The sequence below is a fragment of the Curtobacterium sp. RIT-PI-V genome (assembly GCF_025642935.1).
In the GTDB taxonomy this organism is placed as follows: Bacteria; Actinomycetota; Actinomycetes; order Actinomycetales; family Microbacteriaceae; genus Curtobacterium.
In genome coordinates this window covers 1-41,967 of sequence record NZ_JANZKM010000028.1, presented here as the reverse complement: position 1 = coordinate 41,967, position 41,967 = coordinate 1, and the positions used below count along the sequence as shown (strand labels likewise).

Annotated in this window: 36 protein-coding genes; 21 read left to right on the top strand and 15 right to left on the bottom strand. The window is 71.6% G+C overall.

The window, feature by feature from the left end; translation table 11 throughout:
* The first annotated feature begins 194 nt into the window (after window positions 1-194).
* A complete protein-coding gene (locus OGL88_RS15075) occupies window positions 195-893 on the top strand; it encodes a FadR/GntR family transcriptional regulator (RefSeq protein WP_205462559.1) in 699 nt (232 codons plus the stop codon).
* 358 nt (window positions 894-1,251) lie between these two features.
* Here the strand turns inward: OGL88_RS15075 and OGL88_RS15070 are convergent, their stop codons facing one another.
* The 5 genes from OGL88_RS15070 to OGL88_RS15050 all read right to left on the bottom strand — a co-directional run bounded on the left by OGL88_RS15070 (window position 1,252) and on the right by OGL88_RS15050 (window position 4,643).
* The gene (locus OGL88_RS15070; RefSeq protein ID WP_111086403.1) at window positions 1,252-1,854 is read right to left on the bottom strand and encodes a GNAT family N-acetyltransferase; all 603 of its coding nucleotides are present in this window, start codon (window positions 1,852-1,854) and stop codon (window positions 1,252-1,254) included.
* A gap of 9 nt (window positions 1,855-1,863) precedes the next feature.
* A complete protein-coding gene (locus tag OGL88_RS15065; protein WP_263091955.1) occupies window positions 1,864-2,547 on the bottom strand; it encodes a uracil-DNA glycosylase in 684 nt (227 codons plus the stop codon).
* A 5-nt stretch (window positions 2,548-2,552) separates the two neighbouring features.
* Entirely contained in the window at window positions 2,553-3,272 is a 720-nt protein-coding gene (locus OGL88_RS15060; protein WP_205462560.1) for a Type 1 glutamine amidotransferase-like domain-containing protein, read from the bottom strand.
* Complete coding sequence (locus OGL88_RS15055; RefSeq protein WP_173168683.1) at window positions 3,269-3,802, bottom strand: phosphoribosyltransferase; 534 nt, start codon at window positions 3,800-3,802, stop codon at window positions 3,269-3,271. Before OGL88_RS15055 ends, OGL88_RS15060 begins: the two co-directional genes overlap by 4 nt.
* Before the next feature lie 67 nt (window positions 3,803-3,869).
* Window positions 3,870-4,643, bottom strand: a complete 774-nt coding sequence (locus OGL88_RS15050) for an SDR family oxidoreductase (protein ID WP_263091954.1) — start codon at window positions 4,641-4,643, stop codon at window positions 3,870-3,872.
* A 123-nt stretch (window positions 4,644-4,766) separates the two neighbouring features.
* Between OGL88_RS15050 and OGL88_RS15045 the strand changes: the two genes are divergently transcribed.
* The 6 genes from OGL88_RS15045 (at window position 4,767) to OGL88_RS15020 (ending at window position 12,517) form a co-directional block, all read left to right on the top strand.
* The gene (locus OGL88_RS15045; RefSeq protein ID WP_263091953.1) at window positions 4,767-5,858 is read left to right on the top strand and encodes an acyltransferase family protein; all 1,092 of its coding nucleotides are present in this window, start codon (window positions 4,767-4,769) and stop codon (window positions 5,856-5,858) included.
* A gap of 348 nt (window positions 5,859-6,206) precedes the next feature.
* A complete protein-coding gene (locus tag OGL88_RS15040; RefSeq protein WP_123312349.1) occupies window positions 6,207-7,538 on the top strand; it encodes a bifunctional o-acetylhomoserine/o-acetylserine sulfhydrylase in 1,332 nt (443 codons plus the stop codon).
* A 266-nt stretch (window positions 7,539-7,804) separates the two neighbouring features.
* Complete coding sequence (gene metX, locus OGL88_RS15035; protein WP_263091952.1) at window positions 7,805-9,007, top strand: homoserine O-acetyltransferase MetX; 1,203 nt, start codon at window positions 7,805-7,807, stop codon at window positions 9,005-9,007.
* Window positions 9,008-9,278: 271 nt separating this feature from the next.
* A complete protein-coding gene (locus tag OGL88_RS15030) occupies window positions 9,279-10,436 on the top strand; it encodes a sensor histidine kinase (protein WP_263091951.1) in 1,158 nt (385 codons plus the stop codon).
* The gene (locus OGL88_RS15025; RefSeq protein WP_263091950.1) at window positions 10,433-11,758 is read left to right on the top strand and encodes a hypothetical protein; all 1,326 of its coding nucleotides are present in this window, start codon (window positions 10,433-10,435) and stop codon (window positions 11,756-11,758) included. Before OGL88_RS15030 ends, OGL88_RS15025 begins: the two co-directional genes overlap by 4 nt.
* Before the next feature lie 87 nt (window positions 11,759-11,845).
* Complete coding sequence (locus tag OGL88_RS15020) at window positions 11,846-12,517, top strand: response regulator transcription factor (RefSeq protein ID WP_111086410.1); 672 nt, start codon at window positions 11,846-11,848, stop codon at window positions 12,515-12,517.
* A 333-nt stretch (window positions 12,518-12,850) separates the two neighbouring features.
* Here OGL88_RS15020 and OGL88_RS15015 read toward each other — a convergent pair whose 3' ends face one another.
* Together OGL88_RS15015 and OGL88_RS15010 are read right to left on the bottom strand one after the other, a co-directional pair.
* Complete coding sequence (locus OGL88_RS15015; protein ID WP_263091949.1) at window positions 12,851-14,104, bottom strand: MFS transporter; 1,254 nt, start codon at window positions 14,102-14,104, stop codon at window positions 12,851-12,853.
* Between the two features lie 306 nt (window positions 14,105-14,410).
* A complete protein-coding gene (locus tag OGL88_RS15010) occupies window positions 14,411-14,596 on the bottom strand; it encodes a hypothetical protein (RefSeq protein WP_205462566.1) in 186 nt (61 codons plus the stop codon).
* Window positions 14,597-14,687: 91 nt separating this feature from the next.
* Between OGL88_RS15010 and OGL88_RS15005 the strand changes: the two genes are divergently transcribed.
* Window positions 14,688-14,915, top strand: coding sequence for a hypothetical protein (locus OGL88_RS15005; protein ID WP_263091948.1), 228 nt, complete (start codon window positions 14,688-14,690; stop codon window positions 14,913-14,915).
* Between the two features lie 42 nt (window positions 14,916-14,957).
* On the opposite strand, the gene OGL88_RS15000 is transcribed toward OGL88_RS15005, so the two are convergent.
* A complete protein-coding gene (locus OGL88_RS15000; RefSeq protein WP_263091947.1) occupies window positions 14,958-15,266 on the bottom strand; it encodes a thiamine-binding protein in 309 nt (102 codons plus the stop codon).
* Window positions 15,263-16,528: a hypothetical protein gene (locus OGL88_RS14995; protein ID WP_263091946.1), complete on the bottom strand. Its 1,266-nt coding sequence runs from the start codon at window positions 16,526-16,528 to the stop codon at window positions 15,263-15,265. Before OGL88_RS14995 ends, OGL88_RS15000 begins: the two co-directional genes overlap by 4 nt.
* A 105-nt stretch (window positions 16,529-16,633) precedes the next feature.
* Here OGL88_RS14995 and OGL88_RS14990 point away from each other — a divergent pair, with 105 nt between their 5' ends.
* Window positions 16,634-17,344: a YceI family protein gene (locus OGL88_RS14990; RefSeq protein WP_263091945.1), complete on the top strand. Its 711-nt coding sequence runs from the start codon at window positions 16,634-16,636 to the stop codon at window positions 17,342-17,344.
* 264 nt (window positions 17,345-17,608) lie between these two features.
* Here OGL88_RS14990 and OGL88_RS14985 read toward each other — a convergent pair whose 3' ends face one another.
* A complete protein-coding gene (locus tag OGL88_RS14985) occupies window positions 17,609-18,469 on the bottom strand; it encodes an ADP-dependent NAD(P)H-hydrate dehydratase (protein ID WP_263091944.1) in 861 nt (286 codons plus the stop codon).
* A gap of 24 nt (window positions 18,470-18,493) precedes the next feature.
* Between OGL88_RS14985 and OGL88_RS14980 the strand changes: the two genes are divergently transcribed.
* The 4 genes from OGL88_RS14980 to OGL88_RS14965 all read left to right on the top strand — a co-directional run bounded on the left by OGL88_RS14980 (window position 18,494) and on the right by OGL88_RS14965 (window position 22,769).
* Window positions 18,494-19,126, top strand: a complete 633-nt coding sequence (locus tag OGL88_RS14980) for an HAD family hydrolase (RefSeq protein ID WP_263091943.1) — start codon at window positions 18,494-18,496, stop codon at window positions 19,124-19,126.
* 10 nt (window positions 19,127-19,136) lie between these two features.
* Complete coding sequence (locus OGL88_RS14975) at window positions 19,137-20,219, top strand: NADH:flavin oxidoreductase/NADH oxidase (RefSeq protein WP_263091942.1); 1,083 nt, start codon at window positions 19,137-19,139, stop codon at window positions 20,217-20,219.
* Window positions 20,220-20,376: 157 nt separating this feature from the next.
* Window positions 20,377-21,735, top strand: coding sequence for a hemolysin family protein (locus OGL88_RS14970; protein WP_263091941.1), 1,359 nt, complete (start codon window positions 20,377-20,379; stop codon window positions 21,733-21,735).
* Window positions 21,732-22,769 carry a hemolysin family protein gene (locus tag OGL88_RS14965; RefSeq protein ID WP_111086420.1) on the top strand — a complete coding sequence of 346 codons (1,038 nt, stop codon included), beginning with the start codon at window positions 21,732-21,734 and terminating at the stop codon, window positions 22,767-22,769. The genes OGL88_RS14970 and OGL88_RS14965 overlap by 4 nt, the downstream gene beginning before the upstream one ends.
* 95 nt (window positions 22,770-22,864) lie before the next feature.
* On the opposite strand, the gene OGL88_RS14960 is transcribed toward OGL88_RS14965, so the two are convergent.
* Window positions 22,865-24,304 carry a GuaB1 family IMP dehydrogenase-related protein gene (locus tag OGL88_RS14960; protein WP_123312335.1) on the bottom strand — a complete coding sequence of 480 codons (1,440 nt, stop codon included), beginning with the start codon at window positions 24,302-24,304 and terminating at the stop codon, window positions 22,865-22,867.
* Window positions 24,305-24,470: 166 nt separating this feature from the next.
* Between OGL88_RS14960 and OGL88_RS14955 the strand changes: the two genes are divergently transcribed.
* Window positions 24,471-28,217, top strand: coding sequence for a multifunctional oxoglutarate decarboxylase/oxoglutarate dehydrogenase thiamine pyrophosphate-binding subunit/dihydrolipoyllysine-residue succinyltransferase subunit (locus OGL88_RS14955; RefSeq protein ID WP_263091940.1), 3,747 nt, complete (start codon window positions 24,471-24,473; stop codon window positions 28,215-28,217).
* Window positions 28,218-28,294: 77 nt separating this feature from the next.
* Here OGL88_RS14955 and OGL88_RS14950 read toward each other — a convergent pair whose 3' ends face one another.
* Complete coding sequence (locus OGL88_RS14950) at window positions 28,295-28,735, bottom strand: GNAT family N-acetyltransferase (protein WP_263091939.1); 441 nt, start codon at window positions 28,733-28,735, stop codon at window positions 28,295-28,297.
* Between the two features lie 115 nt (window positions 28,736-28,850).
* Between OGL88_RS14950 and OGL88_RS14945 the strand changes: the two genes are divergently transcribed.
* Both OGL88_RS14945 and OGL88_RS14940 read left to right on the top strand, forming a co-directional pair.
* Window positions 28,851-29,432 carry a hypothetical protein gene (locus OGL88_RS14945; protein WP_263091938.1) on the top strand — a complete coding sequence of 194 codons (582 nt, stop codon included), beginning with the start codon at window positions 28,851-28,853 and terminating at the stop codon, window positions 29,430-29,432.
* Window positions 29,433-29,497: 65 nt separating this feature from the next.
* Window positions 29,498-30,907, top strand: a complete 1,410-nt coding sequence (locus tag OGL88_RS14940; protein ID WP_263091937.1) for a LamG-like jellyroll fold domain-containing protein — start codon at window positions 29,498-29,500, stop codon at window positions 30,905-30,907.
* Window positions 30,908-30,947: 40 nt separating this feature from the next.
* Here the strand turns inward: OGL88_RS14940 and OGL88_RS14935 are convergent, their stop codons facing one another.
* Both OGL88_RS14935 and OGL88_RS14930 read right to left on the bottom strand, forming a co-directional pair.
* Window positions 30,948-31,190 (bottom strand): zf-HC2 domain-containing protein, encoded by a 243-nt coding sequence (locus OGL88_RS14935; protein WP_263091936.1) that lies wholly within the window; start codon window positions 31,188-31,190, stop codon window positions 30,948-30,950.
* The gene (locus OGL88_RS14930; protein ID WP_263091935.1) at window positions 31,187-31,954 is read right to left on the bottom strand and encodes a sigma-70 family RNA polymerase sigma factor; all 768 of its coding nucleotides are present in this window, start codon (window positions 31,952-31,954) and stop codon (window positions 31,187-31,189) included. The genes OGL88_RS14935 and OGL88_RS14930 overlap by 4 nt, the downstream gene beginning before the upstream one ends.
* Window positions 31,955-32,065: 111 nt before the next feature.
* Between OGL88_RS14930 and aroA the strand changes: the two genes are divergently transcribed.
* The 4 genes from aroA (at window position 32,066) to hisN (ending at window position 36,739) form a co-directional block, all read left to right on the top strand.
* Window positions 32,066-33,457: a 3-phosphoshikimate 1-carboxyvinyltransferase gene (aroA, locus tag OGL88_RS14925; protein WP_263091934.1), complete on the top strand. Its 1,392-nt coding sequence runs from the start codon at window positions 32,066-32,068 to the stop codon at window positions 33,455-33,457.
* Between the two features lie 4 nt (window positions 33,458-33,461).
* Window positions 33,462-34,535 carry a ribosome small subunit-dependent GTPase A gene (gene rsgA / locus OGL88_RS14920; RefSeq protein WP_263091933.1) on the top strand — a complete coding sequence of 358 codons (1,074 nt, stop codon included), beginning with the start codon at window positions 33,462-33,464 and terminating at the stop codon, window positions 34,533-34,535.
* Window positions 34,536-34,765: 230 nt separating this feature from the next.
* Window positions 34,766-35,938: a hypothetical protein gene (locus tag OGL88_RS14915; protein ID WP_263091932.1), complete on the top strand. Its 1,173-nt coding sequence runs from the start codon at window positions 34,766-34,768 to the stop codon at window positions 35,936-35,938.
* An 18-nt stretch (window positions 35,939-35,956) separates the two neighbouring features.
* A complete protein-coding gene (hisN, locus tag OGL88_RS14910) occupies window positions 35,957-36,739 on the top strand; it encodes a histidinol-phosphatase (RefSeq protein ID WP_111086431.1) in 783 nt (260 codons plus the stop codon).
* 59 nt (window positions 36,740-36,798) lie between these two features.
* Here hisN and OGL88_RS14905 read toward each other — a convergent pair whose 3' ends face one another.
* Window positions 36,799-38,316 carry an MFS transporter gene (locus tag OGL88_RS14905; RefSeq protein ID WP_263091931.1) on the bottom strand — a complete coding sequence of 506 codons (1,518 nt, stop codon included), beginning with the start codon at window positions 38,314-38,316 and terminating at the stop codon, window positions 36,799-36,801.
* Between the two features lie 463 nt (window positions 38,317-38,779).
* Between OGL88_RS14905 and OGL88_RS14900 the strand changes: the two genes are divergently transcribed.
* Window positions 38,780-41,476, top strand: coding sequence for a helix-turn-helix transcriptional regulator (locus tag OGL88_RS14900; protein WP_263091930.1), 2,697 nt, complete (start codon window positions 38,780-38,782; stop codon window positions 41,474-41,476).
* The last annotated feature ends 491 nt before the right edge of the window (window positions 41,477-41,967 follow it).

The following is a 41,967-nucleotide window of genomic DNA, read 5'->3' as shown; positions in this document are numbered from 1 at the left end:
CCTGGAGCCGCTGCCGCGCGGCTCCGTCGCCTTCGTGTCGAGAGTGGCTGGCGCTGCAGGTGCCGACCCTCAATAATCTGATTAATCAGACTATACGACGATCCGCCGCGCGCCATCCGCCCTCGGACGCAGTCTGCCGTTTCGATGGGACCGACGTCACGTCGACCGCGCCACCCGTACTGCATGGAGGAACGATGCCCCCGGCCCGAGGACTCCACGCCCACGTGCTCGACGCCCTCGGGCAGCGGATCGTCGACGGCGCGCTCGAGCCCGGCACGGTGGTCCGCCCCGAGCTCGTGGCGGACGAGTTCGGCGTGTCCCGGTCGGTCGTGCGCGAGGCGCTCCGCGTCCTGCAGTCGCTCGGGCTCGTCGAACCCCGACAGCGCGTCGGCACGCAGGTGCTCGGCATCGGGTCGTGGGAACTGCTCGCTCCGACGGTCATCCGGTGGCGGGGCGCCTCGCCCGCCTACTTCGTGCAGCAGCGGGAACTGCTCGAGCTGCGACTCGGCGTCGAACCCGTCGCGGCGTCGCTCACCGCCGGCGGCTCCGGGGCGGCCGCCGTCCTCGACGCCGCGCAGGACATGCTCGCCGCCTGCGCGCGCGAGGACAGCCGCGCGTACCTCGAGGCCGACGTCCGCTTCCACCGCGCCCTGCTCACCGGCTCCGGCAACGCCGTCTTCGCGCACTTCGCCGGCACCGTCGAGGCGCTGCTGCGCACCCGCACGTCGGAGTCGCGCGACACCATCACGCGCTGGACGCGCGAGGCAGCACTCCGCCACGAGGCCGTCGGGCGCGCGCTCGTCGCGGGCGACGGGGCCGCCGCGGCGGCCGCGACGACGGCGCTCGTCGGCGTCACGCGCGACGAGTTCATCGCCGAGGCCCCGCGCGGCTGACCGCGGCTGGGCCGCGGTGCGGGGCGAGTCGGGGTCCCGGTGCCGAAGGTCGCCGGGGTCCCGGTCCTGTCGATCGCCGGGGTTCCACGACATGCCGCGCGCTGATCGCCGCGGTTCCGCAGGACGCGCGATCGCGCGCTGAGATGTGCGGATTTCGGAACCTCGCGCGCCCGAGACGCGACCGAAGGGCGGACGGGAGGCCCGTGGCGACGCGACCACGGGCCTCCCGTCCGACGGCCGCCCGGGTTCCACGACATGCCGCGCGCTGATCGCCGAGGTTCCGCAGGACGCGCGATCGCGCGCCGAGATGCGCGGATTCCGGAACCTCGGCGCAGGCCGCCGGACGCGCCGCCCGGCGCTACCTGCGCGCGAAGAGGCGGGGACCGCGCAACCGCAGGCGCATCGTCACCGTGCCGAGCCACCGGTCGTACTTGTAGCCGACCTTGCCCATCCGGCCGACCTCCTCGAAGCCGAGCCGCTCGTGCAGGCGGATCGAGGCCTCGGCCTGCCGGTCGGCGATCACGGCGACGACCTCGCGGACCCCGGCGGACCGACATTCGTCGAGCAGGGCCTCCATGAGCGCACGGCCCAGCCCCTTGCCACCCGAGGCCGCTCCGAGGTAGATCGAGTCCTCGACCACCCGGTTCGACCGGTCGCGCGGGTTCCAGGCGTCCACGAGCGCGTAGCCGAGGATCTGTCCGGCGGGGTTCTCGGCCACCAGGAAGGGCAGCTTGCGCTTCCGGATGTCGTCGTAGCGCTGCTTCCACCGGGCGAAGGTGAACGCCGACGGGTCGAAGGTCACCGACGAGTTGCGGACGTAGTGCGTGTGGATCTCGCGCACGTCGGGCAGGTCGCTCGCCTCGGCAGCACGGATCCGGTACTCGAAGGCGGTCTCGCTCGCCGGCCGGGCACGCAGGTGCCGCGGCAGGACCCGCCGTCGCTGGTATTCCTCCTCGAGCACGTGCCGAGCCTACTGAGCGGGCAGCGACCAGTCGACCGGTGCCGCGCCCTGTTCCTGCAGCAGCTCGTTGACCTGCGAGAACGGCCGGCTGCCGAAGAAGCCCCGCGACGCGCTCAACGGGCTCGGGTGCGCCGACGCCACCACCGGGGTGTCGCCGAGCAGCGGCCGGACGGACGCGGCCTGTGCACCCCAGAGCACGGCGACGAGCGGGGTCCCCCGGGCGACGAGTGCGCGGACCGCCTGGTCGGTGACGGTCTCCCAGCCCTTGCCGCGGTGACTGCCGGCGTCGCCCGCGCGGACCGTGAGCACACGGTTGAGCAGCAGCACGCCCTGGTCCGACCACGCACGCAGGTCACCGTGCGCCGGCGGGGTCACGCCGACGTCGGCGCCGAGCTCCTTGTAGATGTTCGCCAGGCTGCGCGGCACCGGACGGACCGCTGGGTCGACGGCGAACGACAGCCCGATCGGGTGGCCCGGCGTCGGGTAGGGGTCCTGCCCCACCACGAGCACCTTCACGGCGTCGAAGGGCGTGGTGAAGGCCCGGAGCACGTCGGCGCCGGCCGGCAGGTAGGTGCGGCCGGCCGCTGTCTCGTCACGGAGCCAGGCACCCATGCGGTGCACATCGGCCTCGACCGGAGCGAGCGCCGACGCCCAGCCCGGGTCGACCAGGTCGGCGAGCGGTCGTGGTTCCACCACGGCTACGCGCCCATCGTGGCGACGGCCACCGACTCCTCGCCGGCCATGACCCGCCAGACGCTGCCGGTACCCCGGACCTCGAGCGCGCCCTCGCCGACGACGAGGGCGGTGTCCTCGTCGATCGCCAGGCCAGCGGTGACGAACTCGGCTTCGGCGCTCGCGATCAGGCGGGCGAGGGTGCCGGCCTGCACCGCGTGGACGTCGATGGTCAGGTCGACCAGGCCGAGGCCTTCGCGGAGTTCGACCTCGTCGAGGCCCTCGGAGGCCTCCTCGGGGCAGATCTCGACGCCGCCGATGCGCCAGCCGCCCACGAGCGCGCGGTCGGCGGCGATCATCGCGCCGGCCGAGTAGCCCAGGTAGGGCAAGCCGTCGGCGACGAGCAACCGGAGCTGGTCGACGAGCGGGGCGATCGCGCCCAGGTAGTCGGGGGTGACGCCGCCACCGACGACGAGCGCGTCGACGTCGCTCAGGACGGTCGTGTCGAACACCTGGCCGGCCGCGACCTCGGTGACGACGACCTCGGCCGCGCGGGCACCACCGAGCACCTCGGCGATGTCGGCGGTCGACGACGGACTGCCGCCGTCCGGACCGGCGACGGAGAGCAGGGCGATGCGCGGGACCGTCCGGCCGACGGCCGCCGAGCGTGCGGTGGCCTCGGCGAGGAAGGGCGCTGCGGCGTCCGAGGCGGCGAAGAGTCCGCCGCCGACGAGGTGGATGCTCACGACTCGGCCGTCACCGGTGCGAGGGCGCTCCACGGGAACGTGATCCAGCCGTCGACCCGGCGCCACACGTGGTCGGGCTCGAGGACGGTGCCGGGCTTCGAGTACAGGCAGGCGCTGCGGACGTCGGCCCCGGCGTTCCGGATGATGTCGACCACCAGGCGCAGGGTCCGGCCGGAGTCCGACACGTCGTCGACGACGAGCACGCGCTTGCCTGCCAGGCTCGGGGCGTCGAGCGCGGGTGCGAGCACGACGGGCTCGTCCAGGCGCTGCTCGACGTCGGTGTAGAACTCGACGTTGATCGAGCCGCACTCCTTGGTGCCGAGCGCGTAGGCCACGGCACCGGCGATGATCAGCCCGCCGCGGGCGACGGCGACGACGACCTCGGGCTCGAAGCCGGAGGACAGCACGTCCTTCGCGAGCAGGCGTGCGGCGTCACCGAACTCCAGCCATCCGAGCACCTCGGGCCCGCTCGTCACGGTCACGGTCGACTGAGCCGGGGCCGTGGGCTCGGGTTCGCTGCTGATCGGCATCCGACCACGGTACCGGCAGGGACCCCGCGGCCGCGACCCGTCGTCACCGCCCGGGCGCTGCGCGGGATCAGCGCGGCGTGAGCGTCCCGCGCGCGAGCTTGTGCTGCGCCGACTGCGCGACCGGCCGGATCGTGACCAGGTCGAGGTTCACGTGCGGCGGCAGTTCCACCGCGTGCACGATCGCCTCGGCGACGTCGTCGGCCACGAGCGGGTCCGGCACGTCGTCGTAGACCGCAGCGGCCTTCTGCTCGTCGCCGCGGAAGCGGGTGAGCGCGAACTCGTCGGTCTTCACCAGGCCGGGGGCGATCTCGACGACGCGGATCGGTTCGCCGTTCAGCTCGAGCCGGAGTGCGCCGACCAGGGCGTGCTCGGCGAACTTCGCGGCGTTGTAGCCACCGCCGTTCTCGTACGCCACGAAGCCGGCCGTGCTCGTCACCGTGACGATGTCCGCTCCCCCGGTGTCGCGCGCACGGTCCCGCAGGTGCGGCAGCAGCGCTGCGACGACGCGCTTCGTGCCGATCACGTTCACCTCGAACATGGCCCGCCAGTCGTCGACGTCGGACTCCTCGACGCTAGCCGAGCCGAACGCGCCGCCGGCGTTGTTCACGAGGACGTCGGCGCCGCCGAGCTCGGCGACGCGGGCGGTGAGCGCCTCGACGTCGGCAGCACTCGTGATGTCCGCCACCAGGACGTCGGCCCCGGTCTCCGCGGCGAGCGCCTCGAGCTTCGACTCCCGGCGTGCGACGGCGAGCACGTCCCAGCCCCGCGAGCGGAACAGCCGGACGGTGGCCGCCCCGATGCCCGAGCTCGCTCCGGTGACGACTGCGCGCCGTGCTGCCATGTGATCTGCCTCCTGCGTCGGTGACCAGGACGTGTGGTGGCCTGGTCCGACCACCGTACCGAGCGGGACCGTTCCCGCACCGCGCCGGGCCGTCCAGGTCACGATCCGGTAACGTGACCGACGATGACGACGGATGCCGCCCCTCCCGCACCCTCGGCCCCGGCGACGCAGCTCGAACCCGGCCGGGCGCCGCGCCGTATCCCGATGTGGGACACCGCGCGGTTCATCGCGGTGACCCTCGTGGTGATCGGCCACGCGATCCAGCGCCAGACGACTGCGAGCGACCACGCCCTGGCGCTCTACACGTTCATCTACGCGTTCCACATGCCCGCGTTCGGTGTGATCAGCGGCTACTTCTCGTCGGCCGACACCCCGACGGCGAAGCGCATGCGCCGGACGATCACCGACATCGTCGTGCCGTACATCATCATGCAGACGATATGGACGGTGGTGCAGGGCATCGTCGAGGGCGGCAAGGACTTCAACCCGACGCAGCCGACCTGGACCCTGTGGTTCCTGCTCGCCCTCGGCATCTTCAAGCTGATCCTGCCGTACCTGGCGCAGCTGCGGTGGCCGCTGTTCTGGGCCGTCGTGTTCAGCATCGGCGTCGGCTACTTCGACAACGTGGACTCGACGCTGTCCCTCTCGCGGGCGATCAGCCTGCTGCCGTTCTTCCTGCTCGGGTGGCAGGTCAAGCAGTGGGGGCTCTTCGACCGCTGGTACGAGGCCTCGCGTCGCACCGTCGTCCGGGTGCGCGTCGCCGCCGGAGCCGTGTTCGCGGCGTGGGCCGTGTCGTGCGCGGTGTGGATCCCGCAGTTCAAGGAGTTCGACCTGCACCACTGGTTCTTCTACGACGACTCGTACTCGGGTCTCGGCGAGGACGCCTGGTGGGCCGGTGCCGTGCGCTTCGGCCTGATGCTGCTCGCGACGCTGCTGACCGCGTCGTTCCTGGTGCTCATCCCCCGCCGGAACATCTGGCTCACGCAGTTCGGTGCGGCGACGATGTACGTGTACCTGCTGCACACGTTCGTGCTCTACCCGATCCGCGAGTCCGGCGTGCTCGCCGGTCCGCACTCCGCGTGGCCGTTCGTGCTCCTGATGGTCGCGATCGCCTGCGCGGTCAGCCTCTTCCTGGCGCAGCCCTTCGTGCGCCGCGGGATGCGCTGGCTGCTGGAACCGAACGTCCGCTGGCTGTTCCGCCGCGACGCGGCGTAGCGGTGCCACCTCGCACCGTGCGCGTTCCTCCGGCCGGTGCGAGCTTGCCCGTTCGGTGCGGCGCGGCAGCGCCGCACCGAACCACCGACCTCGCACCGTCCGACGGTGACAGCGCGGTGCGGACGGACGGAAGGGAGGCCCGTGGCGCGTCGGGCGTGCGCGTTACGTCCGAAGGCGGGTGCGGTGGTGCGGGCCCCGCCACCTGCGTACCGTGACACCCGACGCAACGCAGCATCCCCACCGGGCACGGCCGACCAGCCGCTGGCGCGTCTGCTCGGGACCGGCCGGCGTGGCCCCCTCGAGCTCACCCGAACCCATCACCCAGCCGCACCGGACAGGAGCACCAAGATGACCGAGCACGACGCCGCGCAGTGGCGGTTCGAGACCACGCAGGTCCACGCCGGGGCACAGCCGGACCCGACCACGGGTGCCCGCGCCACCCCGATCTACAAGACGACCTCGTACGTCTTCGCGAACTCGGACGAGGCCCGCGACCTGTTCGCCCTCGCCAAGCCGGGCAACATCTACTCGCGCATCATGAACCCGACGAACGACGTCGTGGAGCAGCGCATCGCGGCACTCGAGGGCGGCAGCGGCGCACTCCTCGTGGCGTCCGGTCAGGCGGCGGAGACCTACGCCGTGCTGAACATCGCCGGTGCGGGCGACCACATCGTGTCGTCGTCGTCGATCTACGGCGGCACGTACAACCTGTTCAAGTACACGCTGGCGAAGCTCGGCATCGAGACCACGTTCGTCGAGGACCAGGACGACCTCGAGGAGTGGCGCCGCGCCGTCCGCCCGAACACGAAGCTCTTCTTCGCCGAGACCATCGGCAACCCGAAGATCAACGTCCTCGACATCACCGGCGTCAGCGACGTCGCACACGAGTCCGGCGTCCCGCTGATCGTCGACAACACGATCGCGACGCCCTACCTCATCCGTCCGTTCGAGCACGGGGCCGACATCGTCGTGCACTCGGCGACGAAGTTCCTCGGCGGCCACGGCACCGTCATCGGCGGCATCATCGTCGACGGCGGGAAGTTCGCCTGGTCGCAGCACCCGGACAAGTTCCCGGAGTTCAACACGCCCGACCCGTCGTACCACGGCGCGGTCTTCGCCGAGGCCGTCGGCAACGAGCTCGCCTACATCGTGAAGGCCCGCGTGCAGCTGCTCCGCGACCTCGGGGCGTCGAACTCGGCGGACACCGCGTTCGCGCTGCTGCAGGGCATCGAGACCCTGTCGCTCCGCATCGAGCGCCACGTGTCGAACGCCCAGGAGATCGCCGAGTGGCTCGACCGGCACCCGGACGTCGCGACCGTCGCCTACGCCGGACTGCCGACGTCGCCCTGGTACGCCGCGGCGAACCGGTACGCGCCGAAGGGCGTCGGCGCCGTGCTGTCGTTCGAGCTCAAGGGCGGCGTGCCCGCGGGAAAGGCGTTCGTCGACAACCTGCAGCTGTTCTCGCACCTGGCGAACATCGGTGACGTGCGCTCGCTCGTGATCCACCCGGCGTCGACCACGCACTCGCAGCTCACGCCCGAGCAGCAGCTCACCACCGGGGTCACGCCGGGCCTGGTGCGCCTGTCCGTCGGCATCGAGAACATCGAGGACCTGAAGGCCGACCTCGAGGCCGGGCTCGCCGCGGCCCGAGCGGTCTCGCAGGAGGGCCAGCGCGCGTAGCGTTCGCTCGAGCAGCGAGGCACGACGCGCTCGATGCCTGTGCATGTTGCGACGTCCCACGAGTCGATCGACTCGTGGGACGTCGCTCGTTGCGCACGCATCCGGTGCGTGCGCATGGTGCGACGATCCACGAGTCGAACAACGCGCACGATGTCGGAACATGCGCACGCACGCAAACGGCGAGCGCGGCCCGGGACCCGGCCACGGGGCGGACGTGACGTAACACGGCGGCGGTGACCCGCGCCTCCCGGCAGACTGGACGGACCATGGACTGGCAGACGACCCCCGAGGACTCCGTGCCGTCCACCCTGGTGCCCGGTGCCGAACTCGGCACCCTCGGCAAGCCGCCGGTCACCGGCGCCTGGCGCCCCGGCGACCACCCGGGTGCGCGCCACTTCGCATCGCTCGGCGAGCAGTGGGTGCGCGGCGGGCGACTGCCGGCCGTGCGCGTGGCGTACGAGTCGTGGGGCACGCTCAACGCGGCGCGCGACAACGCCGTCCTGCTGTTCCACGCACTGACCGGCGACTCGCACGTCGCCGGGGCACCCGGTCCGGGGCACCGCACCGCCGGCTGGTGGGGCGACGTCGTCGGCCCCGGCCTCGCGATCGACACCGACCACTGGTTCGTGATCGCGCCCAACATGCTCGGCGGCTGCCAGGGCACCACCGGGCCGTCGTCGGTGGCACCCACCGGGGTCGAGTGGGGCTCGCGCTTCCCGTTCGTCACCGTGCGCGACCAGGTCGAAGTGCAGCGCCAACTCGCCGACCGACTCGGCATCGACGTGTTCGCGGCCGTCGTCGGCGGATCGATGGGCGGGATGCACGCGCTCGAGTTCGCGGTGTCGCACCCCGCACGCGTCCAGCGGCTGGCGGTGCTGGCCTCGACGGCGCAGACGACGGCGGACCAGATCGCGGCGAACTCCCTGCAGCGCTCGGCGATCCAGATGGACCCGGCGTTCGCGGGCGGCGACTACTACGAGGCCGACGCCGGCGAGGGCCCGCACCGCGGGCTGGCGCTCGCGCGGCGGATGGCGTTGATGACCTACCGGGCGTCGGACGAGCTGAACGGCCGGTTCGCCCGGTCGTGGCAGAGCGACGTGTCCCCGCTCGGCGACGACGGGCGGTTCTCGGTCGAGAGCTACCTCGACTTCCACGGCAACAAGTTCACCCGGCGCTTCGACGCGTCGTCGTACATCACCCTCACGCACGCGATGGACTCCCACGACGTCGGGGCCGGTCGGGGCGGTGTCGGGGCTGCACTCGAACTCGTGACGGCCCGCACGCTCGTGGTGGGGATCTCGAGCGACCGACTGTTCCCGATCGAGGACCAGCACCGGATCGCCGCAGGGGTGCCGGACACGCTCGACGGCGACACGGCCGCGGTGATCGAGAGCGAGTTCGGGCACGACGGGTTCCTCATCGAGCACGAGCAGGTCGGCGCGCACCTGCGGCGGTTGCTCGACGACTGAGCGCGACACGGCGTGCACGGCGCGGCGCGCGCGGCACAGCGCGCGTGACACGGCGCGCACGGCACCCGCGGCGGGACGGCGGCGCGCGCGGCACCCGCGACACCCGCGGCAGGACGGCGGCACGCGCGGCGTGCACGGCACGGCGCGCCGAACACCCCCCAACGGGTGTCGCCCGTGGTTGGATGGCTGCGAGCCCGGACTGAACGAGGCTCGGTTTCCCCGCACGACCCGCACGACCCGTCACACCAGCTCGTCACCAACCAGGACATCGATGGAATTCATCGCACAGGAACGCGACCGCTTGCTGCGGGCGACGACCCGTGTCGTGGGCATCGTCTGCGCGCTCATCAGCGTCGTCGGCGTGGTCTCCGCCGCCGCCGTCCCTGCCCTGCCGCTCGTGGGCGCCCTGCTGTGCATCGCCGCGATGGTGGCGGCGTTCGTGTTCTTCGGCCGCAGCGGCACCGTGTGGTGGACCGCCGCCATCCTCGTCACGGGGCTCGCCTCGCTCGCGCTCCTGTTCTCCGGGGTGGACGAGTCGGTCCGCCCGCTCGTCGCCAGCGCCGTCATGACGCTCGCGGGCGGTTCCCTCTCCGCACCGTTGATGGCGCAGCGCGGGCACCCCGTTGGCCTCGGACTCACCATCGCCGCGGGTGGCGTCGTCGTGGTCGTGATGGTCTGGGCAACCGGCACGGTCCTGTCGACGCCCGTCAGCGGCGCCCTGCTCGGCTGGGTGCTCATCGCGGTCGTGGCCGTCTGGATCTCGCGCAGCATCCCCCGCGTCGCCCGACGGATCTACAGCATCGGCACCGCGCACCGCGCCGAACGCCAGGCCAGCGAGACCGAGGCACAGCGGCGGCAGGGTGCGCGGCTGCTGCACGACACGGTCCTCGCGACGCTCACGCTCCTCGCACACTCCGGTGTCGGGGTCTCCGAGCAGGCCATGCGCGAGCAGGCCGCCGAGGACGCCCGGCTCCTGCGCCACCTGCGACTCGGCGCGACCCCGCAGCCGTCGCAGTCGGGCGACTACTCACTCACCCGCGAAGAGGAGTCGCCGCTCGGCCAGACCCTCGAGTCGGTGAAGCAGCGCTTCGGGCGGATGGGCCTCGAGGTCAGCTGGCACGGCACCGGTCAGGTGCTGCTGCCGTCGCACGTGCTCGACGCGTTCCTGCTGGCGCTCGGCGAGTGCCTCGAGAACGTCCGCCGGCACGCCGGTGTCGGCGAGGCGCACGTCACGATCGTCCACGACAACGACATGGTGCGCGCCATGGTCACGGACTCCGGCGTCGGGTTCGACCTGACCACCGTCAGCGCCGAACGACTCGGCTTCAAGGAGAGCGTCGTGAGCCGCCTGCGCGAGGTCGGCGGCGACGCCAAGCTCTTCTCCGCGCCGGGTTCCGGCACCACCGTCGTCCTGGAGGCACCGCGATGACCCGGGTCCCCGAGGACACCATCAGCCGGGGCCTGCCGGGCGAGTCGACCGGCCAGCAACCGCCCCGCACCCGCCGCGAGGCGCGCGAGCGCTACCGCACCAGCGAGCGTCGGCAGGCCCGCGGGCTCCCCTCGACCTCGACCGGCGCACGGTCGCTCCGCCAGGCCGCCAAGCCCGGCGCCTCGCTCGGAGCCGGGTACCTCGGCCTCGGCGCCGCGGTGCTCACCGCGATCGAGGCCGTCTCCGGCATCGTGTACTTCCTGGTCCGCTGGTCCGACTTCTCCGACCCGTGGTTGCCCGCAGCCGCCTGGATGCTCTACATCGTCGCCGCGGTCGGTGTCGGCCTGAGCGTGCTGACCTACGGCGAGCGGCTGACCGGGCTGGCCTTCGTGCTGATCTGCGTGGTGCTCGCGTGTGTCGTGACCCTCGACTTCATCGGGATCTGGCCCGAGCACGACATCGCCCACACCGCGTCGGCGTCGATCGCCGCGGGCTTCGCACTGTTGCCGATCGCGACGCTCCGGCCGGCCCGCGAGGTCGCCGCCGCCATCGCGGTGCTCGGTCTGGCGTTCATCGGCATGAGCGTCGCCTCGACCCCGATCACCAACGACACGCTGCCGGGCATCGTGTCCCTGCTGGCCTTGGTCGTCGTGCCGCCGTCGATCGCCCTGTACGTCGTGCAGCGGTTCCGGCAGCTCGTGCAGCGGGAACTCGACCGGGTGCTCGTGCAGAGCAACGTGCAGGCGCCGCAGTTCGCCGTCGGCATGCTCGCCTCGGACGAGCTCGCCCGACTCGACCTGGCCGCCGAGAAGCTGCTCGACGCCGTCGCGAACGGCACCGATCCCCTGCCGCTGTCAGACGCCTCGAGTTCCGTCGCCGCCTCGCTCGCGACCGAGCTCCGCCTGCACCTCATCGAGGGCCGACGCGAGACCTGGCTGTACCACGCGATCACGGAGTCCGACCACCTCGGGCGTTCGGTGAGCGTCGCCGATCCGGGTGCCCTCGCCGGACACCTCACCCCCGCCCAGCGCGACGGACTGCTGCAGGCCCTGTGGCAGATGGTCGGCGACGGCCGCACCGCCACCCCCGGTCTGCCGGTCGTCTCGGTCACGCTCGGCCCGGTCGGGTCCGACGGCCACCCCGTCACCGACGAGCGGATGGACGTGCCGGTCGTGATCGAGTCCCGCGGCGTCCAGCGCCGACGCCTCGGCCCCACCGCCTGGAGTGCCCTGCAGCGCATCGGTCCGTACACCGAGACCGTCCGCGACGGCGCGCTCCACATCGTCGCCCACTGCGTCGTGGACCGACATCCGTCGATGTAGCTGCCGGACACCCGGACAGCCTGCCCGTGCCACGTGCCCCTCCCTCCTAGGATCGGGCACGAACTGCCCCCGAGAAAGGACGCCCGCATGGCGACTCCAGAGGAACCCATCCGACTCGCACTCGTCGACGACCACAGGATGCTCCTCGGTGCGCTCACGGAGTGGATCCGGAGCGCCGCCGACGACATCACGCTGGTGGCCGCCGTCACGACCTGGCCCGAGCTCCTGACGAGCCCGGCGTTCCCGGTGGACGTGGTGCTGCTCGACCTGGACCTCAAGGACTCCATCCCGGTGTCGCTGAAGATCTCGACGCTCAAGACCGCCGGCGTGAAGACCGTCGTGATGAGCACCTACTCGGAGCCGAACGTGGTGCGCGAGGCCCTGGCGGCCGGTGCCCTCGGCTACCTGGTGAAGAGCGAGGACGCGGACATGATCGTCGAGGCGATCCGTTCCGCCCAGCGCGGTGAGCAGTACGTCTCCGCCGAGCTCGACCTGGCCATCAACAGCGGCGACGTCGGCGGCGTCCCGAAGCTCAGCGCCCAGGAGCGTCGCGTCATGGCGCTCTACGGCGGTGGCGAGCCCGTGAAGAGCGTCGCCTACCAGCTCGGCATCTCCGAGGAGACCGCGAAGAGCTACCTCAAGCGCATCCGCGAGAAGTACCGCGTCGCGGGCTTCGACGTGGGCACGAAGGTGGCGCTCCGGAAGCGGGCGATCACCGACGGCATCATCGTGCAGGACGGCGGCCCACTGGGTCTGTAGCGCGCGGCGCACGCGCGGCCCATGCCCGCTTCGTGAGCAGCAATGGTCGGGTCCCATCACGGAACCCGACCATTGCTGCTCACCATGGGCGGTCTGCCGCACACCACATCGGACGGGAGGCCCGTGGCGGCGTCGCGACGGGCCTCCCGTCCGATGGGTGGGCACGCCCACCGCGCGGGGTCAGGCGATCGGGACCGGCCTGCGGTCCGTGCCGCTGCAGCGACACTCTGCCGCCGATGCCGGCGGTCCCTTCCGCCGAAGCGACAGTCTGCCGCGAACAGTTCGCGGCAGAGTGCCGCTTTCGCGAACCGCGCTGGCGGCGCCCGCGCGCGATCAGTGGATGGGGACGGGCGCGGTGATCGGGCCGGTGCTCGGCGACGGGGAGCGCAGGGTGGTGCGACGCTCGACCGAGTAGCTGACCATCGTGACGAGGACGCCGAGCAGCGCGAGGACGATGCCGAGCCAGCCCGGTGCGACGAACCCGAAGCCGGCCGCGATGACCGCACCACCGAGTGCCGCGCCGAGCGAGTTGCCGATGTTGAACGCCGAGTGGTTGAGCGCCGCGGCGATCGTCCGGGCGTCGCCGGCGACGTCCATCAGCCTCGACTGCACCGCCGGCGGGATCGCCGACGAGGTGGCCCCGAGCAGGAACGCGCCGAGGAGCATGCCCCAGAGCCACTGCGCGGTCAGCACCGTGATCAGGAGCGCACCGATGAGCGAGAACATGCCGAAGTAGATCGTGCGCTTCACACTGTGGTCGGCGAGGTGTCCGCCCAGGATGCCGCCGACGACCATGCCGATGCCCACGACCACCAGGACGATCGGCACGAACGACTCGGGCATGCCGGTGACGTGCTGCACGAGCGGCGAGATGTACGAGTAGACGGCGAAGAACCCACCGAACCCGACGGCGCCGAGGCCCATCACGATCCAGACCTGCGGCACACGGAAGGCGCGGAGCTCCCGGCCGATCGTCGCGTGCTCGTCACGGGCGCTCTTCGGCACGAAGGCCGCGACGGCGAGGAACGTGAGCGCGAACAGTGCGGCGACGACGCCGTAGGCGATCCGCCAGCCGGCGAGCTGCCCGACCCAGGTGATCGCGGGGACACCGACGACGTTCGCGACCGACAGGCCGAGCAGCACCATCGCGATGCCCTTGCCGCGCTTGCCCGGGCCCATCATGTCGCCGGCGACGATCGAGGCGATGCCGAAGTACGCGCCGTGCGGCAGGCCGGCGACGAAGCGGGCCACGAGCACCAGGCCGAACGACGGCAGCAGGGCGCTCGCGACCGTCGCGAGGACGAACCCGACGAGCAGCACGAGGATCAGGCCCTTGCGCGGGAACCTCGCCGACATCGCCGCGATGGTGGGGGCACCGACGACGACCCCGAGGGCGTAGGCACTGACGAGCCAGCCCGCGTGCGCGATACCGGCGTCCGGGTCGAGGCCGTACTGCTGCGGCAGCAGCGCCTGCGCGATGTTCGGCAGCAGGCCCATCGCGACGAACTCGGTCGACCCGATGGCGAAGCCGCCGAGGGCGAGCGAGATGAGCGCGGCGGTGCGACGCGCAGGCGTGAGCTGTGACATGGGGCCTGTTCTCGGACGACGTCCTGCACGGGCGGCGTCGGATCGGGGTGTCGGCTGGACGGTGTCGCCTGGGCGACGGTGGTGACGGAGGCGTCCCGCGGTCGTCGCAGCGCACGTGCCGATCGGCAGCGCGGCCACGCCCGATCGGGGTGCCGGTCCGGGTTCAGCAGCGAACGGGACGGTCCGGGTGGCGACGACCATCCGGTCCGAGCAGTGTAGACCGCTCCAAAGGCCGAACGGAAGCCCGGCGACCCGAGCCAGCTCGGTCCGCCGGGACGGACGCCGTCATGACCGAAGGGGACGGCCTCAGGCTGCCTGACGCTCCGTGTGGGCAGGACGCGTCGATGCGGGCGCGAGTTCGGGGAGCTCGTCACGGTGCGTCCAGCCGACGCCGCACTCGGCGCACGTGGCCCAGGCGTTCTCGCCCTGTTCGTCCGTGTCGATGACGACCGTTCGCAGGTCGCAGTCAGGGCACCAGCCGTCGTGGATCATCACGCGCTCCTCGTCGTCTCGGGGCCACCGGACGTGGCTCGATACGGGCCATGAGACACCCGACCACCGACATCCGCGGGAGGGCGTCGGCGTGTCGCGCCGGCCCTCGATGTTCAATGAGCACGCGACGCTCACCGCCACCGTGCTCGCTTCGTGCCGCGCCGGTGCGCCCGCGAACTGCGAGGACGCCACCGACCCGATGGGCATGGTCATCGTGCTCATCGCCGTACTCGCCGGCACCGCGCTGCTCACCGTGTTCGTGGTGCTCGGACCGGACCTCCGCCGTCGAACCCGGGCACGGCGGCGCGACAAGCGCTGAGCGCGGAGCGCGGAGCCGAGCGCGGCCGCCGAGCGCTGATCGCTACTCGCCGAGCGCCGCTTCGAGCCGCTCGAGCTTGCCGTCGATCTCGCCGGTGTGCCCTGGTCGGATGTCGGCCTTGAGCACGAGCGACACCCGCGTACCGTAGGCGCCCACGGCCTCGGTGGCGCGCTTGACGACGTCCATGACCTCGTCCCACTCCCCCTCGAGTTCGGTGAACATCGACGACGTCCGGTTCGGCAGGCCGCTCTCGCGGACCACCCGCACGGCCGCGGCGACGGCATCGTGCACGGAGCCGTCCGCCTGATCGGAGGGACCACCGGACGGAGCAACGGAGAAGGCGACGATCATGCGTCCATCCTGCCCGCGCCCCGGCCCATCCGCACGAGCTCGACCACCGTCCACGCAAGGACCGCCACCTCGAGCACGTTCCGCAGCGTCAGCACCACGAGCATCCACGGCTGCAGCGTGAGCACCTGGTCGTAGTACGCCGGGTAGATCAGTTGTGTCAGCACAGCGGTGGGCAGTGCGGCGATCGCGATCGGCACGAACCGGCGCACACTCGGCGTCCCGGCGGCGAGCCCCCACACGATCGGCACGGCGAGCCACCCGATGTACTGCGGGGACCCGACCTTGTTGGTGGCGATGAGCGCGGCGACGAACAGCAGCGCGAGCACGGGCGCGAGCTCGGCCCGACGGGCGCCGCGGCGGGCTGCCCACAGCGCGAGCACCATACCGGCGACGAACACGAGGGCCATCAGCGGCGTCGAGACCGCGGCAGCGGCGTGCGTGCCGGCACCGGAGACCTCGAACGTCAGGATCTGCTGGTTGTAGAACACGGCCGCGCCCGGCGCCCCGAACGCCGCCGCCCACATGAACGGCGTCGCGAGCGGCGACTCGATCTGCAACGCGCGCCCGGTCTGCTCCCCGATGAACGACAGCAGGTACGGTGCACCACCCCAGAGCACGTCGACGAGCACGATCAGCGCGCTGAGCACGAGCGCCCCCGACAGCACGCCGCGGCGGTGCCCCCTGCGCAGGAGCAGCAGCACGGCGACGAGCGCAGCCGGCCAGACCTTCGTCCAGGCGCCGGCCGTGAACAGCGCCGAGGCGACCGCCGGCCGCGAGGCGACGAAGGCCACGCCGACCAACGCGAACACCGTCGCCACCGTGTCGATGCGGCCGAGCGCGATCGGCCCGAGTGCGAGCAGGAAGGCGAGCCACCACCACACGACCCGCACGCCACGCGACGACGAGCCGTCCGCTCGCGAGCCGAACGCGCCACGCGCCCGGAACCGCCACAGGAATGCGCACGCCACGGCGTCGAGCAGCACCATCAACAGCAGCCACCCGGAGCCGATCGACGCGATCCCGCCGAGTGCTGCGGCGGCCATCGGCACGATCGCCAGGATCGGGTAGACCCACTCGCCGTCGATCCCGACCCAGAAGTCCGCGCTCCGCCCGGTCTCGATCCACCGGCTGTAGGTGATGGTGACGTCGCCGAGGGGGAGGTTCGCCGAGACCGCGGTCAGCCACCACAGCGCCGCGTGCACGGCGGCGAACGCCAGGACGAACCCGACGCGTTCGATCCACGGGTTCCCGGTCCTCAACACCGGACGAGCGTACCGGCAGGGAACGCACCCGAACCGGCAGCGAACGCACCCGGACCGGCTGAGAATCCCAGGCTCCCCCAACCATGACGTGTCACCGTCTTGCTCGTGACCACCGAAACCCCGCGCGGGCGCCGCAAGGCCGTCATCTGGATCTCCGTCATCGCCGCCGTCGTCGTGCTCGGCGTCATCGGGGCGATCGTCGCGACCAACGTCTACACGAGCAACGAGAACGCGAAGGCGTCGGCGGCACCGTCCGTGGCCGCCAGCCGCGAGGCCTCCACCCTCGACGACGCCGACCTGTCCGGCGAGTGGACGGTCGGCGGCGACTCCGAGGCCGGCTACCGCCTGCACGAGGTCCTCAACGGCTCCGACGTGACCGTCACGGGCCGCACCGACAGCGTCTCCGGCAGCGCGACCGTCGACGGCACGAGCATCACGAAGGCGACGATCACGGTGCAGGTCGCCGACATCGCCACCGACTCGGACCAGCGCGACTCGTACTTCCGCGACTCCGCGATGGACACCTCCGCTTTCCCCGAGGCCACGTTCGAACTCGCCGAGCCGATCACCGACGCGGTCCCGAGCGGCTCGGACACGACGACGGTCACCGCGACCGGCAAGCTCACGCTGCACGGGGTCACGAAGGACGTCACCGCCGACCTGCAGGTCGGCCTGAACGGCGACGGCGTCGACATCTCCGGCTCGATCCCGGTCACGTTCTCGGACTACGGCGTGCAGGCGCCGAGCCTCGGCTTCGTGAAGGTCGACGACTCCGGCACGGTCGAGTTCCTGGTGCACGCGACCCCCGCGAGCTGACGTCCGCGACGCGCGTCACGCCCGCGACGTGCGCGACAGGCGGACGGGAGGCCCGTGGCGGCCCCGCCACGGGCCTCCCGTCCGTCCCCGCTCGCGTTCCAGGCCGCGCCGCCTCGCGCATGCGTGCGCATGTTGCGACCTTCCACCCGTCGAACCGGTGGTGTCCCGTCGGAACATGCGCACGAACCCGTTGCGTGCGCATCTTCCGACAGAACACGCGTCGATCGCCTCGTGCATCGTCGGAAGATGCATGCGCACCGACCGCTACCCGCGCGCGTCGCCGTCCACGACCAGGTCCCGCACGACCCCGGGCAGCTCGGCGATGAGCCCCGTCATCGGGAACGGCCCGCCACCGGACGCCCGCCGCGCCGCGAGCCCGTGCACCACCGCGGCCGACGCGGCCAGGTGCGCGAGGTCCGACGGCGTCAGCGACGACCCCGCAGCCTCGACGGAACCCTGCCGCGACGCCACGAGCGCGCCGAGCACCCCGCCGAGCACGTCCCCGGCACCGGCCGCCGCGAGCCACGGCGTCGCCGACGACGCCACGAGCCGCACCGATCCGTCCGGCGTGACAACGTGCGTGCGCTCGCCCTTGAGCAGGACGACGCTGCCGGTCTGCTCGGCGGCACGGAGCGCCGCGGCGGCGGGATCCTGCTCGATCGACTCGCGGGCGACGCCGAGCAAGGACGCGAGCTCGCCCGCGTGCGGGGTCAGGACGGCGAGCGGCCCGAGGTCGACGAGCGGGATCGCGCCCGCGTCGACCACGACCGGGACGCCGTCGTCCGAAGCGTGCATGAAGGCCGAGGCGGTCGTGTCGTCCAGGTCGCCCAGCGACGACGCCGAGATGCCCGAGCCGACGAGCCAGGCCTGCACCCGACCGACGCCGGCGACGGACTCGGGGCGACGCGCCAGGACGTGGTCCGACGCCCGCGACGGCCCGACGTAGCGGACCATGCCGACACCGGTGTGGACCGCGGCGTCGACCCCGAGCACCGCGGCACCCGGGTACTGGTCGGAGCCGGTCGCGATGCCGAGAACTCCACGGCGGTACTTGGTGGACTCCCCTGTCGGCGCGGTCACCCACGCGGCGGCATCGGACGGCTGGACGGGCACGAAGTCGTTCACCGGCCCCACGTTACGGTGGAGCGCATGAGCCTGTTCCTGCCTGGTCGCGTGGTGGTCTTCGACTACGGCGAGGTGATCAGCCGGACGCCGCACGCGTCGCGCGATGCCCTCGTCGAGCTGACCGGGGTGCCCGCCGACGAACTGTTCCCCGTCTACCAGGAGCTCCGTCACGACCTCGACCGCGGCGACCTGTCCGTCGTGGCGTACTGGCGGGCCATCGGCGAGCGCGTCGGGCGCACCTGGAGCATCACGGACATCCACCGGCTCTGGGCCGTCGACTTCACGGGCTGGTTCGAGGTCGAGCCGGAGACCCTGGCGATCGTCGAGGAGCTGCACGACGCCGGCACCCGGGTGGCGCTGCTGTCGAACGCCGGCTTCGACTTCGGTGACCCGTACCGACGCTCCCCGATGGGCTCGCTGTTCGAGACGGTGGTGGTGAGCGCCGAGGAGCAGGTCCTGAAGCCCGACGCATCCATCTACCGCGACACGTGCGCGCGTCTGGGAATCGAGCCGCAGCAGATGGTGTTCGTGGACAACAGGGCCGAGAACGCCACCGGCGCGGAAGCGATCGGGGCGGTCGGCCACCACTACACGTCGTCGGCGTCACTGCGGTCGTTCCTGACGGAACTCGCGGTCGAGCCGGCGCCCGTCCCCTGAGGAGTCCCGCGTGACGCACGCCCTGTTCGAGCCGATCACCATCCGCGACCTGACGGTCCGCAACCGCATCTGGGTCTCCCCGATGTGCCAGTACTCGGCCGAGGAGCAGGACGGCGTGCCGACCGCGTGGCACCTCGTCCACCTGGGCGGCTTCGCCAAGGGCGGTGCCGGTCTGGTCGTCGTCGAGGCGACCGGCGTGGTGCCGGAGGGCCGGATCAGCCCGCAGGACCTCGGGCTCTGGAACGACCAGCAGCGCGACGCCTTCAAGCCGATCGTCGACTTCCTGCACGCGCAGGGCGCTGCCGCCGGTGTCCAGCTCGCCCACGCCGGCCGCAAGGCGTCGACGTTCCGACCGTGGGAGTCCACGCACGGTTCGGTCCCCGCCGACCAGGGCGGCTGGTCCACCGTCGCGCCGTCCGCCGTGGCCTTCGACGGCTACGCGGTCCCGCGCGAGCTGGAGACCGAGGACATCCGGGTCGTCGCACTGGCGTTCGCGCAGTCCGCTCGCCGCGCCGTCGAGGCCGGGTTCGACCTGGTCGAGATCCACGCCGCCCACGGGTACCTTCTGCACCAGTTCCTCTCGCCGCTGAGCAACCACCGCACCGACCAGTACGGCGGATCGCTCGAGCACCGTGCCCGGGCGCTGCTCGAGGTCGTCGACGCCGTCCGTGCCGAGGTCGGCGAGGGCTTCCCGATCGTCGTGCGGTTCTCGGCGACCGACTGGGTGGACGGCGGGCTCACGCTCGACGAGACCACGCAGGTCGCCCGGTGGGCTGCGGAGCACGGCGCGGACCTGGCCGACGTCTCGACCGGCGGCAACGTCGCGAGCGCGCCGATCCCGGTCGGCCCCGGCTACCAGGTGCCGCACGCCGCGGCGATCAAGCGCGACGCCGGCATCGGCACCATCGCGGTCGGCATGATCTCCGAGGGGTTCCAGGCCGAGCAGATCGTCGCGACCGGCCAGGCCGACGTGGTGATGGTGGGCCGCGAGTTCCTGCGCGACCCGGGGTTCCCGCTGCGCGTGGCCGTCGAGCTCGGCGTGACCGTCGACTACGAGCCGCAGCAGTACCACCGCGCGCGGGTCACGGCGTAGACGCGCGGCCTTCCTGAACGGATTCTCGGTCGGCCCCTCGGGCAGGCAGTACGATTGGCAGCACTGTGGACGATCCCCCGAATAGTTCTTCGCCTCACTCATCCGCCGCTCACTCGGTGAGCTGCACGTCATCCCCGTGCGCGGACGGGGGTGAATCATGAGTCCGATCGACATCGTCATGCTCGTCGGCGGCATCCTGCTGACACTCGGCACCGGCGTCTTCGTCGCGTCCGAGTTCGCGCTGGTCAACCTCGACCGCGCCGACGTCGAAGCGCGTCGCGACCGCGGTGAGCCGGGCCTGGCACCCGTCATCGGGGCGTTGAAGGTCACCTCGACGCACCTGTCGAGTGCGCAGCTCGGCATCACGCTGACCACGCTGCTCACCGGCTACCTGCTCGAGCCGTCCATCGCGAAGCTGCTCGAGGCGCCGTTCCTGGCGATGAACCTGCCCGAGGGCATCGTCGAGACCGTCGGATCGATCATCGCGCTCGTCATCGCGACCCTGCTGTCGATGATCCTCGGCGAGCTCGTGCCGAAGAACTTCGCGCTCGCGCTTCCACTGCAGACCGCGAAGCTCGTCGTGCCGTTGCAGATCGCCTTCACGACCGTGTTCAAGCCGGCGGTCGCAGTGCTCAACGGCACCGCGAACGCCGTGCTGCGGTCGATCGGCATCGAGCCGCAAGAGGAACTGTCCGGTGCTCGCAGCGCCGAGGAGCTCACCTCGCTGCTCCGCCGTTCGGCGTCCGAGGGGTCGCTCGAGCAGGACACCGCGACGCTCCTCCAGCGGACGATCTCGTTCTCGGAGCTCAGCGCCAGCGACGTCATGACGCCACGCCCGCGGCTCTCGACCATCCGGGTGTCCGAGTCCGCGCAGGACGTCATCGCCCTCGCCCGCAAGACCGGCTTCAGCCGCTTCCCCGTCATCGAGGAGGACGCGGACGACGTCGTCGGCATCGTGCACGTCAAGCAGGCCGTCGCCGTCCCCCGCGAGAAGCGCCCGGAGGTCCCCGTCGGTGCACTCATGACCGATGCCGAACGCGTGCCCGAGACGATGCCGGGCGACACCCTGCTCGCCGAGGTCCGCGGCCGCGGCTACCAGATGGTCATCGTGGTCGACGAGTACGGCGGCACCGCCGGGGTCGTCACGCTCGAGGACCTCATCGAGGAGATCGTCGGCGAGGTCTCCGACGAGCACGACCGCGCGCGCATCGACGTGGTCCGCTCCCGCGACTGGCTGACCTTTCCCGGTCTCCTGCGTCCCGACGAGCTCGAGGACCGCGCCGGCGTGAAGGTGCCGGAGGACGGCCCGTACGAGACCGTCGGCGGCTTCCTCATGTCCACGCTCGGCCGCCTGCCAGTCGTCGGTGACGAGGTCCCGCTCGACGGCGGCGTCTTCCGGGTCGAACGCCTGGACGGCCGCCGGATCGACCGCATCCGCTGGACCCCGACGCCCCCGCCGACGGACACCGCGGCGACCGCCATCATCATCCCCGCCACGAAGGGCAGTACCCGATGAGCTCCGACTGGTGGGGTATCTTCTGGCTCTTCGTGCTGCTGCTCGGCAACGCGTACTTCGTCGCCGCCGAGTTCGCCGTCATCTCCGCCCGCCGCTCCCAGATCGAACCGCGCGCAGAAGAAGGCTCGAAGGCCGCGCAGATGACCCTGTGGGCCATGGAGCACGCCACCCGCATGCTCGCGACCACGCAGCTCGGCATCACGGTCTGCTCGCTGCTCATCCTGAACGTCTCCGAGCCGGCGATCCACCACCTGCTCGAGGTCCCGCTGCACCTGACGGGCTGGAGCGTCGAGGTCATCGGCACCGTGGCGTTCGTGATCACGCTGCTGCTCGTCTCGTTCCTGCACGTGGTGTTCGGCGAGATGGTCCCGAAGAACATCTCGTTCTCGATGCCGGACCGGGCAGCACTGCTGCTCGTGCCGACGCTCTGGTACATCGGCCACGGCCTGCACTGGGTCATCGTCGGCCTGAACGAGGTCGCGAACGCCGTGCTGCGCCTGTTCCGCGTCGAACCCAAGGACGAAGCCGTCAGCGCCTTCACGGTGGAAGAGGTGCAGACCATCGTGGAGCAGTCCCGCCGCGAGGGCACCCTCACCGACGACGGCAAGCTCGCCCTGGCGTTCGAGTTCACCGAGAAGAAGGTCCGCGACGTCGCCGTGCCGATGGCCGAGCTCGTCACCCTGCCCGAGGACGCCACCCCGGCGGACGTCGAGCGTGCGGTGGCGCAGCGCGGGTTCTCGCGGTACGTGCTCGTCGGCGAGGACGGCTCCCCCACGGGCTACGTGCACGTGAAGGACGTCATCGACCTGCGGCCGGACGAGTTCGACGACCCGGTGCCGCCGAAGCGCATCCGCCAGCTCATCTCGCTCTACACGGAGATGGACCTGGAGGACGCCCTGGCCACCATGCGGGCCGCGGGCCGCCACGTCGCGCGGGCGTTCGACGCCGACGGCCGGACCCTCGGTGTGCTCTTCCTCGAGGACATCCTCGAGGAGCTCGTCGGCGAGGTCGAGGACGCGACCCGGCGCCGGTAGACGCGGGAACAGACGGACGGGAGGCACGGCGCCAGCTGGCACCGTGCCTCCCGTCCGTTCGTGGTCGCGACCAGGGCCGCGCCCGCCTGCGCGCGCTACCAGCTGACGGGGAGCGGCTTGCCCTCTTCGTAGCCGGCGGCGGACTGGATGCCGACCAGGGCACGCTCGGAGAACTCGGCGAGCGACGCGGCGCCCGCGTAGGTGGCGGAGCTCCGGACGCCCGTGGTGATCATGTCGAGCAGGTCCTCGACGCTCGGGCGCTCCGGGTCGAGGTAGATCGTCGACGACGAGATCCCCTCGGCGAAGAGCTCCTTGCGGGCCCGCTCGTACGGGTCGAGCCGCTCGAAGCGCTCGCGGACGGCCTTGGCGGACGCCATGCCCCAGCTCTCCTTGTAGGCCTTGCCGGCGGCGTCGCGACGGAGCACACCCGGCGCTTCGAGGGTGCCGGCGAACCACGAGCCGATCATCACGGCCGAGGCGCCGGCCGCCAGTGCCAGGGCGACGTCGCGCGGGTAGCGGACCCCGCCGTCGGCCCAGACGTGCGCGCCGAGCGACCGGGCGGCGGCTGCGGTCTCGAGCACGGCGGAGAACTGCGGCCGACCGACGGCGGTCATCATGCGCGTGGTGCACATGGCGCCGGGTCCGACACCGACCTTGATGATGTCCGCGCCCGCGTCGACGAGGTGGGCGACGGCGTCGGCGGTGACGACGTTGCCGGCGACGAGCGGGATGCCGAGCCGCAGTGCGGCGACGGTGCGGAGCGCGCGGAGCATGCCCTCTTGGTGTCCGTGCGCCGTGTCGAGCACGAGCACGTCGACCCCGGCGGCGGCGAGGGCCTGCGCCTTGGCAGCGACGTCGCCGTTGATGCCGATCGCGGCCGCGACGCGCAGACGACCCGACGCGTCGACGGCCGGCGTGTAGATGTCGGAGCGGATGGCACTGGTCCGGCTCGTGGTGCCGACGACCTTGCCGTGCCGCACGACGGGCGCGAAGTCGACCTCGGCGCCGCTCAGCACGTCGTAGACGTGGCGGGGTGTGCCGGCGTCCTCGGCGTCGATCGCGGTCGAGGCGCCGTGCAGCAGGTCGCCGAGCGTCGCGTCTGGGCCGGCGTCGCCGAGCCGGCTGGCGGGGACGCACCCGAGGTACTCTCCGGCGGCGTCGCGGACCACCACGCCCCGACCGGCGACGGGCAGCAGTTGCTCGAGCGCCTCGGCGACGGTGGTGGACGAGCCCATGTCGTAGGCGGTGTCGTAGTCGACCGGCTGGTCCTTCACCCAGCGGATCGCGGCGTCGAGGTCCTGCAGGTGCATGTCCTGCGGCAGGACGCCGAGGCCCCCGCGCCGGGCCAGGGTCGCGGCGAGACGCGGACCGGTGACCGAGTTCATGTTGGCGCTCACGATCGGGATCGTCGCACCGCTGCCGTCGTTCGAGGCGAGGTCGACGTCGAAGCGGCTCGTCACGCCGGAACGGCTCGGGACGAGGAAGACGTCGGAGTAGGTCAGGTCGTGTGTCGGCCGCGTCTCGTAGAACCTCATGCGCCCCACTGTACGGCTCCGCCCGGAGGCCGGACCGGGCCCCGACTCGCGCCGCGGCTGACACCGAACGGACATGTGCGAGCGGCTAGGCTTGGCACCTGTGCGGGGCAGGGTTGCACCGCACGACACACACGAGCATCTATCGACGGAGAGTGGGCGATCGGCTGTGTCGAGCCATCTGACCGGAACGGACGAGACCGCGGGCGAATTCGGGGCGAACGAGTGGCTCGTCGACGAGCTCTACGAGCAGTTCGTCGCGGACAAGGAGTCGGTCGACAAGTCCTGGTGGCCGGTCCTCGAGAGCTACCACCGCACGCAGGTCGGCGGCGCTCCGGCAGCTGACCAGCAGTCCTCGACACCGGCGCAGTCGACCACGCAGCAGCCCGCGACCGGCGACGCGCCCGCCCCGCAGCAGGCGGCGGCGCAGGGTGGTCCGATCCAGGCGAAGACCACGTCGCGCCAGCCGACCCCGCCGCCGATCCCGGCCGAGGCCAACGACGCCGCCGACGACCACGAGGAGACCCACGAAGACGTGGCCACCCCGCTCCGGGGCATGGCGAAGACCCTGGCGTCGAACATGGACGCCTCGCTCACGGTCCCCACGGCCACGAGCGTCCGGACGATCCCGGCGAAGCTGATGATCGACAACCGGATCGTCATCAACAACCACCTGCGCCGTGCCCGCGGCGGCAAGATCTCGTTCACCCACCTCATCGGGTGGGCGATGGTGCAGGCGCTCAAGGACTTCCCGAGCCAGAACGTGTTCTACGAGGAGCGCGACGGCAAGCCGTTCGTCGTCGCCCCGGCGCACGTGGGCCTCGGCATCGCGATCGACGTCCCGAAGAAGGACGGCACCCGATCGCTCCTCGTGCCGAGCATCAAGCGCGCGGAGACCCTGACCTTCGGCCAGTTCCTGTCGGCCTACGAGGACCTGGTCAAGCGGGCCCGTGACAACAAGCTGACGCCGGCCGACTTCCAGGGCACCACGATCTCGCTCACGAACCCGGGCGGCATCGGCACCGTGCACTCGGTCCCCCGCCTGACGAAGGGGCAGGGCTCCATCATCGGCGCGGGCGCCCTCGAGTACCCGGCGCAGTTCCAGGGTTCGGCGTCGAAGACGCTCGTCGAGCTCGGCATCGGCAAGACGATCACCCTGACCAGCACCTACGACCACCGGGTCATCCAGGGTGCCGGTTCGGGCGAGTACCTCAAGCACGTGCACGAACGCCTCATCGGCGAGCACGGCTTCTACGACGGCATCTTCGCGGCGCTCCGGATCCCGTACAAGCCGATCCAGTGGGCGAACGACATCAACGTCGACCTGGCGCACCGGGTCAACAAGACCGCTCGCGTGCAGGAGCTCATCAACAGCTACCGCGTCCGCGGGCACCTGATGGCCGACATCGACCCGCTCGAGTACCGCCAGCGCACGCACCCCGACCTCGAGATCGAGAGCCACGGGCTGACGTTCTGGGACCTCGACCGCGAGTTCGTCACCGGCGGGCTGGCCGGCACGACGAGTGCTCCGCTGCGCGACGTCCTCGGGATCCTGCGCGACGCCTACTGCCGCACCGTCGGCATCGAGTACATGCACATCCAGGACCCCGAGCAGCGCCGCTGGGTGCAGGAACGCATCGAGGTGCCCTACTCGAAGCCGTCGAAGGACGAACAGCTGCGCGTCCTCGGCAAGCTCAACGAGGCCGAGGCGTTCGAGACCTTCCTGCAGACCAAGTACGTCGGGCAGAAGCGCTTCTCACTCGAGGGCGGGGAGTCGACCATCGCCTTCCTCGACACGCTCATCCAGCACGCCGCCGGTGTCGGCCTGGCCGAGGTCGCGATCGGCATGGCCCACCGCGGTCGCCTGAACGTCCTGACGAACATCGCCGGCAAGACCTACGGCCAGATCTTCCGTGAGTTCGAGGGCTCGTCCCTGCCGGGCTCGGTGTCCGGTCAGGGATCCGGCGACGTGAAGTACCACGTCGGCACCGAGGGACTGTTCCGCACCTCGGACGGCTCGAGCATCCCCGTGACGATCGCGGCGAACCCGTCCCACCTCGAGGCCGTCGACGGCGTGCTCGAGGGCATCGTCCGCGCCAAGCAGGACAAGCAGGGCCCCGGCTCGACCAACGTCCTGCCGGTGCTCGTGCACGGTGACGCGGCGATGGCCGGTCAGGGCGTGGTCGTCGAGACACTGCAGATGTCGCAGCTCCGCGGCTACCGCACGGGCGGCACCGTGCACCTGGTCATCAACAACCAGGTCGGGTTCACCACCCCGCCCGAGTCGGCCCGCAGCTCGGTGTACTCCACGGACGTCGCCAAGACGATCCAGGCGCCGATCTTCCACGTGAACGGCGACGACCCCGAGGCCGTCGCACGCGTCGCCGACCTGGCGTTCGCGTACCGCGAGGCGTTCCACCGTGACGTCGTCATCGACCTCATCTGCTACCGCCGCCGCGGGCACAACGAGGGCGACGATCCCTCGATGACCCAGCCGCTCATGTACAACCTGATCGAGGCGAAGCGGTCCGTCCGCACGCTCTACACCGAGGCCCTCGTCGGCCGCGGGGACATCACGCAGGAAGAGTACGACGAGGCGCACCGCGACTTCCAGGACCGCCTGGAACGGGCCTTCGCCGAGACGCACGAGGCGCAGACCGGCACCATCCCGGTGATCCAGGTCGACGACGACGGCGCCGTGCAGGGGCTCGAACGCCCGGCGGCGCAGCAGGACGACTCCGAGGTCGAGGTCCGCGAGACCGCCGTGTCCGAAGAGCTCGTCCGCTCCATCGGGGACGCACACAGCAACCCGCCCGCCGGCTTCTCGATCCACCCGAAGCTGCAGCAGCTGCTGTCGAAGCGCACCGACATGACGCGCAACGGCGGCGTGGACTGGGCGATGGCCGAGCTCATGGCGATCGGTTCGCTGCTGGTCGAGGGCAAGCCGGTCCGGTTCGCCGGGCAGGACGCCCGCCGCGGCACCTTCGTCCAGCGCCAGGCGGTGTTCCACGACCGGTCGAACGGCCAGGAGTGGCTGCCGCTGTCGAACCTCACCGAGGACCAGGCTCGGTTCACCATCTACGACTCGCTGCTCAGCGAGTACGCGGCGATGGCGTTCGAGTACGGCTACTCGGTCGAGCGGCCCGAGGCACTCGTGCTGTGGGAGGCGCAGTTCGGCGACTTCGCCAACGGTGCCCAGACCGTCATCGACGAGTTCATCTCGTCCGCCGAGCAGAAGTGGGGGCAGCGCTCCGGCCTCGTCCTGCTGCTGCCGCACGGCTACGAGGGCCAGGGACCGGACCACTCGTCCGCCCGCATCGAGCGCTACCTGCAGCTGTGCGCCGAGGACAACATGGTCGTCGCCCGCCCGTCGACCCCGGCGTCGTACTTCCACCTGCTGCGTCGTCAGGCGTGGGAGCGTCCGCAGAAGCCGCTGATCGTGTTCTCCCCGAAGGCCATGCTCCGCCTGCGCCAAGCGACGAGCGCGGTCGAGGCCTTCACGAACGGCACGTTCGAGGAAGTGATCGACGACGACCGGGTGGCCGACAAGGCGACGGTCCGCCGCGTGGTGCTGCACTCCGGCAAGGTGCACCACGACCTGCGCGCCGAGGTGGACAAGCGCGGGGTCACCGACGTCGCGCTCGTTCGACTCGAGCAGCTCGCGCCGCTCCCCCTCGAGCGCATCCTCGAGGTCCTCGCTGGCTACCCGGACGCCGACGTCGTGTGGGCGCAGGAAGAGCCGGAGAACCAGGGCGCCTGGCCGTTCGTCTGCATGAACCTGTCGACGCACCTCGACGGTCGGCCGCTGTCGGTCGCCGCCCGTGCCGCGAGTGCCGCGCCGGCCACCGGGTCGTCGAAGCGGTCCGCACAAGAGGCCACCGAGGTCATCGAGAAGGCATTGAGCGCGTCGGCCTGAGCGTCAGGAAGCGCCCCGTGCGGGAGTCCGAGGGACTCCTGCACGGGGCGCTTCGACGTTCGCGAGGAACGTGACGGCTACGCGATCTTCGTGTAGCGCACACCCGCGTCGTGGTACCCGCGCTTCTGGTAGAACCGGTGCGCGCTGTCCGTCGCGGCCGCACTGACGGCGCTCAGGCGACGCGCGCCCTGCTCGACGGCCCATGCTTCGAAGGTGCCGATCAGCGCCGAACCGGTGCCGAGCCTCCTGGCGGTGTCGTCGACCACCAACAGCAGGAGCTGCGCCGTCGGCTCGTCGCTCGCGTACGCCCACGTGACCTGCGCGCCGGCGACGGCGACCGACCGTCCGTCGTCCCCACGCACCACCCAGGTGCGGTGTCCCGCCTCGGGCGTGAGCCGTTCGAGGCGTGCACGCATCGCCGCGTCGTCGACCTCGTGGCCGAGCAGGCGGACGAGGGCAGCGACGTCGGAGACGTCCGTGTCGGACCAGGTGGTGATCGACTCGACGAGGAGGGTCATGCTGGCGACCCTACCCGGGCGCTGCGACGTGTTTCGACGGGGTTCTCAAGCAACTGATATTCATATATGCTGCTGTCATATCACCCGCCGGGTGATTCCGACCGACAGGACAGCCATGCACATCACCTCCCGCCACGGCCGCACCGCCGCCTGGATCGCCTTCCCCCTCGCCGTCGTCGCGAGCGGCGCACTCATCGCCACCGCTTCGTACGCGGCCTTCTCCGACACCACCGACAACGCCGGCAACGCCTGGCGCACGGGCGCCGTGACGCTCACCGACGACGACCAGAGCGAGGCCCTGTTCGACACCGACGCCCTCGTCCCCGGCGAGGGCGGTTCGAACTGCATCACCGTCACCGCCGAGACGACGAACCCGACGACCGTCAAGCTCTACACGGACGAGCAGTCCGACGTCGACGCGCTCGCGCAGCACCTCGACATGAAGGTGGAACGCGGCGCACTCGGAACGGCCGGTGACTGCAGCACGTTCACCGCAGCCTCGACCGTGCACGACGGCACCCTCGCCGGGCTGATGGCGCTCGACTCCTTCGGCACGGGCGTCGACGACTGGAAGCCAGCGGTCGGCACGGCGAGCACCACGTACCGGTTCACCTACGACCTCGACACGGAGACCCCGAACACCGCGCAGCAGTCCGAAGCCGGCACCACGTTCGTCTGGGAAGCCCAGACCGACTGACGCGCTTCCGTCCGAGACCGACCAACGCGGCCGAACCCGGCCGCACACGACCCGAGGAGCAGCCGTTGCCGAACCGCACCGAGACCCGACCCTGCGTCGGGGACGCCCCGCGGCTGCTCCTCGCGGTCGCCGCGCGGACCGTGCTCTGGTCCGTGCTGTTGGTCGCCGTCTGGGCTGCCCTGCCCGCGGCCTTCGGGTGGCACGTCACCACCGTCGTGTCCGACTCGATGGCACCCGGTGTCCGGGCCGGCGACATCGTGGCGGCGATGCCCGTCGATGCCGAGGCCGTCACGCCCGGACGGGTCCTGCTCGTCGACGACCCCGACCACGACGACCGACTCCGGCTGCACCGCCTCGAACGCATCGAGCAGGACGGGGCGCTCCGGCTCCGGGGCGACGCCAACGCGGAGGCGGACCGGAGCACGGTGGCCCCGACGGCCGTCCACGGCGTCGGGGTGCTCCGCTTCCCCGGCATCGGACTGCTCACCGTGTGGATCCGATCCGGAGCCTGGACGTCGGTCGCCCTCACGGTCGCCGTCGCCGCCGTCCTCGCTGCACTGGCACGCGCCGACCGGGACATCGTGGCCGGTCAGCCGTGCCGACGGTGCGGGACGCCACGGTGGGACCTGCACACACGAGTGTTGACACCGGCCGGTGTGGTGCGGCCGACGCAGACCGCGTTGCCGATCGTCGCCGCGCTGGCTGCCACGACGATCGTCCTCGGCACCATGGCGTCGGCGGGGTTCAGCGGCACCACGAACTCCGCCTCGTCGCTCCGGAGCCAGACGTTCGGGTGCTTCCACGACCCCGCTGCCGGCGCAGTGCTCGCGTGGGACTTCGCCGACAAGGACGACCGGCTCGTCACCGACTCGAGTGGGACCGGTGCCGGCGGGCAGTTCATCGGCGACGGGACCCGGACGATCGGCAGCTGCGCGGACAACCCCCACGCGACCTTCGGGACCACGGGCAGTGCCGAGACCTGGGCCGTCACCGACTCCGCCGTGAGCGCCCCGAACGCCTTCACGATCGAGGTGTGGTTCCGGACCACCGACACCGGCGGCGGTCGCCTGTTCGGATTCGGATCCGACCGGAACGCCGCGTCGACGCACCGTGACCGGCACCTCTACATCGACAGCAGCGGTCGCCTCCGCTTCGGCGTCGAGGGGTCGGGCACCCAGTTCAAGTTCACCGTGGGATCGTCCGCGGCCGTCACCGACGGGGACTGGCACCACGCGGTCGCGACCTTCCAGCCGCGGTCGATGACCCTCTGGCTCGACGGCGTACAGCAGGGCACCCGGGCCGATGCCGCGTCGCTCCGACAGTACGACGGGCACTGGCGAGCAGGGCGGCAGACCCTAGCCGGCTGGCCCGATGCGGGCGACTACGCGTACACCGGCGACGTCGACACGGTCCGTGTCCACGCCGCCGTGCTGGACGCAGCGACGATCGCAGCGCACCACGCCGCAGGACGGTGAGACGCGGCCGGTCGCGGACCGCCACGACGACGCCGATCGATCAGTGCGTCGCCTGCTCCAGCCGGATGCGCGCGAGGATCTCGCCACGCAGTTCTTCCGGAGCGGTCTCCTTGCACGCGCGGCGCACGGTCTCGATCAGGACGACGCCGACGCGGTGTTCGGTCGTGCAGTCCTCGCAGTCGTCCATGTGCTCACGGATGTCCGCCGCGTCCTCGCGGCAGAGCTCCCCGTGCAGGAACTCCTCGAGCTCGGCCTTCGCCTTGGAGCAGTCGCAGCCGCTCATCGTGCTTCCTTCCCATCGACGCGACCCTGGGTCGCGGCAGTCTTCCGGCCTCGTCCGCGCATCGTCGCCGTCGACGCTGCGTCCGGGACGATGCCGGTCTCACGGGCGTGGTCCGCCAGGAGCCCTCGGAGGAGCCGGCGGCCACGGTGCAGACGGCTCATGACCGTCCCCACGGGGGTCTTCATGATGTCGGCGATCTCCTGGTACGAGAAGCCTTCGACATCGGCGAAGTACACGGCCATCCGGAAGTCCTCGGGGATGGCCTGCAGGGCGTCCTTGACCGCAGACGACGGCAGGTGGTCGATCGCGTCGGCCTCGGCCGAGCGTGCGGAGATCGACTGGGTGACGCTCTCGGCGCCGCCGAGCTGCCAGTCCTCGAGCTCGTCGATGGTGCCCTGGTACGGGTTCCGCTGGTTCTTGCGGTACGTGTTGATGAAGGTGTTCGTCAGGATCCGGTACAGCCAGGCCTTCAGGTTCGTGCCCTGCTTGAACTGCCGGAACGCGGCGAACGCCTTGACGAAGGTCTCCTGCACGAGGTCCGAGGCGTCGGCCGGGTTGCGGGTCATCCGCATCGCCGCGCCGTACAGCTGGTCCATGAAGGGCAGCGCCTGGGTCTCGAAGAGGGCGCGGAGCTCGTCGGCCGGCACGGTCTTCGCGTCGACGAACGACTCATCGTCCGCTTCTTCCGCCTCGACCGCGTCGAGCTGCTCCTCGGTCTCCTCGACCAGGTCGTGCGGTGCTGCCTGCGGCTCGTCGGTCGTCATCGCGGGCCAGTCTAGAGCGAGCGACGTGGACACGCTGGGCAGGCGCGTCCACGAGGGTGCGAGTGCTGTCGCCAAGGGTCCTCCCGATCGTTTCAGTAGTCTTGTGAACCGATGGCAGACACGACGCATTCCCAGAGCGGTGCACAGGCCGCCGCGGACCCGGCCCCTTGGATCGCCCCGCTCGCGCGCGGTCCCCTGCGCGGCGACGTCGCGCTGCCCGGCTCGAAGTCGCTGACGAACCGTGAGCTCGTGCTCGCCGCCCTCGCGAACGGCCCCTCCGTCATCCGCCTGCCGCTGCACTCGCGCGACTCGGCGCTCATGATCACGGCGCTCCGGCAGCTCGGCGTCGGGATCGACGAGGTCGAGCCGGCACCTGGTGCGCAGCCGAACCCCTACGGCCCGGACCTCCGGATCACCCCGGCACCGATGCACGGCGACGTCCGCGTCGACTGCGGCCTCGCCGGCACCGTGATGCGGTTCCTGCCGCCGCTGGCCGCCCTGGCGGTCGGCCCGGTCGTCATCGACGGCGACCCCTACGCCCGCAAGCGTCCGATGCACGCGATCATCGGGGCGCTCGTCGATATGGGTATCGACGTCACCGACGACGGCGACGGCTCGATGCCGTTCGCGTTCACCGGCACCGGTTCGGTGCGCGGTGGTGCCCTGTCGATCGATGCGTCGGCCTCGTCGCAGTTCGTGTCGGGCCTGCTGCTCTCCGCGCCGCGCTTCGACGAGGGCCTGCACCTCACCCACGTCGGGGAGCGCCTGCCGAGCCTGCCGCACATCGAGATGACCGTCGCTGCGCTCCGTGCCCGAGGCGTGACCGTCGACGAACCCGCGGTCGGCGAGTGGGTCGTCCACCCCGGTCCGATCGCCGCGCGCGACGTCACGATCGAGCCCGACCTGTCGAACGCCGCGCCGTTCGCGGTCGCCGCGCTCGTCGCGGGTGGCACCGTCCGCATCCGCACCTGGCCGCGCGAGACCACGCAGGTCGGCGCCGACCTCGAGACGCTCCTGCCCCTGTGGGGCGCGACCGTGGCCCGTGACGGCGACGACCTGCTCGTCGACGGCGGCGTCGGGATCCGGGGCGGGGCCTCCTTGCCGGGTCTCGACCTGGACCTCAGCCGCGGCGGCGAACTCGCACCGGCGCTCGTCGCGCTGGCCGCGCTGGCCGGCGGGCCGACCGAGATCACCGGGATCGGCCACCTGCGTGGGCACGAGACGGATCGTCTCGCCGCGCTCGCGGCGGACGTGAACCGGTCGGGAGGCTCAGTGCGCGAACTCGACGACGGCCTGCGCATCGAGCCTGCCGTGCTCCACGGCGGCGACTGGGCCGCGTACGACGACCACCGGATGGCGACGGCCGGCGCCGTCGTGGGCCTCGTCGTCACCGGCGTCGCCGTCGACGACATCGGGTGCACGGCGAAGACGCTGCCGCAGTTCCCCGAGCTGTGGGCCGACCTGGTCGCGACCGCCTCCGGCACACCGGCTACGGAGCGCTGATCCGATGAGCTGGTGGGACGACGTCGACGGTGACGACTCCGACGCGGACGAGCCGTACGGACAGTACGACGAGTCGAGCGTGCGGGTGCGTCCGAACCCGAAGGGCAACCGGCCCCGCACGAAGACCCGGCCGACGTACGACGACGCGCCCGTGGGGTGGGTCACGAACGTCGACCGTGGGCGGTTCGGCGTGCTGGTGGCGACGGGGTCCGACTCCGATCCCGGATCCGAGCACGTCATCACGGCGACGAAGGCCCGCGAGCTCGGCAAGAAGTCGGTCGTCACCGGCGACCACGTGTCGCTCGTCGGCGACGTCTCCGGCGACCCCGGGTCGCTGGCGCGCATCGTGAAGGTCGCCGAGCGCACCACGCTGCTCCGCCGCAGCGCCGACGACTCCGACGAGGTCGAGCGCGTCATCGTGGCGAACGCCGACCAGATGCTCATCGTCGTGGCGGCCGCCGACCCCGAGCCCCGCACCCGGCTCATCGACCGCTACCTGGTCGCCGCGTTCGACGCCGGGCTCGACCCGATCCTCTGCATCACGAAGACGGACCTCGCCGATCCGGCGCCGTTCCTGGCCCACTTCGCGTGCCTCGACCTGCGGATCGTGACGAGCCGGTCCGACGACGTCCCGTTCGAGGCCCTGCACGACCTGCTCGACGACAAGGTCACCGTGACCGTGGGGCACTCCGGCGTCGGCAAGTCGACGCTCGTGAACGCCCTGACCGGGTCCACCCGGGCGATCGGCGTCGTGAACTCGGTGACCGGGCGCGGGCGGCACACCTCGTCGTCGTCGATCGCGCTGCGGGTCCGTGACGGCGGCTGGATCATCGACACCCCCGGCGTGCGGTCGTTCGGCCTCGGCCACGTCGACCCCGCGAACGTCTTCCGCGCCTTCGCCGCGCACGCGATCCCGGTGCGGCCCGCGCGGGACGACATCCCGTTGGCGCAGGCGCACGACTGGGAGATCGTCGACCGGGTGCAGGACGGCGAGCTCGGCGTCACCGGTGTCGAACGGCTCGACTCGTTCCGCGCGCTCCTGACGGGCATGGGCGCCTCCGACCCCGGCCTCGAGTAGCCCGGCGCCGAGCTGCGCCCGCGCCCCGCGCCGCCGTCCAGGTTCCGAAATCTGCACATCTCGGCGGCAGATCGGGCCGTTCGTGGAACCTCGGGGAACCGCATGCGGCATGTTGTGGAACCTCGGCGGAGGGCGCTCGGGCATCACGCTTCGCCCCACCGCGCTCGGGCCTCGACCCACCGGCCAGCACGCGTCGACAAGTGTGCAGCGGTGTTGTACAGTGAACCCTCGTGTCTGAAGTTGCAAAGTACAACTTTGCGCCGACCCCCGCCGTCGACGCCCCGTCCTCGAGCACGACAACGACGTCGCACGCGCACCACTCCCCCACCCACAAGTCCTCACGAGCACCACGACCGCAGCGCACCGACAGCGTCCTGCGCCCGGACGGCCTCGGACGGGTGCTCCTGACCTTCGCCAGGCACATCCTCGTGCCGCTGTTCCTCGCCGCCGGGATGGGCCTCGCCTACCTCGGCGCCTTCCACGCCCCCGCACCGAAGGAGCTACCGGTCGGCATCGTCGGGCAGGCCGCCGCCACCCAGGTGTTCGCGCAGACCGTCACCGACGAGTCCGACGGCGCCCTCGTCGCCCACGTCGTCGCGTCGACCAAGGACGCCGAGCGGCAGATCCGCGACCGCGACCTGGCCGCCGTGTACGCCCCGACCGCCACGGGCGCGACGCTCTACGTCTCGACGGCAGCGTCGGAGACGACCGCGAGCGCCGCACAGAAGGTCTTCCTGCCGATCGCGTACGAGCAGCACGTGCCGTTCCGGGTCGTCGACGTCGTCCCCACGGGTGAGCAGGACAGCACCGGACAGGGGCTGTTCTTCCTGCTCGTCGCGCTGAGCGTCGGCGGCTACGCATCGGCCATCGCCGTGGCGTCCGTCGCGACGAAGCTCCGCGCGGTGTGGACCGCGGTCGTCGGCCTCGCCACCGCCGGGGTCGTCGCCGGCATCGGGGTCATCGTCGCCGGACCGATCTACGGCGTCATCACGACCCACCACTGGCAGGTGTTCCTGTTCGCCTGGCTGTACGACGCGATCATCGTCGCGATCGGCGTCGGCCTGCACCCGGTCCTCGGGCGGTGGACCACGCCCGTGCTCACGATGCTGTTCGTGATGCTCAACTTCACGTCGTCGGGCGGCATCTTCCAGGCGTCGTTCGTGCCCGGGTTCTTCGCCGCGCTCCACTCCTTCTGGAGCGGCGCAGCCTGGCTGCAGGCGGCCCAGGACCTGCAGTACTTCCCCGACGCCTCGCTCGGCCGGTCATCCCTGGTGCTCGCGCTGTGGCTCGCCGCCGCCGTCCTGCTCTGCGTGGTCGTGCACGGCCTCGTGGCCCGCCGCACCCGCATCGCCCGCGAGCGTGAGGTCACCCGGCTCGAAGAGGAAGAGGTCGTCGCCGCGTAGCCCCGCTACGCTCGACCCGTGGACCTCAGCGCCGACCTGGACTTCGCCCGCTCGCTCGCCGACATCGCCGACACGATCAGCCTCGAGCGGTTCCGTGCCGCCGACCTGCACGTGTCGAAGAAGGCCGACAGCACGCACGTGACCGACGCCGACCAGGCCGTCGAACACGCCCTGCGCGAGCGGATCGCGACGGAACGACCCGACGACGCGTTCCTCGGCGAGGAGACCACGGCAGACACCGGTGCCGAGGCGACCAGCGAGGGGCACCGTCAGTGGGTCGTCGACCCGATCGACGGCACCGCGAACTACCTGCGCGGCGTGCCGGTGTGGGCGACGCTCATCGCCCTGGCGGTCGACGGACGCCCGGTGCTCGGCGTCGTGAGCGCCCCCGCGCTCGGCAAGCGCTGGTGGGCGGCCGAGGGGCTCGGCGCGCACTCGTTCGACGGCGAGCTGCGCGTCTCCGGCGTCGCGGACCTGTCCGACGCGAGCCTGAGCTACAACAGCATCCAGCAGTGGGACGACGACGACCGGCTCGAGTCCCTCGTCGACCTGTCCCGCAAGGTCTGGCGGACGCGCGCCTACGGCGACATGTGGTCGTACATGCTGGTCGCCGAGGGGGTCATCGACATCGCGGGCGAACCCGACCTGAAGCCGTGGGACATCGCGGCCCTCGTGCCCATCGTGGAAGAGGCCGGCGGGCGCTTCAGTTCGCTCGACGGCGACCCCGGGGCCTGGCACGGCAGTGCACTCGCGACGAACGGCCTGGTGCACGACGCCGTCGTCGAGGTCATCCGCCGCTAGCACGACCCCGAACGACACTCTCGACGTCGGACGACGTGGCGGGTGTCGTTCCGAGTCGTTCAGGCAGCCGCAGCCGCCGCCTCACGCCGGGCAGCGCGCCGCCGCACCACCAGGTCCCCGACCGCCAGCACGAGCGCGAGCGCCATCAGCGACACCGTGAACGTCGTGCCGCTCCGGAACGCGTCGTGGTACGCGTCGAGCCGACTCCCGCCGGCGAAGCCGCCGGAACCGCCGGAACCGTCCGAACCGGCGGCGGCACCCCGCACGATCCCGTAGAAGATGCTCGTCGCCACCGCGGTTCCGATCGCGGTCCCGACGCGCTGCCCGAGCTGCTGCATGGACCCGGCGACCCCGGACTGCTCCACGGGGATCTCGGCCAGGGTGAGCGTCTGGTTCGGCGACACCACGAACCCGCCGCCGAGCCCGCCGACCAGGAACGCCCCGGCCATCGCCCACGGCGTGACCTCCGGCGGGGTCAGCACCGCGGCGAGCATGAGGAGCACGAAGCCGACGACGACCATGAACAGCCCGAAGACCACCAGGGCCCGTCCGACCCGGTCGACGATCCGTCCGCCGATGTACGACCCGACGGCGCTCGTGGCCGCGAACGGGATGCTCACCATGCCGGCGAACAGCGGTGACAGCCCGAGCCCCTCCTGCAGGAACAGCGTCACCATCAGGAAGGACGCCGGGATCGCCGCGAAGTAGACGGCCACGATCGACAGCCCGTTGCGGTACGACGACAACCGGAACAGCTCGAAGTGCACCACCGGCGACTTGCCCTGCTGCTTGTACCGGACCTCCCAGAACACGAACAGGCCGAGGAACACGACGAAGGCGACCAGCCAGAGCCACCGGGCACCGGAGTCGCCGGCACCCGTGGTGAGCACGAACGGCAGCATCAACGTGACGATGGCGGCGCCGAGCAGCAGGATGCCGACGATGTCCAGCTCGCGGTCCTTCGCCTGCACCTGTGCACCGTTGGGCAGCAGCCGCATCGCGAAGAACAGCGCGACGAGTCCGAGCGGCACGTTCATCCAGAACAGCAGCCGCCAGCCGTTCTCCTCGCCGCCGATCGCGATGAGGCCCCCGCCGATCGTCGGGCCGAGTGCCGTCGAGATGCCGATCATGGCGCCGAACAGCCCGAAGGCCCGTCCGCGCTCCGGGCCTCGGAACAGCTGCTGCACGAGCCCGATCACCTGCGGCATCTGGGTGCCGGCGGCGAAGCCCTGCAGGATCCGCGTGACCATGAGCACCTCGATGGTCGGCGCCACGGCACAGAGCAGGCTCGACACGGTGAACGCCACGAGTCCGATGATGAACAGGGCACGGCGGCTCTTCAGGTCGCCGAGCCGACCGGCGGGCACGAGGGCGAGGCCGAAGGCCAGCGCGTACCCCGCCACGATGAGCTGCAGGGATGAACTGGTGGCATCGAGGGACTTCTCGATCGACGGCAGCCCGACGTTGACCTTCGACAGGTCGAGGATCGTCAGGGCGGCCACCGCGACGCACACGGCGAAGGCCCTCCAACGCGTGCGGTCGTCGAGGCGGGCGTCGGTCGGGTCAGGGCTGGACATCACCATCGTTCGTACACCGACCGTCCCCCACCGGGTGACACCCCTCGTCGTGGCCCCCCGGACTGGGGGCACCGTTGCCGGATACGCGGTGCGCGGGGCGGCTCAGATGGCCAGGACCTGAGTTATCGTGCTCCTACGGAAGGTCACGCAAGCACCTGGATTCCCTAGATCCGAGTGCACGTGCGCAGCCGACCGTGTTCGTCCGAAGACCCTAACCCGAGGGGTGATACAGACGATGACATCATCGTTCCCGAGCGGAACCGAGTGCACCCTCACTCGTCGACCGCATTCAATCCACGACAGCTCCGGCGCGCGCGCAGTCGCCGCCATCCGTCCGCACTCCGACACGGCCACCCACCGTGCAGCAGTCCGGTCCGCCTCACGGCGCCCCGTCGCAGCGTTCACCGCGCTCGCCGACGACCTCTCCGCAGGATCCACTTCCGGGCCCGGAGGCCGGTGAGTCATGGCACTCACCGGTCGACGTCTCGAGGTCGACCGGATCGCGACCCTCGCTGTACTCCCTCGGGAGTCCGCGATGGTCGTGGTCGGCGACCCTGGTTCCGGACGCAGCAGCGTCCTCGACGCGGTCTCGAACCGCGTTTCCCTCCCCGTCGTGCGGGTCGGTGTCAACGGGAGCGAATCCCGTTGGCCGCTGGCCGGCGTGACTTCCTTGTTCACCGCGCTCGACGACCCCCGTGCGACGGCCCACATCGCCCATCTCCTGCAGACGGGTGAGACGGCGGTCCCCGTGACCGCCGGACTGGCGGCGGCGCACGACTTCCTCGACGCCGTGCACGCCCTCACCCTGCCGCCGACGCTCGTGCTGATCGACGACCTCGACCGCATGGACGTCGAGAGCCAGGAGCTCATCGCGTTCCTCGCCGGCCGACTCGCAGGCACCGCCCTGCGCGTCGTGGCGACGGTCCGTTCGGTGCCGTCGGACGGTCCGCTCGCGGCCCTGCCGACGCTTCGCATCGAGCCGCTGCCGTCCGACGAGGCACTGATCCTCGCCCGGACCATGGCACCGGAAGAAGCGAACGACGGCGTCCTCGCCGTCCTCGCCGCGGAGACCGGCGGCAACCCCGGCGCACTCCGCGAACAGCTCGCGGTGCTCAGCCGCGAGCAGCTCACCGGCGCGGAGCCGATCGTGCTCCCGCTCCGACCCACTCCGACGACCGAGGCCCTCGCAGCCCTCGCACTCGGGTCCGCCGCGGGACGAGATCTGGACGTCCTCGCGAAACTCGCCCTGGTGCCGGTCGCGAAGACCACGGCCTGGGACCGCGACGAGTTGGACGACCTGGTCGGAGCAGGCCTCGCCACCGTGCGGGGCCAGAGCGTGACGGTCCGTGACCCCCTGGTCCGGTCCGCGCTGTACTGGCGGATGCCCGCCCGTGACCGCCGCGCGGCGCACGCCGCGCTGGCCACGGCGAGCACCGAGTCCGACCCGCGGGCAGCCGCGTGGCACCGGAGCTTCGTCGACGACGTCCCCGACGTGGTCGCGTTGCTCGGCGCCGCACGGTCCTACGTGGTGGACGGCAACGTGCACGCCGCGATCGCCCTCACCGAGCGTGCCCTGCACGTCGGTGGCGGCACCGAGGACGAGCTCGTCGCGCTGCTCGGGGTCGCCGAGGCCCTGCTCGGCAACCGGCTGCTCGGCTTCGCCGCGCGCTACCTCGCCGCGCTCCGTCCGTTCCGGACGACGGCGCACGAGGTCCGCCGGCTGCGCCTGCAGTACTCGGCGCAGTACCTCAGCGGCGACGCCGTGCACGCGGACGAACTCCTCGTGTCGGTGGACGCGACCGAACCGGCCGACGTGGACGCGGTCGCCGGGCTGATGGCCATGGTGGCGTGCTTCCGTGCCGAGGCGTGGGAGCTCGACCAGGCGCGGGACCTGCTGCACCGCGTCGAGCCCCTCGAGGCGTCGGTATCTCCGCACACGTTGGAGATCACGGCGACCGCGCGGGAGCTCATCGCGGCGATCGACGGCACCCTGCCGTCGGACACCGACCTGCACGACGGACTCGCGACGTCGGTGCTGCTGGCGATGTCCGACCCGGCCCTGCTGCTCCTCGCCCACGCGCTGAGCATCGCCGAGCGGTACCGGAGCGCGCGTCGGGTGTTCGCACTCGTCCTCGCCCGCGGCCCGCAGACGGCGCCGGTGTGGACCGAGGCAGCCCGCTACCTGACCGCCGAGAACGAGGTGCGCTCCGGGAACTTCCGGCAGGCGCTCCGCGCGATCGACGTCTGGGAGGCCGGTTCCTCGGTGGTCGAGCGGCTCCGTGAGCCGTCGCGGGCCATCGCGATCGCCTGGCGGCACTTCGCCGAGGGGCGCTCGGCCGAGGCCCTCGCCGTCGTCGACCGGTGCCTCGAGCAGCGTTCGACGAGCCGCTTGTGGGGCGCGACGGCGAAGCTGCACGCGCTCCGCGGTCGGGTCCTGCTGCTCGATGGCCGACTGGAGGAGGCAGCCGCCGCACTCGAAGCGGCGGACGCCATCGGCCGGTCCCTGCGGAACCCCGCGGTGCTCCGGCACCTCGGCGACCTGGTCGAGACGTACGCGCGCCTCGGACGGATCGACGACGCCCGCACCATCACCGCGCGGCTCGCTGCGGACCACCACGCCCGTCCGGGTCGCTGGGGTGCGCTCGTGCTGGCGAGGAGCCTTGCGCTCGTCGCCGACGACACCACCCGCGACACCGCCCGTCGCCGCGCGTTGGAGCTGTTCCAGCCGCACGACTCGCAGTTCGAGCGGGCACGGACGTTCGCGGCCCTCGCGACGGTCGGTAACCCCGCCGAGCGTCCGCGCCTCGGTGCGGCAGCAGCGGCGGCGTACGAGGCGGCCGGCATGCGCCGTCCCCTCGTCACCCCCGCACCGGCAGCGGCCATGCCGCCGTTCGGCACGGGGCCGTCGCTCCGGTCCGCACCGGTGCTGTCCGCGTCGATGCCGGGCACGCCTCGGAGCGCCCCGGACGCCTCCGCGGTGCTCACCTCGCTCACGGCCGAGGAGCGCGCCGTGGTGCAGAAGGTGACGGAGGGCTACCGCAACCGCGAGATCGCGTCGTCGCTGTTCATGTCGCAGCGCACGGTGGAGCTGCGGCTCACGCAGATCTACCGCAAGGTGGGCGCGCGGTCGCGCTCCCACCTGGTCGCGCTGCTCACGTAGTCGAAGAGCGCACAGGTCGACGCGACCACAGGACGGACGGGAGGCCCGGTACCAGCTGGTACCGGGCCTCCCGTCCGTCTTTTCGCGGTCTTCATGCAACCGACCTCGCAGGCTCGGTCGGCGCTGGCGCCGCGCGCCGCTGGCGCGTCGCTTCATGCGGAGCGCGCGCGTTGCGGGAGTCCGCACGCGACCGCACCGCGGCGTCCCCCGCACGCGGGGAACCGCAAGAGCAGTCGACGACTGTTGCCGTGGCGGCGTCGCCGGGTGAGGCTTCTCATGCACCGACCGCCGTGCCCCTCCCCAGGGGCCAGACCGCGGTACCCCGTCCGGTACCCGAACCTCGTGGCCCACCCACTCCGTCGTCCGTCCTCGCCTGATCCGAGGACGGGCGCCGGTCAGGACCGCGAGGACCCGGACGCGCGGCAGACCCGACGGCGGTCGGTGCATGAGAAGCCTCACCCGGCGACGCCGCCACGGCAACAGTCGTCGAC

Excerpts from the sequence above, each read along its gene's own strand:
- OGL88_RS15075 (WP_205462559.1), top strand. The coding sequence starts at position 195 with ATGCCCCCGGCCCGAGGACTCCACGCCCACGTGCTCGACGCCCTCGGG.
- OGL88_RS15055 (WP_173168683.1), bottom strand. The coding sequence starts at position 3,802 with ATGCCGATCAGCAGCGAACCCGAGCCCACGGCCCCGGCTCAGTCGACC.
- OGL88_RS15050 (WP_263091954.1), bottom strand. The coding sequence starts at position 4,643 with ATGGCAGCACGGCGCGCAGTCGTCACCGGAGCGAGCTCGGGCATCGGG.
- OGL88_RS15045 (WP_263091953.1), top strand. The coding sequence starts at position 4,767 with ATGACGACGGATGCCGCCCCTCCCGCACCCTCGGCCCCGGCGACGCAG.
- OGL88_RS15040 (WP_123312349.1), top strand. The coding sequence starts at position 6,207 with ATGACCGAGCACGACGCCGCGCAGTGGCGGTTCGAGACCACGCAGGTC.
- metX (WP_263091952.1), top strand. The coding sequence starts at position 7,805 with ATGGACTGGCAGACGACCCCCGAGGACTCCGTGCCGTCCACCCTGGTG.
- OGL88_RS15030 (WP_263091951.1), top strand. The coding sequence starts at position 9,279 with ATGGAATTCATCGCACAGGAACGCGACCGCTTGCTGCGGGCGACGACC.
- OGL88_RS15025 (WP_263091950.1), top strand. The coding sequence starts at position 10,433 with ATGACCCGGGTCCCCGAGGACACCATCAGCCGGGGCCTGCCGGGCGAG.
- OGL88_RS15020 (WP_111086410.1), top strand. The coding sequence starts at position 11,846 with ATGGCGACTCCAGAGGAACCCATCCGACTCGCACTCGTCGACGACCAC.
- OGL88_RS15015 (WP_263091949.1), bottom strand. The coding sequence starts at position 14,104 with ATGTCACAGCTCACGCCTGCGCGTCGCACCGCCGCGCTCATCTCGCTC.
- OGL88_RS15010 (WP_205462566.1), bottom strand. The coding sequence starts at position 14,596 with ATGATCCACGACGGCTGGTGCCCTGACTGCGACCTGCGAACGGTCGTC.
- OGL88_RS15000 (WP_263091947.1), bottom strand. The coding sequence starts at position 15,266 with ATGATCGTCGCCTTCTCCGTTGCTCCGTCCGGTGGTCCCTCCGATCAG.
- OGL88_RS14980 (WP_263091943.1), top strand. The coding sequence starts at position 18,494 with ATGAGCCTGTTCCTGCCTGGTCGCGTGGTGGTCTTCGACTACGGCGAG.
- OGL88_RS14970 (WP_263091941.1), top strand. The coding sequence starts at position 20,377 with ATGAGTCCGATCGACATCGTCATGCTCGTCGGCGGCATCCTGCTGACA.
- OGL88_RS14965 (WP_111086420.1), top strand. The coding sequence starts at position 21,732 with ATGAGCTCCGACTGGTGGGGTATCTTCTGGCTCTTCGTGCTGCTGCTC.
- OGL88_RS14960 (WP_123312335.1), bottom strand. The coding sequence starts at position 24,304 with ATGAGGTTCTACGAGACGCGGCCGACACACGACCTGACCTACTCCGAC.
- OGL88_RS14950 (WP_263091939.1), bottom strand. The coding sequence starts at position 28,735 with ATGACCCTCCTCGTCGAGTCGATCACCACCTGGTCCGACACGGACGTC.
- OGL88_RS14945 (WP_263091938.1), top strand. The coding sequence starts at position 28,851 with ATGCACATCACCTCCCGCCACGGCCGCACCGCCGCCTGGATCGCCTTC.
- OGL88_RS14935 (WP_263091936.1), bottom strand. The coding sequence starts at position 31,190 with ATGAGCGGCTGCGACTGCTCCAAGGCGAAGGCCGAGCTCGAGGAGTTC.
- OGL88_RS14930 (WP_263091935.1), bottom strand. The coding sequence starts at position 31,954 with ATGACGACCGACGAGCCGCAGGCAGCACCGCACGACCTGGTCGAGGAG.
- aroA (WP_263091934.1), top strand. The coding sequence starts at position 32,066 with ATGGCAGACACGACGCATTCCCAGAGCGGTGCACAGGCCGCCGCGGAC.
- rsgA (WP_263091933.1), top strand. The coding sequence starts at position 33,462 with ATGAGCTGGTGGGACGACGTCGACGGTGACGACTCCGACGCGGACGAG.
- OGL88_RS14905 (WP_263091931.1), bottom strand. The coding sequence starts at position 38,316 with ATGTCCAGCCCTGACCCGACCGACGCCCGCCTCGACGACCGCACGCGT.
- OGL88_RS14900 (WP_263091930.1), top strand. The coding sequence starts at position 38,780 with ATGGCACTCACCGGTCGACGTCTCGAGGTCGACCGGATCGCGACCCTC.